Source organism: Candidatus Hadarchaeales archaeon (genome assembly GCA_038736355.1).
Taxonomy (GTDB): Archaea; Hadarchaeota; Hadarchaeia; order Hadarchaeales; family WYZ-LMO6; genus WYZ-LMO6.
Window position 1 is genome coordinate 56410 of record JAVYML010000003.1, and the last position, 55007, is coordinate 111416.

At 54.1% G+C, this 55007-nt stretch carries 61 protein-coding genes and 2 tRNA genes (2 of these 63 only partly in view); 38 read left to right on the forward strand and 25 right to left on the reverse strand.

All coding sequences use genetic code 11. The annotated features are described in order from the left end of the window. Both QXG22_05040 and QXG22_05045 read left to right on the forward strand, forming a co-directional pair. Window positions 1-462: the 3' portion of a LysE family transporter gene (locus tag QXG22_05040; protein MEM0359351.1), read on the forward strand. It extends 171 nt beyond the left edge of the window; the window shows 462 of its 633 coding nt (coding positions 172-633); its start codon lies beyond the left edge, outside the window; its stop codon occupies window positions 460-462. Between the two features lie 75 nt (window positions 463-537). Next, window positions 538-625 (forward strand) — tRNA-Leu (locus tag QXG22_05045). Window positions 626-734: 109 nt separating this feature from the next. Here the strand turns inward: QXG22_05045 and QXG22_05050 are convergent. Genes QXG22_05050 through cca form a run of 3 tightly spaced genes read right to left on the reverse strand, consistent with a single transcriptional unit; the run spans window position 735 to window position 5071 of the window. Then, the gene (locus tag QXG22_05050) at window positions 735-2621 is read right to left on the reverse strand and encodes a phosphoenolpyruvate carboxykinase (GTP) (protein ID MEM0359352.1); all 1887 of its coding nucleotides are present in this window, start codon (window positions 2619-2621) and stop codon (window positions 735-737) included. 44 nt (window positions 2622-2665) lie between these two features. Then, window positions 2666-3697 (reverse strand): adenosine deaminase, encoded by a 1032-nt coding sequence (locus QXG22_05055; GenBank protein ID MEM0359353.1) that lies wholly within the window; start codon window positions 3695-3697, stop codon window positions 2666-2668. Further along, window positions 3698-5071 carry a CCA tRNA nucleotidyltransferase gene (gene cca, locus QXG22_05060; protein MEM0359354.1) on the reverse strand — a complete coding sequence of 458 codons (1374 nt, stop codon included), beginning with the start codon at window positions 5069-5071 and terminating at the stop codon, window positions 3698-3700. 56 nt (window positions 5072-5127) lie between these two features. Between cca and QXG22_05065 the strand changes: the two genes are divergently transcribed. Together QXG22_05065 and QXG22_05070 are read left to right on the forward strand one after the other, a co-directional pair. Next, on the forward strand, window positions 5128-5526 hold the full coding sequence (locus QXG22_05065; protein ID MEM0359355.1) for a universal stress protein: 399 nt from the start codon (window positions 5128-5130) through the stop codon (window positions 5524-5526). Between the two features lie 4 nt (window positions 5527-5530). Next, complete coding sequence (locus QXG22_05070; GenBank protein ID MEM0359356.1) at window positions 5531-6868, forward strand: ArsB/NhaD family transporter; 1338 nt, start codon at window positions 5531-5533, stop codon at window positions 6866-6868. A gap of 1 nt (window position 6869) precedes the next feature. Here the strand turns inward: QXG22_05070 and QXG22_05075 are convergent, their stop codons facing one another. Both QXG22_05075 and QXG22_05080 read right to left on the reverse strand, forming a co-directional pair. Beyond that, entirely contained in the window at window positions 6870-7892 is a 1023-nt protein-coding gene (locus QXG22_05075) for a histone deacetylase (GenBank protein MEM0359357.1), read from the reverse strand. After that, window positions 7889-8554 (reverse strand): diphthine--ammonia ligase, encoded by a 666-nt coding sequence (locus QXG22_05080; protein MEM0359358.1) that lies wholly within the window; start codon window positions 8552-8554, stop codon window positions 7889-7891. Before QXG22_05080 ends, QXG22_05075 begins: the two co-directional genes overlap by 4 nt. 33 nt (window positions 8555-8587) lie before the next feature. Here QXG22_05080 and QXG22_05085 point away from each other — a divergent pair, with 33 nt between their 5' ends. After that, window positions 8588-8911, forward strand: a complete 324-nt coding sequence (locus tag QXG22_05085) for a hypothetical protein (protein MEM0359359.1) — start codon at window positions 8588-8590, stop codon at window positions 8909-8911. On the opposite strand, the gene QXG22_05090 is transcribed toward QXG22_05085, so the two are convergent. Together QXG22_05090 and QXG22_05095 are read right to left on the reverse strand one after the other, a co-directional pair. Continuing rightward, window positions 8884-10074: a tripartite tricarboxylate transporter permease gene (locus QXG22_05090; GenBank protein ID MEM0359360.1), complete on the reverse strand. Its 1191-nt coding sequence runs from the start codon at window positions 10072-10074 to the stop codon at window positions 8884-8886. The two genes, QXG22_05085 and QXG22_05090, sit on opposite strands and share 28 nt — an antisense overlap. A 2-nt stretch (window positions 10075-10076) precedes the next feature. After that, window positions 10077-10706, reverse strand: coding sequence for a hypothetical protein (locus QXG22_05095; protein MEM0359361.1), 630 nt, complete (start codon window positions 10704-10706; stop codon window positions 10077-10079). A 52-nt stretch (window positions 10707-10758) separates the two neighbouring features. Here QXG22_05095 and QXG22_05100 point away from each other — a divergent pair, with 52 nt between their 5' ends. The 6 genes from QXG22_05100 to QXG22_05125 all read left to right on the forward strand — a co-directional run bounded on the left by QXG22_05100 (window position 10759) and on the right by QXG22_05125 (window position 16651). After that, entirely contained in the window at window positions 10759-12078 is a 1320-nt protein-coding gene (locus tag QXG22_05100) for a transglutaminase-like domain-containing protein (protein MEM0359362.1), read from the forward strand. A 39-nt stretch (window positions 12079-12117) separates the two neighbouring features. After that, a complete protein-coding gene (locus QXG22_05105; GenBank protein MEM0359363.1) occupies window positions 12118-12273 on the forward strand; it encodes a hypothetical protein in 156 nt (51 codons plus the stop codon). Then, on the forward strand, window positions 12266-12808 hold the full coding sequence (locus tag QXG22_05110; protein MEM0359364.1) for a hypothetical protein: 543 nt from the start codon (window positions 12266-12268) through the stop codon (window positions 12806-12808). The genes QXG22_05105 and QXG22_05110 overlap by 8 nt, the downstream gene beginning before the upstream one ends. Next, window positions 12789-12923, forward strand: a complete 135-nt coding sequence (locus QXG22_05115; protein MEM0359365.1) for a hypothetical protein — start codon at window positions 12789-12791, stop codon at window positions 12921-12923. The genes QXG22_05110 and QXG22_05115 overlap by 20 nt, the downstream gene beginning before the upstream one ends. Beyond that, the gene (locus QXG22_05120) at window positions 12924-15056 is read left to right on the forward strand and encodes a type II/IV secretion system ATPase subunit (GenBank protein ID MEM0359366.1); all 2133 of its coding nucleotides are present in this window, start codon (window positions 12924-12926) and stop codon (window positions 15054-15056) included. A gap of 80 nt (window positions 15057-15136) precedes the next feature. After that, window positions 15137-16651, forward strand: coding sequence for a hypothetical protein (locus QXG22_05125; GenBank protein ID MEM0359367.1), 1515 nt, complete (start codon window positions 15137-15139; stop codon window positions 16649-16651). Here QXG22_05125 and QXG22_05130 read toward each other — a convergent pair. Together QXG22_05130 and QXG22_05135 are read right to left on the reverse strand one after the other, a co-directional pair. Continuing rightward, entirely contained in the window at window positions 16644-17357 is a 714-nt protein-coding gene (locus QXG22_05130; protein ID MEM0359368.1) for a metallophosphoesterase, read from the reverse strand. The two genes, QXG22_05125 and QXG22_05130, sit on opposite strands and share 8 nt — an antisense overlap. A gap of 36 nt (window positions 17358-17393) precedes the next feature. Then, window positions 17394-17651, reverse strand: coding sequence for an Lrp/AsnC ligand binding domain-containing protein (locus tag QXG22_05135; protein MEM0359369.1), 258 nt, complete (start codon window positions 17649-17651; stop codon window positions 17394-17396). A gap of 84 nt (window positions 17652-17735) precedes the next feature. On the opposite strand from QXG22_05135, the gene QXG22_05140 reads away from it, so the two are divergent. Next, window positions 17736-20393: a valine--tRNA ligase gene (locus QXG22_05140; GenBank protein ID MEM0359370.1), complete on the forward strand. Its 2658-nt coding sequence runs from the start codon at window positions 17736-17738 to the stop codon at window positions 20391-20393. An 11-nt stretch (window positions 20394-20404) separates the two neighbouring features. On the opposite strand, the gene QXG22_05145 is transcribed toward QXG22_05140, so the two are convergent. Beyond that, window positions 20405-20596, reverse strand: a complete 192-nt coding sequence (locus tag QXG22_05145; GenBank protein ID MEM0359371.1) for a DUF2116 family Zn-ribbon domain-containing protein — start codon at window positions 20594-20596, stop codon at window positions 20405-20407. Window positions 20597-20600: 4 nt separating this feature from the next. Next, complete coding sequence (gene pyrH, locus QXG22_05150) at window positions 20601-21299, reverse strand: UMP kinase (protein ID MEM0359372.1); 699 nt, start codon at window positions 21297-21299, stop codon at window positions 20601-20603. A 269-nt stretch (window positions 21300-21568) separates the two neighbouring features. Between pyrH and QXG22_05155 the strand changes: the two genes are divergently transcribed. After that, window positions 21569-21865, forward strand: coding sequence for a zinc ribbon domain-containing protein (locus QXG22_05155; protein ID MEM0359373.1), 297 nt, complete (start codon window positions 21569-21571; stop codon window positions 21863-21865). Window positions 21866-21996: 131 nt separating this feature from the next. Continuing rightward, window positions 21997-23247 carry a peptide chain release factor aRF-1 gene (gene prf1, locus QXG22_05160; GenBank protein ID MEM0359374.1) on the forward strand — a complete coding sequence of 417 codons (1251 nt, stop codon included), beginning with the start codon at window positions 21997-21999 and terminating at the stop codon, window positions 23245-23247. On the opposite strand, the gene QXG22_05165 is transcribed toward prf1, so the two are convergent. From QXG22_05165 to QXG22_05175, 3 genes are all read right to left on the reverse strand, one after another. Next, window positions 23231-23683, reverse strand: coding sequence for an Lrp/AsnC family transcriptional regulator (locus QXG22_05165; GenBank protein MEM0359375.1), 453 nt, complete (start codon window positions 23681-23683; stop codon window positions 23231-23233). The genes prf1 and QXG22_05165 overlap by 17 nt on opposite strands. Window positions 23684-23769: 86 nt before the next feature. Beyond that, the gene (gene tgtA, locus QXG22_05170; GenBank protein MEM0359376.1) at window positions 23770-25263 is read right to left on the reverse strand and encodes a tRNA guanosine(15) transglycosylase TgtA; all 1494 of its coding nucleotides are present in this window, start codon (window positions 25261-25263) and stop codon (window positions 23770-23772) included. 6 nt (window positions 25264-25269) lie between these two features. Beyond that, window positions 25270-26487 (reverse strand): methionine adenosyltransferase, encoded by a 1218-nt coding sequence (locus tag QXG22_05175; GenBank protein ID MEM0359377.1) that lies wholly within the window; start codon window positions 26485-26487, stop codon window positions 25270-25272. 81 nt (window positions 26488-26568) lie between these two features. On the opposite strand from QXG22_05175, the gene QXG22_05180 reads away from it, so the two are divergent. The 4 genes from QXG22_05180 to QXG22_05195 are packed head-to-tail and all read left to right on the forward strand — an operon-like array spanning window position 26569 to window position 29972. Further along, on the forward strand, window positions 26569-27297 hold the full coding sequence (locus QXG22_05180) for a helix-turn-helix domain-containing protein (protein MEM0359378.1): 729 nt from the start codon (window positions 26569-26571) through the stop codon (window positions 27295-27297). 37 nt (window positions 27298-27334) lie between these two features. Further along, window positions 27335-28381: a hydroxymethylglutaryl-CoA synthase gene (locus tag QXG22_05185; protein MEM0359379.1), complete on the forward strand. Its 1047-nt coding sequence runs from the start codon at window positions 27335-27337 to the stop codon at window positions 28379-28381. Beyond that, window positions 28382-29542, forward strand: a complete 1161-nt coding sequence (locus tag QXG22_05190; GenBank protein MEM0359380.1) for a thiolase domain-containing protein — start codon at window positions 28382-28384, stop codon at window positions 29540-29542. A gap of 1 nt (window position 29543) precedes the next feature. Then, window positions 29544-29972, forward strand: coding sequence for a Zn-ribbon domain-containing OB-fold protein (locus QXG22_05195; protein MEM0359381.1), 429 nt, complete (start codon window positions 29544-29546; stop codon window positions 29970-29972). Here the strand turns inward: QXG22_05195 and QXG22_05200 are convergent. Beyond that, the gene (locus QXG22_05200; protein ID MEM0359382.1) at window positions 29949-30707 is read right to left on the reverse strand and encodes a tRNA (adenine-N1)-methyltransferase; all 759 of its coding nucleotides are present in this window, start codon (window positions 30705-30707) and stop codon (window positions 29949-29951) included. The two genes, QXG22_05195 and QXG22_05200, sit on opposite strands and share 24 nt — an antisense overlap. 77 nt (window positions 30708-30784) lie before the next feature. Between QXG22_05200 and QXG22_05205 the strand changes: the two genes are divergently transcribed. The 6 genes from QXG22_05205 (at window position 30785) to QXG22_05230 (ending at window position 36800) form a co-directional block, all read left to right on the forward strand. Then, window positions 30785-31669 carry an MMPL family transporter gene (locus tag QXG22_05205; GenBank protein MEM0359383.1) on the forward strand — a complete coding sequence of 295 codons (885 nt, stop codon included), beginning with the start codon at window positions 30785-30787 and terminating at the stop codon, window positions 31667-31669. Between the two features lie 25 nt (window positions 31670-31694). Next, on the forward strand, window positions 31695-33515 hold the full coding sequence (locus QXG22_05210; GenBank protein ID MEM0359384.1) for an MMPL family transporter: 1821 nt from the start codon (window positions 31695-31697) through the stop codon (window positions 33513-33515). Further along, window positions 33512-34324, forward strand: a complete 813-nt coding sequence (dapB, locus tag QXG22_05215; GenBank protein MEM0359385.1) for a 4-hydroxy-tetrahydrodipicolinate reductase — start codon at window positions 33512-33514, stop codon at window positions 34322-34324. The genes QXG22_05210 and dapB overlap by 4 nt, the downstream gene beginning before the upstream one ends. A gap of 28 nt (window positions 34325-34352) precedes the next feature. Beyond that, window positions 34353-34598 (forward strand): hypothetical protein, encoded by a 246-nt coding sequence (locus QXG22_05220; protein ID MEM0359386.1) that lies wholly within the window; start codon window positions 34353-34355, stop codon window positions 34596-34598. Window positions 34599-34695: 97 nt separating this feature from the next. Next, a complete protein-coding gene (locus tag QXG22_05225) occupies window positions 34696-35634 on the forward strand; it encodes an ATP-binding protein (protein ID MEM0359387.1) in 939 nt (312 codons plus the stop codon). A 38-nt stretch (window positions 35635-35672) separates the two neighbouring features. Then, window positions 35673-36800, forward strand: coding sequence for an aspartate-semialdehyde dehydrogenase family protein (locus QXG22_05230; GenBank protein ID MEM0359388.1), 1128 nt, complete (start codon window positions 35673-35675; stop codon window positions 36798-36800). A 4-nt stretch (window positions 36801-36804) separates the two neighbouring features. Here the strand turns inward: QXG22_05230 and QXG22_05235 are convergent. Beyond that, window positions 36805-36895, reverse strand: a tRNA-Met gene (locus tag QXG22_05235). A gap of 73 nt (window positions 36896-36968) precedes the next feature. Here QXG22_05235 and QXG22_05240 point away from each other — a divergent pair. Next, window positions 36969-37271 (forward strand): hypothetical protein, encoded by a 303-nt coding sequence (locus QXG22_05240; GenBank protein ID MEM0359389.1) that lies wholly within the window; start codon window positions 36969-36971, stop codon window positions 37269-37271. Here QXG22_05240 and QXG22_05245 read toward each other — a convergent pair. The 7 genes from QXG22_05245 to QXG22_05275 all read right to left on the reverse strand — a co-directional run bounded on the left by QXG22_05245 (window position 37248) and on the right by QXG22_05275 (window position 41074). Beyond that, window positions 37248-38774 (reverse strand): hypothetical protein, encoded by a 1527-nt coding sequence (locus QXG22_05245; GenBank protein ID MEM0359390.1) that lies wholly within the window; start codon window positions 38772-38774, stop codon window positions 37248-37250. The genes QXG22_05240 and QXG22_05245 overlap by 24 nt on opposite strands. Continuing rightward, a complete protein-coding gene (locus tag QXG22_05250) occupies window positions 38762-39226 on the reverse strand; it encodes a hypothetical protein (protein ID MEM0359391.1) in 465 nt (154 codons plus the stop codon). Before QXG22_05250 ends, QXG22_05245 begins: the two co-directional genes overlap by 13 nt. Continuing rightward, complete coding sequence (locus QXG22_05255; GenBank protein MEM0359392.1) at window positions 39223-39534, reverse strand: hypothetical protein; 312 nt, start codon at window positions 39532-39534, stop codon at window positions 39223-39225. Before QXG22_05255 ends, QXG22_05250 begins: the two co-directional genes overlap by 4 nt. A gap of 3 nt (window positions 39535-39537) precedes the next feature. After that, a complete protein-coding gene (locus tag QXG22_05260; protein MEM0359393.1) occupies window positions 39538-39939 on the reverse strand; it encodes a hypothetical protein in 402 nt (133 codons plus the stop codon). A 24-nt stretch (window positions 39940-39963) separates the two neighbouring features. Continuing rightward, complete coding sequence (locus QXG22_05265; protein ID MEM0359394.1) at window positions 39964-40386, reverse strand: hypothetical protein; 423 nt, start codon at window positions 40384-40386, stop codon at window positions 39964-39966. After that, window positions 40346-40720 (reverse strand): hypothetical protein, encoded by a 375-nt coding sequence (locus tag QXG22_05270; protein ID MEM0359395.1) that lies wholly within the window; start codon window positions 40718-40720, stop codon window positions 40346-40348. Before QXG22_05270 ends, QXG22_05265 begins: the two co-directional genes overlap by 41 nt. A 171-nt stretch (window positions 40721-40891) precedes the next feature. After that, window positions 40892-41074 carry a hypothetical protein gene (locus QXG22_05275; protein ID MEM0359396.1) on the reverse strand — a complete coding sequence of 61 codons (183 nt, stop codon included), beginning with the start codon at window positions 41072-41074 and terminating at the stop codon, window positions 40892-40894. A gap of 99 nt (window positions 41075-41173) precedes the next feature. On the opposite strand from QXG22_05275, the gene QXG22_05280 reads away from it, so the two are divergent. From QXG22_05280 to glmM, 8 genes are read left to right on the forward strand one after another with little or no spacing between them, the layout of a single operon-like run. After that, window positions 41174-42562 carry an anthranilate synthase component I family protein gene (locus tag QXG22_05280; protein MEM0359397.1) on the forward strand — a complete coding sequence of 463 codons (1389 nt, stop codon included), beginning with the start codon at window positions 41174-41176 and terminating at the stop codon, window positions 42560-42562. Then, window positions 42559-43134, forward strand: coding sequence for an aminodeoxychorismate/anthranilate synthase component II (locus tag QXG22_05285; GenBank protein MEM0359398.1), 576 nt, complete (start codon window positions 42559-42561; stop codon window positions 43132-43134). Before QXG22_05280 ends, QXG22_05285 begins: the two co-directional genes overlap by 4 nt. Continuing rightward, window positions 43131-44177 (forward strand): anthranilate phosphoribosyltransferase, encoded by a 1047-nt coding sequence (gene trpD, locus QXG22_05290; protein ID MEM0359399.1) that lies wholly within the window; start codon window positions 43131-43133, stop codon window positions 44175-44177. Before QXG22_05285 ends, trpD begins: the two co-directional genes overlap by 4 nt. Continuing rightward, window positions 44174-44941, forward strand: coding sequence for an indole-3-glycerol-phosphate synthase (locus QXG22_05295; protein ID MEM0359400.1), 768 nt, complete (start codon window positions 44174-44176; stop codon window positions 44939-44941). Before trpD ends, QXG22_05295 begins: the two co-directional genes overlap by 4 nt. Next, window positions 44938-46107: a tryptophan synthase subunit beta gene (gene trpB, locus QXG22_05300; GenBank protein ID MEM0359401.1), complete on the forward strand. Its 1170-nt coding sequence runs from the start codon at window positions 44938-44940 to the stop codon at window positions 46105-46107. The genes QXG22_05295 and trpB overlap by 4 nt, the downstream gene beginning before the upstream one ends. After that, window positions 46097-46900 (forward strand): tryptophan synthase subunit alpha, encoded by an 804-nt coding sequence (gene trpA / locus QXG22_05305; protein MEM0359402.1) that lies wholly within the window; start codon window positions 46097-46099, stop codon window positions 46898-46900. Before trpB ends, trpA begins: the two co-directional genes overlap by 11 nt. A gap of 24 nt (window positions 46901-46924) precedes the next feature. After that, on the forward strand, window positions 46925-47557 hold the full coding sequence (locus QXG22_05310; protein ID MEM0359403.1) for a phosphoribosylanthranilate isomerase: 633 nt from the start codon (window positions 46925-46927) through the stop codon (window positions 47555-47557). Window positions 47558-47589: 32 nt separating this feature from the next. Continuing rightward, window positions 47590-48939: a phosphoglucosamine mutase gene (glmM, locus tag QXG22_05315; GenBank protein MEM0359404.1), complete on the forward strand. Its 1350-nt coding sequence runs from the start codon at window positions 47590-47592 to the stop codon at window positions 48937-48939. On the opposite strand, the gene QXG22_05320 is transcribed toward glmM, so the two are convergent. Together QXG22_05320 and amrS are read right to left on the reverse strand one after the other, a co-directional pair. Further along, window positions 48910-49995 (reverse strand): hypothetical protein, encoded by a 1086-nt coding sequence (locus QXG22_05320; protein ID MEM0359405.1) that lies wholly within the window; start codon window positions 49993-49995, stop codon window positions 48910-48912. The genes glmM and QXG22_05320 overlap by 30 nt on opposite strands. Further along, on the reverse strand, window positions 49983-51023 hold the full coding sequence (gene amrS, locus QXG22_05325; protein MEM0359406.1) for an AmmeMemoRadiSam system radical SAM enzyme: 1041 nt from the start codon (window positions 51021-51023) through the stop codon (window positions 49983-49985). The genes QXG22_05320 and amrS overlap by 13 nt, the downstream gene beginning before the upstream one ends. Window positions 51024-51103: 80 nt before the next feature. Between amrS and QXG22_05330 the strand changes: the two genes are divergently transcribed. The 5 genes in view from QXG22_05330 to QXG22_05350 are tightly spaced (at most 11 nt apart) and all read left to right on the forward strand, a layout consistent with a single transcriptional unit that may run on beyond the window. Then, complete coding sequence (locus QXG22_05330; GenBank protein MEM0359407.1) at window positions 51104-51610, forward strand: 4-vinyl reductase; 507 nt, start codon at window positions 51104-51106, stop codon at window positions 51608-51610. A gap of 11 nt (window positions 51611-51621) precedes the next feature. Further along, window positions 51622-51897: a hypothetical protein gene (locus QXG22_05335; protein ID MEM0359408.1), complete on the forward strand. Its 276-nt coding sequence runs from the start codon at window positions 51622-51624 to the stop codon at window positions 51895-51897. Beyond that, window positions 51885-53255: an Asp-tRNA(Asn)/Glu-tRNA(Gln) amidotransferase subunit GatA gene (gene gatA, locus QXG22_05340; GenBank protein MEM0359409.1), complete on the forward strand. Its 1371-nt coding sequence runs from the start codon at window positions 51885-51887 to the stop codon at window positions 53253-53255. Before QXG22_05335 ends, gatA begins: the two co-directional genes overlap by 13 nt. Next, window positions 53240-54622, forward strand: coding sequence for an Asp-tRNA(Asn)/Glu-tRNA(Gln) amidotransferase subunit GatB (gene gatB / locus QXG22_05345; protein MEM0359410.1), 1383 nt, complete (start codon window positions 53240-53242; stop codon window positions 54620-54622). The genes gatA and gatB overlap by 16 nt, the downstream gene beginning before the upstream one ends. Further along, on the forward strand, window positions 54609-55007 hold the 5' end (the start) of the coding sequence (locus QXG22_05350; GenBank protein MEM0359411.1) for a type II CAAX endopeptidase family protein. The gene runs 534 nt beyond the window's last position; 399 of the gene's 933 nt are visible here — the first part of the coding sequence; the start codon lies at window positions 54609-54611; its stop codon lies beyond the right edge, outside the window. Before gatB ends, QXG22_05350 begins: the two co-directional genes overlap by 14 nt.

Genomic DNA, 55007 nt, shown 5'->3' on the forward strand with positions numbered 1-55007 from the left:
TTCCTGGCAGGCCTGAGGGTCTTCCTGAAGCCCCCCGTTCACACCTCTCTCGGTCTTCTCGGAGGGAGCCTCCTCCTTTTGTTGGGAGGGATGAGCGCCAAAAGGGCGGCGGGAAAGCTGGGTGCTGAGGGGGTTCCCCTGGTCTCCCTCCCACCCCTCCCCGGAGGGGTACTCTTCAGTAGCCTCCTGAACCCAAGTGTTCCCCTCTGGTGGGTGACGGTGGGCTTTTCCACCCTCCTCGAGGCCTTTTCCCTCTCCTCCTATCCAGGTGTGGTCCTCTGGCTGGTGGGTCACGGTCTCTCCGACCTCAGCTGGTTTTCCCTGGTTTCCCGCCTGGCCTCCAGGGGAAGGAGGATCGTGGGGACAAGGGCCCACAGGATCCTTCTAGCCTCCTGCGGGGCCTTCCTCCTCCTCTTCGGTTCCTTCCTCCTCCTGAAGTACCTACCAGAGCTGATATACTGAAAAAAACCCTGAAAGGGTGTTCTATTCGGCTACGAACGATAGCGGTTAAGAGGAGGTAGGGAGAAAGGAAAAAGGGCGGGGGTGGCCGAGCCAGGTCAAAGGCGCCAGACTCAAGATCTGGTCCCTTAGGGGTTCGGGGGTTCAAATCCCCTCCCCCGCACCAAGCCGGTGTGGTCCGATTTCATCTTTTCCAGACTTTGGGACCAGTACTCTGGAGGAAACCAGAGGGAAAGAGAAATCGGAGCCGGTGCATTACTGATGCTTTAGAAGACTCATTCCTCCTCCAATTTCCTCGGAGATACTGGGTCCCCAAATCTCTTCTTGAGCTCCTCCAGCCCCTCACGCGTCTCCTCAAGCACCTCGAAGACTTCCTTGGGCGTGCCTTCTTCCTTCCTCCAGAACTCCTCTACCCTTCCAACCTTCTTCAGGAGCCACTTCACCCTGATGGAGAACTGCTGTTCGTATTCCTCCCATGTATATTCCTTCCCCCTGATCTCCCTGAAAAGCTCCACGAGGTCCTCATGCTTAGGGATGAGACCCGTGGGGGAAACCAACGCACCCATCTCTCCGTGGATCCTCCTCTCCATCCACTTCACCCACACGTGCTTGTCCAGCCTGTGGTTCAGGTACTCTCCCGTTTTGGGATGGCGCAGGAAGTAGTTCACCCCGAAGACCAAAGGAACCTTTTTCAGCTTCCTTCCGAACTCCAGATAGTTTCGGATGTAGTCTCCCAGGGGAATGGAGAGGAAATCCTGTATGCTCATCACGTTGATCTCGAACTTGGGTTCCTCCACGATGGCGAAGGTGGTTTCCGTCTCCAGTCCTGCCCCGTACAGGATGATGCCGTGTTCCCAGTTGAAACCCTGTTGTACCGGGACGAAAGCCCTGTAGTCCCTTCCCCCGAACATGATTCCTCCCAACTCCACCCCCAAAGGATTCTCCAGCTCGGGATCGCAGTTGGGGAGGGAAGTCAGGCTCACGGTATATCTGGCATTGGGATGGGCAGGGGGAACGGGTTTCCCATCGGGTCCCACCACCCCCTCCCTCCATTCTCCGTAGAAGTTGATCCCCTCCTTGGGAAGTTCACACCCCATTCCCAGCCAGTAGGGCTTCCCGTCCTTCACCAACACGTTGGAGAAGATGATTTCCCCAGGACTGGTGAGGACTTGATAGATGAGGGGATCGTCCCGGGGGTTGACGTCCTGCAAGATTCCTAGGATTCCCGCTTCAATGTTTACGGCCCTGCAACTTCCATTCAAGTTCCTGACATAGGCTATATCGTCGGCGAGAATGGTTTCGTCGGGGAGCATGGCGGTGGAAGTCTTCCCGCAGGCACTGGGGAAGGCTCCGGCCAAATAGGTCTTTCTTCCTCCAGGTCCCTTAACCCCTATGATCATGAAATGTTCCGCCAACCAGCCCTCCCTGTGGGCCTTCCTTATGGCTAGCCTGAGGGCGAGCTTCTTGAACCCCACCGAGTTCCCCGCGTACTGCGTGTTCACGCTGTAAACGGTGTTGGTGACGTAGTCGATGTAAATCCTCTTCTTCTCGTGTTCCACGCTTATCATCCGCTCATCCACTTTTCCGGAGGAGTGTAGGGTCTTGAAGAGCTCGGCACTGGGACCGAGCTTCAGGAAGGTATCATAGCCCCTGCGGTAGAGGAGGCTGACGGAATGGGCCACGTACCATGAATCCGTGCACTCCATACAGGGAATGGTGAAGGGGGAGTCCTTTGGTCCCAAGGTGAGAAAGCGCACGATCATGGTCCTTCCCCTCATGGAATTCCTCAGCAGTCCTAGGATCTCGGAGAGGCCCTCTTCCCTCTCCACCTGATTCAGGCGTGGACTGAGATAATCTCCTTTGGGAACTAGGAATTTCGTAACCTGCCTATCCCTTCCCTGATCGAAGTAGCCGTCGAAGTGGTAGGTGTGACCAGGAGTGGAAAGGGGCCTCTCCTCCCCGCTCTCTAGGGCCATGCGCCTGATATAGGCAAGATCCTCAGGGGAATCGTCGCAGATGAAAATCCTTTCTGGGTCGCAGAGCTCCACCGCCTTAGCGATGAACTCATGTACTTCAGGATGGGGAATGGCTTCGAGCTTTTCCACTCCCCTTTCTCCTGCCCTTTCTCTCACCTTTACGAGCAGTCTTTCCTTTTTTGACATTTTGTTAATTTTTTGGCTTTTTTCGAGACATTTATTCCATTACTTTAAAAACTTTGTCCTCCGTCTGTAAAGGTCCATTCCTTCGCGTATTCCCCCAATTCCTTCAGCCTTCTCTCCTTCTCCCTCCTTTCCAGGAAGGAGGCCTCGAAGGAGTTCCGGGCGAGCCCAACGAGTTCCTTCCTCCCCAATCCTAGCGCTTCCTGTACGGCTAGGTAGTTTTCGTTCACGTATCCTCCGAAGTAAGCTGGATCGTCGGAGTTCAACGTTACCTTCAGCCCCTTTTCCATCATCTCCTTGAGGGGATACTCCCTCAAGTCCTTCACCACCCCCAGCCTGAGGTTGGAGAGGGGACAGAGGGTGAGGGGGATCCCTTTCTTGGCCAGTTCCCTCACCAATTCCGGATCCTCCATCGCCCTGTTTCCGTGGTCGATTCTGGCCACACCGAGTTCGAGGGCTTCCCATACGTATTCGGGGGGCCCCTCCTCCCCCGCATGGGCCACGAGCAGGAATCCCTCTTCCCTGGCCCTTTCAAAAACCCTCTTGAATTTGGAGGGTGGATGACCCACTTCGGCCGAATCCAGCCCCACTCCTATGATCCACTCCTTGTAAGGAAGGGCCTCCTCCAACGTCTTGACCGCCTCCTCTTCGGGTAAGTCCCTCAAGAAGCACATGATGAGTCTGGTTGTCATTCCCATTTTCTCCGCCTCCCTCAGGGCCGAATGGATTCCTTCCACCACCTTCTCGAACCTTATCCCCCTACGTGTGTGGGCCTGGGGATCGAAGAAGACTTCGGCATGCAGGACGGTCTGGGAGCGCGCCTTCTTGAGGTAGGAAAGCGTGAGTTCCCGAAAATCTTCCTCCTCCCTCAGCACCTCCACCCCCTTGTAGTAAAGGTTGAGGAAATCCTGGAGGTTCCTGAATCTGTAGGCCCTCCTCACCTCTTCCACCGAGCGATATCCCAGTTCCACCCTTCTCTTCCCTGCCAGTTCGAACATGAGCTCCGGTTCCAGCGTACCCTCGAGGTGCAGGTGGAGCTCCGCTTTGGGTAAACCTTCCACGAAGGCCCTCTCGGACATCTACCTATACCACGGAAGGCATTTGGTCAGGTATTCGGAGAGGAAGGAAAGGAAGTCTTCCCCAAGTCCCAAGGTCTCCCTTCCGCGGTAGATCCTGAAACTCTTAGAAAGGGCTTCCCCCACATGTTTTCCCAACCCTTCACCCCTTTTCACGGTTTCTTCCAGCACCTTTTTTGCTTCCCTCTTTTTCCTCTCTACCTCGAACACCAGTCTCCCTTCCATGTCCACGTAGGGACCGGCCCAGGTCCCCTTCCTCCCCAAATACTTCCTTAGGAAGTCCTCTTCCGGGGCAGAGGGGGGAGGTCCCCTCCTCACTTCCAGCGCGGGGAGGGAAGGAGGAAAGACCTCGAGGAGGATGGCGGAAAAGCGCTTCCCCGACCATACTTCGCTGCCCAGCACTTGGAAGCCCCTTTCACCCAACGTGAAGGTCAGGGCCCTTTCCGCTTTCCTGAGCTGGGGGAAGAGCACATCCTCCACCACGCGGGGGGTCCTGAAGGTCACGCAGAAAATCTCCGTTCCCCTCCTCTCCATGAGCTTCCGGAGCTCACCCTTACCGAGCACTCTCGGAGGTCTGGGGAAGAAGAAGCGTTCGGAAGGTTTCCTCAGGAAGTCACGGCAAGCCAGAACGAAGGTGGAGAACTTCTGAAAGGAAACGGCAGCCGCCACGTTCCTGCTCTTGTCCACCGGGTCCACCACTATCAGAGGCTGTTCGGGAAAGAACAGCCTGAGTTTCGAGGGATCCGGATAGAAACCCTCCAGATCCACCACTTGTCCAGGTTTCCACCCCCTGGCTTCCCTTATCAGTCCCTCGAAGGACTGGGCATGGAGGATCAGAAGTTCGCACAGGTAACCGGAGAAACCCCCAACCCTCAACTCTGCTCCATAGCATCCTATCCCCATCATGAACCTCTTGAGGAGCCTGATTTCCCTCTTGAGATCCTCGCTCAGCCTCCTCTTTACATATTCCGTATGGAAGGGTGTTCGATCCACCGAAGAGCGTAGCTGGGAGGGATCCTCTACCTTGAAACAGGGCACCACTTCAACCCTGTATCCCTTCATCTGGATTTCCAAGTAGGGATGCTCGGCATATCTCTCCCTTTTCTTTCCCTTCAGCGTTTTGGCCACTTCCACCACTTCCCTCAACTTCTCGTCGGGGAAAGAGGGTGGAAGAAGGACAAAAAGGTCCAAATCGTTCTCCCCTCTAAGCCAAGTATCCTTGGCAAAGGATCCTTCTACCCTCACTTCGGCTTCTATCCCCCTCCGGAGGAGTTCCTCGGAGAGGGAGGAGAGGAGGCTATTGGAGAGGTTCATCGCTTTCTTCCTCTCCTCCTGCGTGGGTTCGATCTTCTCCAGAATCTTTTTGTAAAGTTCCATCATCCTGCTGGGAAGAGGGGGGTAAAAGGTTATTATGGGGGGTTCAGAGGAAAATGATGTTCAAGCGTCTCCTCCTTTGTTTGACCGAGGCTACCCCCAAGGAAGTGGTAGAGGTAGCCCTGAAACTCAGTTCCCCGGATACGGAAGTCCACCTCCTCCATGTGGTACGTCTCCTCACCGAGTTGGGAAAGAAGCAGGCGGAAGAGGGCTTCGCATGGGTAAAGGAGCTCTTCGAGAAAGAAGGGAAGAAGACCGAATTCCATGTGGTGGAGGCCACGGAGGTGGGAAAGGCCATCATCTCCTTTGCTAAAGAGAAAAATTGTGACGTGATCGTGCTAGGGACCATTCCGAGAAAGGGAGTGTTGGGCTACTTCACGGAGAGTGTTTCCGATTACGTGGTCAAAAATTCACCCTGTGTAGCCGTGCTCGTCAGGAAGCCCGGTCAACCCGTGTAGTTGGGTGGTAGGGCTGAGCGTTCCTTCCCCCGTTCCCCTGTTCATCTTTGTTTTCACCGTTTTCCTCATCTTTAGGCATCCCCTCTTCAGGATTCCCTTCACCTCGAAGTACTTTCACATAGACTACGGATGGGCGCCCCTTCTAGGAGTTCTCTTTCTCCTTTTCACTGGGTATGCGGATGTGGATACGATCGTGGGAGGAGTCGTGGGAAGGAATGGTTTTCATCCCTATTCCATCCTCCTCTTGATCCTTTCCCTCTCCTATCTCTGCGTTTCCCTGGACTATCGTGGATTTTTCGAGTATCTCTCCCTCCACATCACCCGCTTCTCGAAGGGATCCGGTAGGAGACTTTTTTTTCTCTTCTTTCTCCTCACTTCCTTCCTCACCCTTTTTACGGACAACGATATCGTGATCCTCACCATGACCCTCATCATTTTTTACATGACGAAAAAGAGTGGAGCGGATCCCCTTCCCTTCCTCTTCTGTCAGTTCTTCACCGTGAACACGCTTGGAATGGCCCTCTACATAGGCAATCCCACCAACATCATCGCCGCCGATTCCATGGGACTTTCTTTTTTGGAATTCGCTAAGTGGATGTTTCTTCCCTCCTTGGTGGGAGCCTTCGTCGGGTTTGGATTCCTCTACGTCCTTTTCCGCCGCAGGATACCGGAGAAAGTGGAACTCCTCGATATAGAACCGAGTTCGGTGTTGAGGAAGGGAAAGGGTGTTTGGGTGGGGGTGGCAGGCTTGGCGGGTGCCATCCTTTTCATGTCCCTTCCTGCAGACCTCAGGAAGGTTCCCATGTGGGTGGGTGTGGCCTCGATGGCCCTCCTCCTCCTGATCTTCGATTTCTTTACCTACGGAAAAAAAGTCCCACCCCTCCTTAGGCTCCCTTGGAAACTGGTCCCCTTCTTGGTGGGCCTTTTCATCCAGATGGAAGCCCTTTCCGCCTGTGGTTGGACGGATCTCCTGGCACCAGTCTTTTCTTCGTTGGGCGGTCTCCTTCCCACCCTCTTCCTCCTCACTCTCTTTTCCTCGCTATTGGCAGGAGTGATGAACAATCATCCCATGACCCTTTTCATCGTTAGAACCTTTCAAAGCCCAGAATTTTCCCCGCAGGGTGATCTCAAGCTGGCATCCACGCTCGGACTGATTGCCGGGAGCAACTTGGGAGCTAACCTCTTCCTCACAGGGGCCTTGGCGGGACTCATGTGGGCCAAGCTCCTTTCCGACAAGGGCTATTCCGTGACCTTCTCCCAGTTCAGCAAGTATGGGTTTGCCCTGACCCTTCCCGTGATGGGTGTGATTTCCCTACTGCTCTGGATAGAACTCCTCTTGTGATTCAGAGCTTCCAATAGTTGCGCAGTAAACTCTTGAGCTCCTCCACAGCCTTTACTTCCTTGGGTGGAGGGGGAGGAGGACCCCTTTCCTCCAGCAGGACCTTCACCACTTCCACCACGGCCTTCCCCATGCTCGAGGGGGCATAGCCACCTTCCAGCACCATCACCACCTTCGCCCCACACCTCTTTGCACCTTCCACGATCATCCCCGTCAGCCAAGCATAGGAGGAGGGGAGAAGCTCCAGTTGGGTGAGGGGATCCTCTTTCAAGGGATCCAACCCAAGGGAAACCGCTACCATTTCTGGTTTGAATTCTTCCAATAGCGGGAGGAAAATTCCCTCCATCGCGTAGGCATATTCCCCTTCTCCACTTCCAGGAGGGAGAGGGACGTTTACATTGAATCCCTCTCCTTCACCTTCTCCCAGTTCGTCTACGAAACCACACCAGGGATAGAGGGTACGGGGATCCTGGTGTAGGGAAAGGAAGAGGACTTCAGGATCGCTGTAGAAAATTTCCTGAGTCCCGTTTCCATGGTGGGCATCCAAATCTAAGATGAGGGTTTTCCTCAACCCCAAATCTTCCCTCATCCTTTCCACCATTATGGCGATGTTGTTGAAATAGCAGAAACCTCCTCCAGTACCCCTACCCGCGTGATGTCCTGGAGGTCTCAGAAGGGCAAAGGCATTCTTCCACTTACCAGACTTCACACCCTTTCCTGCCTCAAGAGCTGCCCCTACCGCTAACTTGGCAATTTCCAGTGTCCCCTTCTTCAGGGGGGTGTCCGAATCCAGTTCCATTTCCCTTTCCTCCATCCTCTCGAGGAGCTGTAGGTAGGAAGGTTCGTGGACCAGCAGTAAGTCCTCCTCCGTGCAGGGGGAGGGATGGATTACCTTTATTTTGGATGAATACCACCATCCCTCCTTTTTCAGCGTATCCACGATGGCCCTAAGCCTGCGCGGGGATTCGGGATGGTTTCTGCCAGGATGATGTTTCAGGAATTCCTGCGAGTAAAGGAGGGTGGTCAAATTATCCTAGCCTCCTCTATGAGGAGATAGCCACTGCTCCCCTTCCATATCTTCCTGGCCCTAACGATTTCGATCCTGCGTTTGGAAAAAGGGGAGGAAAGAACGAAGGTTTCGTATTCTCCCCCCTCCCCCACAGGATCAAAACCGTATCTCGAGCTCTTCTCCAGCAGCTCCTCCACACTCCTTTCATCCAACTTCCTCCCAAGCCACTCCTCCCCCAATCCCTCGGCCGAAACGGAGGTTATCATCACCTCGAAACCCTCTTCGAGGAGTTCTCTCAGGAGGGAAGGGCGACTCTCCCCCCAAAGGGGATGGAGGGCCTTGATTCCCAGTCTCCTACAGATTTCGTCCACCCTCTTGCGCTGGTAGTTGGAGGCCACCGCCCCACTCACTATTCCCTCCACTTCGAGACCCCTTAATACCTCTTCCAGTTCCTCCATCTCCTTTTCCTTTTCCCCGGAGCTTTCCACCCCTAGGAAGGGAAAACCGGCACATTCGGCGAAGAGTCCGGCCAACCTAGCGTTGGGATAGTGGAAGAGCCAAGAATCCTCCCTGCGGGGAAAGAGGGTGACCACCTTCTCTATCCTGTGACCTTCCTTTACCACCCTCCACATCGCAAGGGCCGAATCCTTTCCTCCGGAGCAGAGGGCAGCAAGCCTCATCATTCCTTTTTTATCGGATGGAGTAAATTCTCTGTGTCCCTCAGGCTCCCTCTAGCCCTTTGTCTGGTCTTCGTGGGTTCCTTCCTACTCTTGGAAGCCTCCACCCCCCTTCCCTCCTCCTTTTTGGATTTCTCCCTTCTTTGCCTGGCCCTGGCTTCCATCCTCTCAGGCTTTCTCCTGGTGGAGCCTTCCTCTCAACTTTTTCCCTGCCTCCTAGTAGGTTTGGGATTTTCCCTCCTCCTCCAAAGGGAAAAGGAAAACTTTTCGGAGGCAAACGAATGGATCTTTTTGATCCTCTCCTTTCTCCTCTTTTTCTTGGCTATCTTCTCTTACAAACTCCTAAGGCCGAGGAAATAGAGCGTACAGGGAAGGAGGATTACCCCCATTCCGTGGGATCTCCTTACTCCCACCCTTCCAGGGAGAAGGCCTATGGCAGTGGCCGTGAAGAGGAGGGGTAAACCGATTGGACCACAGAGGAAAAGGGTGAGGAAAAGGATGAAGAAGAAAATGGAAAGGCAGAGGATCCTGTAGGGAACTTTTGAGATTTTGGAGAAAACCAGCCTTCCCAGGGGAAGGACCAAGAGGGTGGAGAGAGCACCAGCCAGCAATGCCACGCCTAGAAGGGAGAGGAGTTCTCCCCTTCCCATCTCTAGGAGCTCCCCCACTGCTATCGCTGCTCCACTCCTAGGTTTGCCTATGGCGTAGAGGGCCACGAAGGAAAAGAGTACCTTCACCATGTTGACCACGCTCACCGAGAAGAGGAAGTCCTCCACCCTCTTCGAGCGGGTGAGTAGCTGGGAGAGCACCGTTCCCTCGGCGGGCCCTATTCCTGGAAGGAAGCCCGTGAAGATTCCGGCCCCCACTCCCGAGAGGAGGGGTGGAAGGGAAGGTCTGAATTCCCCTTCTACTTTCTGTTCTGGTAGCTTCTTTCTCGAGGCAAGACTCTCCAGCATCACGCTAGTTCCGAAGAGTCCGGTTAGGAGGGGCATGAGTACCTTGCCACCCAGGTCGAGCGTGAGCAAACCGAGGGCTCCGGAGAGAAGAAAAATGAGGAGGGACCAGAGCATGCGGTATAGGCTCCCTTCCGAGAGGATCATCAGGAGGATCACGGCAAGCAAGATCCATCCAATGAGCGGATTCAAGAGCGCATAGATTCTTCCAAAGATTTCCGCTAGGAGCAGGGCGAAGAGCACGCCCATGAAGAGACCCCAGAGACAACCGGTAGTTGTGATTTTCAGGGAGAGATAACCCTTTCCTTCCAGCACCATTCTGTGGGAGGGGAGCACGGAAAGGGCAGTACCCTCTTCAGGAACTCCAAGGAAGGTTGAGGGAAGGTAACTGATGAAGGTTTGTACTACCGCCATGGTAACGACAACCATGGCCCCAGCGAGGGGTGGAAAGTGAAGGGAAAGGATAAGGAGGGGTATTAAGGGGGTAAGGTTGTTCACGTGTATACCCGGAAGGAGCCCGGCGAAAATCCCGAGCCCCATCCCCAGCAAGAAGCACAAAAGAAATTCCATTGTTAGTAGAAGTACAGATGGGTGTTCCTTTTCACCACTACTTCCAGTTTTCCTCGGTAAAGCTGTACCCTTCCAGCCGCCACGATCCTCTCTCCCACCTTCACCCCGATGCTGAAGGGAAGGAAGATACTGAGTTCTTCCCCATCCTCTTCTAGGGTTAGGAGGAGGAAGTTCTCTCCCACCTTCGTTACTTCCTTCACCCTACCCTCTACCTTTACTAGCTTCCCCACTTCTTCCTTCCCTATTTCACCAACCCTGCGTGGAGCTTCCCTTTTGATCCTGATATCTCCAGGCTTGCTTGGGACCACTTCGAGCTCCCCCTTCCATTCCTTAACCTTTCCCCTCACTTCCACCCAATCCAGCAACTCTATTCTCTTCTCCATTCCTTTCCTCACCCCTGCGAAAAGGGGAACGGAAACGGTAAGGTTCTCCTCCCCCACTTTCAGGAAGAGATGTCCATCGGGATGCTCACTCAAGTCCATCACCCTTCCGGAGAGGAGGACCGTACTCCCCAACCTTTCCTTGGTGAGGGAGGAAACCTCAAGCCTTTCCGGTTCGGAGAGCCTGAACCCCAGGTAAATCAGGAGAAGTCCCATGACCGCACAGATCAAGATCAACTTTTCCGTTTTCATCGGTCGGGATGGGGAGTAAGTTTTTTATAAGGAGAAAAAACGAACGGAAACTATGAACAGGTGGATTTGTCCCCTTCTCTCCTCCCTCCTTCTTCTTTTCCTCCTTCCTCCCTCCTTCGCCGGTTCTTCTGTCTATTCCTTCCAAGCCACCTACAGGCTCACCAACACCAGTTCCTCCGAAGTAGAGGGTTGGCTAGAGGTCTTTGCCTTTGACAACGAGAACTTCGGGTGGGATTTCCAAGTGGTACTGGAAGAGAACTTCTCTCCCATGCCGCAAGAGTTTCGCGGGGAGGATAATAGGATCTTGAAGTTCCTTTTGGGAAAGCTTCCTCCAGGAAGTTGGAAGGAGGTCCGCCTAATCCAGCTCCTGAGGGTGAAAGGAAGGAAGTGGGAAAGGCTGGAGGGGGAGGGGGAAATCCCACAAGAGCTCCTGAAGTTCACGGTCCCCGTCCCGAACCTCTGGGAGGATGCTCCGGAGTTGAAGGAGAAGGCGGAGGAGTTGAGGGGGGAAACCCCCTATTTGACCGCCAAGAACCTCTTCGAGTTCGTGAAAAACCATCTGAGTTATGTCAAATGGGCTCAGGATCAGAGTGCCCTTCAGGCCTATCGAAGCCGTGTGGGAAAGTGTACGGAGTTCACCAACCTCTTCATTGCGCTGGCTAGGCTCTCCGGTCTTCCCGCCAAGTTCCTAGCTGGATATGGCTACAACTCCAAGCTGGGTGAAAACGCCGAGGAAATGGGGCATGCCTTTGCAATCCTGTACCTCCCGGGTGTGGGATGGGTGCCGGTGGACGAGACTTGGATGGGAGGACAGTTTGGGGAACTGGGGGAGGATCATCTCATCCTCTTCTCCAGCGATGGTTCCAATTTGGTAAAGAACGGAAGGGTGAGCATTCCGGGTGAGAAATGGAGTGGGGGAACGAAGCTGGAAAAATTCCTCTACCTTTACAGGGAGGCAGCGGTGGAAGCGGACCTGAAGAGAGGGGGACTGGAGAATGGAAAAATAGCAGTGATGGTAACTCTGAGAAATACTGGCAGGAGCATTCTCGAAGATCTAACCGTGCGCTTGGAAGTGGAGGAGGACTCTTTCCGTCCCGTGGCCCCACAGATGGTGAAGAGGCTGTCTCCCAGGGAGGAGGTGGAGGTGGATTTCTACTTGGAGCCCTTGAGGGGAGCGGAGAATTCTCCCTTGAGGGCAGAGGTATGGGCCCGCAGCCCCTATGGGGAGGTTTCCTCGGAGAGCACCATGTTCCTTACGGTGGTTATCGAACCCGCACCTTCCCCACTCCCTCTGCCCTCCGAGCTCCTTCTATCCGCGGTAGCAGGGTTAGTGGTGGTAGTAGTCCTGATCCTTCTCCTCAAACGCCGCTGATTTCTCCGTTTTAAAATTCCTCCATCTCAAACAACTCCGATGGGTTCGCTCCCCTTTCTTCTCCTCCTAGCGGTCCTTTGGTATCTTTTCGTCTGGCAGAAGGGAAAGCTGGTAGAAAGAAGGAACGACCTCTTACAGGCCCTACGAAGGGTGGAGGAGGATCTGCGCAGGGCCTTGGAGGGAGAGCATGCATGAGGAACTTTTGAGAAGGGTGGAAAAGTTGGCGGGGGAGGAAAGGCTTTCTCCATCTTTCTTTGATGGGATTCTGGAACTGCTTTTGGAAATAAGGTCCAGACCTTCCCTTAGCTCCGATCCGGAGATAGCATCGGTTCTCCAGTGGATGGAGGAACTGAGCTTCAGGCTGAAGGATTCCGATAGGGGTTGCAGGTCTGGCTTTCTCAGGGAGGAGTGGAGGAGGATTAGGATTTACGAGTTCAGGAGGTTGAAGGAGGGTCTCTCAGTGTTGGAAAAAAGGTTGAGGGAACGTCTACGAGGAGACCCTCCCTTGGAGCTGAGAAGGTTGGTGGAAGAAATGAGGGAGGAGGGCGCGATAAGGGAAACCACTTGGGCCCTCCTGCTTTCCTCCCCTTGGGGTAAGAGGGAAATGGAAAGGAGGGAAGTGAAGGAAGCCCTCCTCAGGGTCCTGCGCCTCTTCTCGGAGTTTAGGGAGTTGAGGAGGGAAAACCGTGGGATGGAGAAAAAAGACTTCGGTGCTGGTGGAGCACGGTAGATGGATTTCTCAACTCCTCAACGACTTCAGGGTGTTGGAGCAGCGCTTGGAGCACTTGGAAAAAAGGGTTGGAATGCTGGAGGAGTGTCTCCGCCGTCTTTTGGAGGGAAAATGATTGGTTTGTGGTTTCAGGATCCTGAGATTTGGCAGGAAGAGGGTTCTGCGCTTCGAATGCGAAACCTGTGGGGAGAGTGCAGATCCGGGGCTCTCCAGCAAGTGCATGGAGGGCTTGCTTCGGGGACTGGCTGATTGCCCCGAGGTAGAAGAGGTACAGTTTCCCGGAGCCTACGAGAAGGAATATGCGGGGGAAGAACTGAAGGGTCTGAAAAAGCTAGCTTTTCTCCTTTTCGACTGGGAACTCAGAGCAATGATGAAAACTTGTGTGGGATGTGGAAGATGCGAGGGGGAGAGGAAGAACCTCCTCTCTTCTCTTTCCTCCCGTCTTTCCCTTTCTCCCCTTCAGGCCAAGGAGAAATTGAGGGGTTTTCTCGGGGAGATGGAGGCCCTATCCAAAGGGGGAAGTGGGAAATGCAGGGAATGCCGTTCCTTCTTCCTAAAGGAGTTCTTGCGCCCCATGTGGGAAGAACTGAGAAAAACTTGTGAGGAGGTCTTCAGGGAGGGAAGGCTTGCCGGGCCCAAACTCCGCCCTTCTTTCATGTTCTCCAAGCTGAGGATGGATCCTCCACTTGGCTCGGAGCCTGTAGAGGAATACAGCTTGCCAGGAGGAAAGGTGAAAATTTACAGATATCCTCCCACTTCTCAGTTCCTCTACTTCCTCTTTCCCAACGAGTGTTTTCTTCCTCCGGACTTCGTGAGGCTTCTCCACGAGCTCAGGGAAAACCTCTTCCGGGATCCTCCTTCTTTAGAGGGTGACAGGGAAGTTCTGGAGGAAAAGATCAGGAGACTGTCGGCGAAGAGGATAGCGGAGGAGATGGGGAGGAGGGGTTGGAGGACTGGAAAGGAAGAGATATACCGTCTTTCGGAGTCCCTGACCAGGTTTACCGTGGGTTTTGGAGTGCTGGAACTCCTTTTCTCGGACGAGAAGGTCCAAGATATCTATCTGGATGCCCCACCCGGAGAGACCCCCATTCACCTTTACCATCAGGATTTCGAGGAGTGTCTCACGAACGTTTATCCTTCGGAGGAGGAAGCGGAGCTTTTGGTTTCAAGGTTGAGGGCCCTAAGCGGCAGACCCTTTTCCGAGGCTGATCCCGTACTGGAGGCAGAGCTTGGGGAAGTGAGGATTACGGCTATAGGACCTCCCCTCAGCCCGGAAGGAAAGGCCTTTTCCTTCAGGAAACACCGCTCCTCTCCCTGGACCCTCCCCCAGTTTGTGAAAATGGGTTTTCTCGATTCTTCCACGGCTTCTCTCCTTAGCCTCTTAGTGGATGCACAGGCTTCCCTTCTCCTGACGGGTACGAGGGGCTCGGGCAAGACTTCCCTCCTCACGAGTCTCCTCTTCGAACTTCCTCCCAAGTTGAGGATTCTCCTGCTCGAGGACACGGCCGAGCTTCCCTCTGCCTTTCTTCGCGCGTTGGGATTCAAGGTACAGACTCTTCGCATACGTTCACCGATAGGTAGAACAGAAGTTGAACCCTCTGCGGAGGAGGCCCTGCGGACCGCCCTTAGGCTCGGAGAATCCGTGTTGGTGGTGGGAGAAGTAAGGGGCCCCGAGGCCAGAACCCTCTTCGAAGCGATGAGGGTGGGGGCGGCGGGGAACTGCGTGATGGGAACCATCCACGGGGCCAATGCGCGGGAAGTCTTCGAGAGGGTGGTTCATGACTTGGGAGTGCAGCCCTCTTCTTTCATGGCCGTGGATGCCGTGGTGTCAACTGCTCCCATCAGGCCCCTCGGAGGGATGAAGAAGAGGAGGAAGGTAGTGCAGGTGGCGGAGGTGGTGAAGGGGAAGGAGGGAGAGTTCAGGGAACTGGTGAGGTATGAGGTGGGGAGGGATAGATTCGTAATGAAGGGATGGAAGGCCTCAGAGCTCCTTCGTTCCGTGGCGAGGAAGTGGGGAATGGATCTCCGTACTCTCCTGTCCTATTGGAGGTTGAAGGAGAAGCTTCTCAGAACGCTCGTGGAGGCGAGTTCGAGGAAGGGGAGACCGGAGCTTCTGGAGGCTAGGTTCCTCTTCCGCTCCAATCAGAGGTTTAGGCTGCTTTGGGAGGAAGAAGTGGAGGGGGGAAGGCCCCTTCCCGAGAGAGTGGAAAAGAGGTGGAAGGAATGGTTGAGAAAAGCAGTCGAGTGAATTTTTTCATCCGCTCTTGCAGATGGGCAGGCAAGTGGTTGGGTAAGCGGTGGAAGGAAGATACTGAATTGGAAGAGAGTTTGAGGTTCCTAAGGTGGGAAATAGGGATGGGGGAAGTGAAGGCTTTTGCCCTCCTTTCCTCCCTCCTTTCCCTGCTTCCCCTTTTCCTTCTCTTACTCCTTTCCCCGAAGTTCCTCCCCCTCCTCCTTCTTCCTCCCTTGGTTTATTGGTGGGTTAGGACCCACCCCATTAGGCAGATGGAGAAGGAAAGGGAGAGGGGAAGGGGGGAAGTACCCAGGCTCCTGTGTGCCCTTTCTTCTTCCCTCCTCTTGAATCCCAACTTGGAAGTAGCCGTGTCCTTTGCAGCGGAAAATGCGGAGGGGAAGATGGGACCAGAACTGAAGAGGGAACTCTCCAATTTTTTTCTGGGGATTCATAAGGGGGCGGAGGAAGTCCTTAGAAGGTTCTCGGAGAGGTGGGGAAATCCCCCAGAGCTCTCCAAGCCTCTTCCCCTCCTCCTAGCTTCGGTGAAGATGGGGGAGGAAGACAGGAGAAAGGCCTTGGAGCAGGCGCTGGAAACTTCTCTCGAAGAAGTGAGGGAGAGGTTGAGGAGTTTTCTGGGGTGGGTGAAGCTTCCCCTTTTCCTCCTCTATTCCTTCGGGGTAGTGCTCCCCCTTTGTCTCCTCACCTTGGTTCCGGTTTTGGGTTCCACGGGTCTCCTTTCCAGTCCCCTCCCTCTAGTCATGCTCTACGGCTTTCTTCTTCCTTCAACACTCTATCTCCTGAGCTCTTGGATTCTTTCCAAGCGTCCCCTCTTCTCATCTCCACACGATTCGCCGTCGGCTGGAATATTCTTCTTCCTTTTACCCCTCCCCCTTCTCTTTCCCCTCTTCCGTTCGCTTCCCCCCTCCGAGCCAGGGGTGTTGGGTTTTCTTTGGTTGGTAGTCCTCCTCCTTTCCCTCTACTTCCTCTCCAAGCGGGATGGGGGAGAACACCTCCGCTCGCTGGAAATGGAGGAGGATTTTCCAGGATTCCTACAAGAGCTGGGAAGTAGGTTGAGGGAAGGCAGACCGATGGAGGAAGCATTGAGAAGGGCAAGCGAGAACAGGGGGAAGCTTTGGGAGAGATGGGAGGATTCACCTTCTAGGCTAGTAAAGGGTACTCTTTTCCTCCTTCTCGGGTTGGCAGAACGCAGCGAGAGGGCGACTGGAGAGGCAGCCCTGCAGCTTTCTTCCCATTTGAGAAAGTTGAGGGAGGTAGAGCGTTGGGGGAGGCAGGAACTGGCGGAGATTTCTTCTTCCATGCGTTCTATGGCCCTCTTCTTTTCACCCCTGATCATCTCCTTGACCTGTCAGATGTACTCCGTTCTCTGGAAGAGGGGAATGGGTTTCTTACCCAGCTTCCTTCCCCCTCCCCTTCTCCTCTTCTTACTTGGTAGCTACCAGCTGATCCTTACCCTTTTCCTCCTCCACCTCCTTTCAGAAATGGAAGGAACGGAAAGGGGAACCCTTTTCGCTTCCGGTCTTCCCCTCTCCCTTTCGATGTTTACCCTGGGTACAATAGGTGGTGGGGCCTTCTTGAGTTTTCTCACCTAACTGCCAGAAAGGTATCAAGTCCGCTCTTCCGTGGGAGATCCGTCACGTAAATTTCTTTCCTAGCGGGAAGGGAAACGTTGACCACAAGCGTCCTGCCCAAAGAAACTTCTAGCACCGAGGACTTGTGTGCATGTGCATGGATCCAGAGGTCGGGCTGTCTTTTCTCTATTACCTCCTCCAGTTTTTTGTTCCCCATCTCAGGCCAGGAGTCTTGGTTCTCTCCTTTCAGAGTGACAAAAGTGGGGGCATAGTGGGTGAGGACCACCTTGATGTCCGTATCGAGCTCCCCCAACAACCTGTCGAGCAACTTCACTCTCTCGGCGTAAATCTTGGAGATTCCGGAAAGATGAGTGCGTTGCCAGTAAGTGGGACGGGAGAGGGATCCCTGCGAGCCTACTACACCTATTCTGGTCCCCCCCATTTCCAGCACCACGGCTTCACTCTCTATCCAGCGAAGATCCAGCGCCAAGTATTTTTGTCTGTCTTGAAGGTATTCCTCGTTCCCAAAACAGGCCAAGACTTCCCCCCGATGGAACTTCCTTAGGATTTCTAAGAGGGGAGGGAGCTGAGTGTGGTCGTTTTTGTATACGAGGTCTCCTGCCAGCAAAAAGAGATCTACCTTTCCCATCCTCTTTAGAGCCTCACTGAAGAGGTCGAGGTATTTGGGGGAATGAATGTCTCCGGCAGCAGCAATTCTAATCCCCAAGCTCTCCCACCCTTGCTCTCGCGCTTTTTGATCGACTCACTTTAGCCTGGCTCTAAAAGCCGTGAGGGTCACGGTCCTACGAATATAGGGAATCCTTCTTATTTCGATGACGGTTCTGTCCACATCCCTCACGGGACCCTCCAGCACGCAGACCACATCGTAATCACCATGTACGAAGTCCACCATGGTTACGTTGGGCATTTTGCGTAGTTGCGGTATCACATATTCCTCCTTTCCGGGTTCCACTTCCACCAGCACGTAGGATCTTCCTGCTGGAGAGGAATCGGCGCTCATCTACCTTTCTTTTTTGTAATTTGAGGCTTTTATAGGGACTCCCTTTCCCAACCTTTTTTTATTTCGATGTTTATGCAGGTAAAGATGCAGCAATCAAAAGAGTACGATCCTAGAAGGGTGGAGGAAAAGTGGCAGAAATGGTGGGAGGAGAAGGGGATCTACAGGTTCGATCCCCAGAGCAAAGCACCCACCTACGTGATAGATACCCCTCCCCCCTATCCAAGTGGAGAATTCCATTTGGGTACGGCTTTAAACTGGACCTACATGGATATCGTGGCCAGGTACAAACGCATGAGGGGCTTCAACGTGCTCTTTCCCCAAGGCTGGGATTGCCATGGTCTTCCCACGGAAGTTCAGGTGGAAAAGAAATATGGGATAAGAAAGGGTGATCTTCCACCAGAGAAGTTCAGGGAACTCTGTGTGAAGCTCACCGAGGAAAACATAGAGAAGATGAGAAAGGAGATGCGTTCTTTGGGCTTTTCCATAGACTGGACGAGGGAGTACAGGACGATGGATCCCTCCTATTTTTGGAGGACTCAGCTCTCCTTCGTGAAACTCTACAAACAGGGGAGGATCTATCGGGGTGAACATCCCGTCAACTGGTGCCCTAGATGCGAGACAGCCATAGCCGATGCAGAGGTGGAATATGAGGAAAAGGAGGGGAAGTTGAATTACCTGAAGTTTTCGCTGGAGGAGGGTGGAGAGCTGATCATAGCCACCACCCGCCCAGAATACTTGCCCGCTTGTGTGGCCGTTGCAGTCCATCCGGATGATGGGAGGTATAGACAATACGTGGGGAAGAGGGTGGAAGTTCCTGCTTGTGGGAGGAAGGTGGAGGTTATTCAGGACCCAGAGGTGGATCCAAACTTCGGTACCGGTATTGTGATGATCTGTACCTATGGGGATAAGACCGACGTGAAATGGGTGGCAAGACACGGCCTTCCAGTGATAAGGTTGTTGGATGAGAGGGGAAGGATGACGGAGGAGGCGGGAAAATATGCAGGGTTGAGCGTGGAGGAGGCGAGGAAGGCCATCTTGGAGGACCTCAGGAAGGAGGGAAAGCTGCTCAGGGAGGAAAACCTCCGGCAGAGCGTAGGGGTTTGTTGGAGGTGTAAGACACCCGTGGAGATCCTGACGAAAAGACAGTGGTTCATGAGGGTTCTGGATTTGAAGGAGAAGGTAGTGGAGGAGGCGAAGAAGGTTAGGTGGGTACCAGAGTACATGGGACAGCGTTTGGTGGATTGGGCCAATTCGATGGATTGGGATTGGGTGATTTCTAGGCAGAGGATCTTCGCCACCCCCATCCCCGTCTGGTACTGCAAGGGATGTGGTGAACCCTTGGTGGCGGAGGAGGATCAATTACCCGTGAACCCGCTCAAGGACAAACCTAGGGGGAGATGTCCGAAGTGTGGAGGTGAGGAATTCGAAGGGGAAAGGGATGTCTTGGATACTTGGATGGACAGCTCCATCACCATCGCCGTTCATGCGGGATGGCCAGAACTCGACCGCAGGCTCTTTCCCGCGGATCTTCAACCGAACGGAACGGACATCATAAGGACTTGGGATTATTACCTTTTGGTCAGACATCTCGCTCTACTCGGTGAAACCCCTTACCGAACGGTTCTCATCAACGGGATGGTCTTTGGGGAGGATGGCAGAAAGATGTCCAAGTCTTTGGGCAATTTCATCGAGACCTCCTCAGTCTACGGAAAATACGGAGCCGATGCCCTCAGACAGTGGAGCGTGCTGGCGGCCTCCACCGGGTCCGATGTTCCCTTTTCTTGGAAGGAAGTGATACACGGTTACAGGTTCTTACAAAAGCTTTGGAACGCCGTCAGGTTTGCGGGTCCTCACCTAAGGGATGTCAGGGGGCCGGAGGGGCTCAACCTGAGGACGGTGGACAGGTGGATCCTGAGTAGGCTTCAGAAACTGGTGGAGAGGGTTACCTCCTTGCTGGAGGACTTCCAGTTCAATCAGGCCCTCATCTCCCTCCAGTCCTTCGTCTGGCACGAATTCTGCGATCTCTACATAGAGGAAATCAAGCACCGACTTTACAGCGATCGTTCCGAAGAGGTGAGATATGTGTTGAGAGAAGTGATCTCCAAAGTATGCAGACTCCTCGCCCCCTTCATTCCCCATCTCACGGAAGAAATCTACCAGACCTACCTGAGGGACGAGGGTTACGAAAGCGTCCATCTCGCCCCATGGCCTTCCCCAGAAAAGGAGAGGGTGGACGAGGAGGCGGAGAAGACGGCAGAGCTCCTTCATTCCGTGCTGGGCCTTCTACGCCGGTTCAAATCCTCCCGCGGTATCCCCCTCAACAGGGAACTGGAAGAGGTGAGGATTTACGCCTCTCCCCCGGTGCTCGAGAGGCTCAAGGAGGTGGAAGAGGATTTGGTGGCCACGGCCCACTTGAAGAGACTCTACCTCTCCTCCGAGAAACCAGAGCTGGAGGAAAGAGTGGTGTCCGTGGAACCGGACCCCTCTAGGCTGGGACCCAAGCTCCGCTCCAAGATAGGAAGGCTCGTGGAATACCTCAGGGAACATGGTAGGGAGGTGGCTAAAAGGCTGGAAAGTGGCCCAGTCACGGTGGAACTCGATGGGGAAAGGATAGAACTCGGTCCCGGGGATGTGAGGATCAGGAAAGAGGTTTTTTACCGTGGAGAAGGTGTGGAGGTAATCGGGTTACAGGAGCCTGAGCTGTTGATGGTCATCAAGGGCAGGCGTGATTCGTCCCCCTAGTCCCTTTTAAGTCATCCGGGGAGGAGGGAAAGAGCCACAAGGAGGAAGAGGAGGAGGAAGAGTAGCAAGAGGGAGAAAGTTCTAGCCTTCCTCATTCTCTCCTGCTGTTTCTTGAAGAGCTCTTCACAGGAAGATGAACAGAAAAGTTTATCCCTTTCCACCGCCTTTCCACAGGAAAGGCAGTGTCTGTGGTCTTCCACCATCTTTTCACCCCGTTAAGATTTCCGTTCCAGAGTGTTCTCCTCCCTCCACTATGAGGGGTATCCTAGGGATTTCTTTCTTTCCTATTACCAAAGTCCTTATCCTTAGCTGCTGGAGGAGCTTCACGGCCACGGGATCCAAAATAGTTCTCATGCCAGGTGATACTTTTGTCCCCACCAGTTCGAGGAGTTCTTTTGTACCAATCCTATCGAGCTTTTTGGCAGTGGGGTCCAGCTTGGGATCGGAGGTATAAACTCCATCCACATCCGTCACGAAGAGGAGCAAGGAAGAATTGGTGGCTTTCGCGGCCATGGCGGCAACGGCATCGGTGGTATGTCCTGGTACTGTCCCCCCCATTACGGGAACCTTTCCCCTCAGCATCAGTTGGGAGGCTTCCCTGAAGGTGGTGGGAGGAGAAGGTTCGGAGAGGTCCCCCAGGGCCATGGCAAGCAGGCGTGCATTGAGGCGCGTGATTTCTATTCCGAGTTCATGGAGGAGCACTTCCGTTCCACCCAGTTCCTTCCCAGCCTGTATGTATTTTCTGGCGGGTTCCCCTCCTCCAACCACCACCAGTACTTCATGTTTTCTTTCCACCAGTTCCCTCACCACCTTCGCTGCAAGCTTCAAATTCTCCACATCTGGCCAGTGGGGAGAGAGCACGGAACCGCCGAAGTTCAGGGTGATTCTCACATGCCTTTGCAGCATTTTTAAAATAAATAGACATAAGCTGCAACATCTCTGATAGAGATAGTTGAAGTGCCAAACAGCCCATATCGGGTTACGTATAACATCGAGCATGGCTACAGAGTTTTAGAGTTTCTGGAAGCGTATGGGCTGATGCTCCGGAGGGCGATAGACGAGATATGGGATAGGATTGGGTGGGTTGAGAAATTCGGTGGATCTGGGGAACGCAGATCCTTCCGATCATACCCAAAGATGGAGCGTTCAAGAACCATTATCTGAGGGATCCGTTGATGAAGGATTGGACCTACCCAAAGCACTACGTCGACTCGGCTATTAAGCAGGCATACAGGGCAGAGACTTCATCCATAAGCCAACGACTTTTCTCTCCGGGGAATACGAGCAGAAGGTGCTCCAGATGTGGGATGATCAATGCTCCGAAGGGAGCGAAATACGAATGCAGGGGATGCGGGTTAAGGATCGATAGGCAGCTCAACGCTGCCATAAACCTGTACCTTCAGATGGAGGGAGCTTTCTCCGGGCAGGAAGCTCTTCAACGGGCTGATGAAGGCCTGGAGCGTTCACCCTGAGGGGAGGCCGATGAGGGTTCCTATGAACTCGTGAGGGGTCCCAGGCTGGTGAACCCCAAGAGCTGCGCAAGTCTATCCAGGACTACGTAGCTCAGAACCCTTCTTAAGCGTGCAAAAAAGAGTTAAGGGAGATGTCCGAGAAATCCCTCTACCAGTTCAAGCGTTTGCTGGAGGAGTTGGAGGGGAAGTCCGGGAGAGGGACGGAACTCATTTCCGTTTACATCCCTCCGGGCTATGACTTGAGCAAGGTAATGGCCCAGCTGAGGGAGGAACAGGGAACGGCAGAGAACATCAAGTCCAAAACCACGAGAAAAAACGTGCTCGGGGCATTGGAAAGGGTAATACAGTTTCTCCGCACCTACATGGAAACCAACAGGGCTACCCCACCGAACGGTATGGTGATTTTCGCCGGAAACGTGGCGGGAAGGGAGGACAATCCCGACATCCAGCTCTACTGGATAGAGCCTCCGGAACCCGTCCCGATCCGCCTTTACCGCTGTGATCAGCGTTTTGTGCTCGAGCCCCTCAAACAGATGCTGGAGCCGAAGGAGCTGGTGGGACTCATCACGCTTGACGGAAAAGAGGCTACCATAGCCCTGCTCAAGGGAAAACATTTGGAAGTGTTGGACCACCTCTACTCTGGGGTTTGGGGGAAGCACTCGAGGGGTGGACAGTCGGCTAGGAGGTTTGAAAGGATAAGGGAGTATGCCATGCACGAGTACATGAAAAGGGTGGCCGAAGCTGCCACTCAGGCCTTTGGGAAATTCCCTGAGTTAAAGTGCATCATCATAGGGGGACCTGGACCCACCAAGGAAGAATTCCTGAAGGCCGAGCTTCTTCCCCCGGATTTGGCCAAAAAGGTGGTGGCTGTTTTGGACACCGGTTACACGGATGAATATGGTGCGAAGGAGCTGTTGGATAGGGCGGAGGAGGTGCTGAAGGAGCTTGAGATCGCTAAAGAAAAATCCTTGATGAAGAAGTTCATGATGGGATTGGTCTCTCCAGATGTGCCCATCACTTATGGGGAGGAAGAGGTGAGGAAGCAGCTGGAAGCGGGAGCGGTGGAGGTCCTGCTCCTCTCGGAGAAACTCAGGAAGGTGAGGGTTAAAGTGAGATGTGGGGCCTGCGGAAAAACTTTTCAAGAAACCACGAACAATCTGGATTTCTATCAGAAGCAGCTGCAGGGAAGGAACTGTCCTTTCTGTGGGGAGCTCAGGCTTTCCGTTCAAGAAGCCCAAGACGTGGTGCGGGAACTCATGGAAATCGCGGAGAAATTCGGTTCGCGGGTGGAGTTCATCTCCACCGAAACGGATGAGGGAAAGCAGCTCCACGAGAGCTTCGGTGGGATAGGAGCCCTCCTGAGATTCAGAGTACAGGGTTAGGAGTCTCTTTGAAGCTTTCGATGGCTACCAAGGTCTCCATTTCCTTCACCATTTCCGAAGAATTCATTAGATTTTCCAAGAATTTGTTCAGGGAAGGAATGTCCTTGGCCCTTATCTTCACCAAGAGGTTGTGGTTTCCAGTGATCCTGTGTACCTCACACACTTCCTTGTAATGGGAAAGACGCTGGGTGAGGCTCCTCAGGTCCTTGGGATTCACCTCCAATCTCAGAAAGGCGGTCAGGCCGAGACCCAGTTTCTTACAATCCACCAACACGGTGTATTTCTTTATCACCTGCAACCTCTCGAGTTTTTCCAGTCTCTTCTTCACGGCAGAAATGCTCAGGCCCATCTCTCTGCTCAATTCTTTCAGGGTCTTTTTCGCGTTCTCGTTGAGGAGTTTGATGAGCTTGAGGTCCGTGGCATCTATTCTGTTCATGCGAATTTTCTTTTCTGGAGATTTTATTTATCCGTTGTTTTTCTCTCCACGTTTATCCCAAACCATGGAATATTTCAAAAGATGGATTAGGTCTCCACTATTTCCACTTTCAGTCCGGAGTTGAGACATATTTCCTTCAAGCGATCCCCCCACCTTTTCCTGTCGTTGAGGAGGACGATCCTCCGATATTTTCTCCCGTGTTTTTCGAGATAGCGCGAGAGGGAAAGACACATCCTTTCTATCTCTTCTTTTTCCAGTTTCCTCGGTGCCACCACCTGTCCCAGCGGATAGAGTTCTTCCAGTTCCTCGGGTACCACTCCGAAGGGTGGAAGGATCCTCACCAGGTGCACTCCTTCCCCCCTCTTCACTTCCTTCCTCTCGAAGCAAGGAAGAAGGAGGAGTTCTGGGAGGGAAGGCGGCTCGTATTCTTCCATCCTTCTTTCATGCCTTAGAACCTCCGGTCTTTTGAAGCTCTCCATACCCAAATAGAAAAAGGCGGAGGGTTTGGTGAGGGGATCGAATCTTTCCACAAATTCCACGTAGTCGAGGAATCTCCTGAATCCCTCGAGCAGTCTTGGATGCGACCTGCACCTGAGCTCCGTGTATTCCCACAACCTTCCATCGACCAGGGCTTGCCTGATCCTTCGAACTTCCCCAAAGAGGACGTAGAGGTTGTGTCTTGCCAGTTCTTTCACCCTTTCTTCTTCAGGTTTTTCCCTGAGATCTTCCGGGGTTTGGGAAGAACAGATAGGACACTCGCAGGGCAAAAAGGAGAGTTCCTCCAAGTTGAGGGTCCTTTCCCTCGTCAGGTATCTTCCATCCTTGGCATAGAGAATATAGGAGGCGGAATCAAAGGTATCGCACCCCATGAGAACCAGTAAGGGGAGTACGGAGGGATGCCCAGCCCCGAAAAGGTGCAAGGGCCTGTCGAGGGGAAGGTTCTGTTTTGCGGTCATTACCAGATCCACTAACTCCGCGTATTCGTAGCCTTCCAAGAATTCCACGGGGCTCCCCACGGCGTGCATTTGGTAGTCCAAGGAACCCACTGCTTTGGCACACTCCGCCACGAGTTCTAGGTGTTTCCCCCCTTGTACGGGAGCGCACCAGAGGATCTCAGGATCCGATCTCATCTTTAGGGTCCTCCTGGCTCTTTCCACCGTTATCTTCACGGTTTCCCTCGCCTGTTCCTTGGAAGCCCTGGCACCGGTGGGAACATCTAAGATGACGGCTATGTCCGAGCCTATCTCCTCCTGATATTTCACGATTTCGTCCGGATCGGCATCTATCTCCCCATACCTCAGGATTTGGTAGCCCCCCGAATCCGTGGCTATGGGTCCCTCATATCCCAGCATCTCTTGGATCTTTTTACCCCTCCCAAACTTCTTCTTGAGGAAGTAGGCATTGGTCATCATCAGGGGTTCCCCGAATTCCTTCCTTATCTCGTTGGGTGTGAGTACCAAGTCGAAGGGATCCAGCACGGGAAGGAGGGTAGGGGTTAAAACCGTCCCGTGTCTCGTCCAGAGCCTACCCAGTCTTCCGAGTCCCTCCTTGTGGATGATGGAGAAGGTTTCTTCGGGCATCGGGGATTAGCAGATCCCCATTTTACCTTCGGCCAGGGTTTGGCAGAAATCGGAGATATGGTCCAGTGCCCATTCCATTCTCTCCAGAACTTCCTTCCTCACCTCTTCCATCTTCGTCCCTTTTTCCAAGAGTACCCTGGCCAGCGCTACCGAGGGTTGGTCTATGGGTCTCCCTATTTGACTCACCAACCAAACGTATACTTCGGCTATTCCAGGCACCTCTTCATGGATTTTTTTGGCTATGACGTGGGTGAGCAGGTTGTAAATCTTTCCCACGTGACTGACCGGATTTTTCCCGGCAGCGGCCTCGGAACCCATCGGTCTGGTGAGGGGTATTACCCCATTGGACCTGTTTCCCCTACCCACCTGTCCCGAGTCCGCTCCATCCGCGCTAGTTCCCAAAACCGTGAGGTAGACTCCACTCTCCCCTCTTCCCCTGACATCGAGGGTGTTTAGATCGACCTTCACCCCCTTGAAGTCAAACCTCTCCTTAACGAAGCGTTCTAGTTCTTCCAGGATTTCGGCCTTTTTCCTGAAGTAGTCTTCTTCGTCCCTTACGAACCTGTCTACGAAGGCCATTCCTATCGTGAGATGAACATCTTCCCCCCTCCTCACCCCCATCACCTTTATGTCCTCTCCGGATTCGGGATAAGTTTTCTTGAAGGAAGGGGAATTTGCGTATTTCTCCAGTTCCAGCACCAACCTTTCGAGCCTAGAGAGGGGAGCATACCCTACAGCCGCAGAGGTATCGTTGGCGCCCATCACTTTCGTCTTTCTCTTGAAAAGATCCGTGAGGGAAGCGGAACCTGACCTGATCTCTACCTGGTATTTTACATGCCTTTCCGGAGAAACGAAGCGGAGGTTTTGGGAGAACCATTCTTTGGCCGTTCTTACCGCTATTTCGGCGACTGGGATCTCCACCTCGTCCACCTTGGAGGTGGCCCTGTCCCCGAAGACCAACAGCATGGGCTTTTTGATCTCCCCCCCTCCAAACCTCGTCTGAACTTCTCCTGCTACTAAGAGGGATTTGTCCACATTGAAGTGTAGGGTTTCCCCTACCCTTTTCCTATACTCCCTGTCCAGCTCTACCGCTACCCTATCGAAGATGAGGTCGCAAATGGTGTCGGGATGCCCCAAGCCCTTCCTCTCAACGATTTCCAGCCCCTGTTTCTCCACGGGAGTTTGGTTGAGTTCCTCCACGATGAGTTCCCGCGCCAAGTACACCGCTGAAGAGGTATCTTTTACATCCTTAAAGCTTTCCCTTCCCCCGATTAGAATTAATTTTAAGCTTACCTTGATGTTAAGATGATAGCGGATCAGGAAAGGGAAAGAATAGCCAAACAAATAGCGGGGGACATCACCCTTTCGGATAGGCCAGACGAGGCCCTTAAGAGATGGAGGGAGGTTTTTAACCTTAGCCAGAAGGCATTGGCGGAGGCATTGGGGGTTTCTTCCTCTCAGATAAGTGATTACGAGAGCGGTAGAAGGAAATCTCCAGGGATTTCAACGGTTAAAAAGATCGTGGAGGCCCTTTTGAGGTTGGATGAGGAAAGGGGAGGGAAGACGCTTTCAGCCCTGCGCAGGGTCCTCAGCGTCCATTTCCCCTCGGACGTCATCCTTGGCCTTAAGGAATTCAGGAAACCCGTTGATGGAAGGACCCTGAGCAGAACGGTGAGGGGAAGGACGGTGGCAAATCCGCAACTCCTCTCCAGAAGTCTTTTCGGCTTCACTGTTATCGATAGCTACAAAGCAGCCCTGAAGCTCTCGGCAGAAGAGTTCAAACAACTGTATGGGCTGACTTCGGAAAGAGCTCTGATCTTCACGGGTGTGACGACGGGCAGGACTCCCATGGTGGCCATAAAGGTGATAGGCATCACGCCTGGCATGGTGGTCCTGCATGGAAGCCTAAGGAGAGTGGATCCTCTAGGGGTGAAGCTCGCGCAGGAGCTGAGGGTTCCCCTCGTTCTCTCCGGACTCCCTTCGGTGGAGGAACTCCTCCTCAGGTTGAACAAGTTGGGGGAAGACCTCAGATAAGTTTAATTGGAAACAAGGATTGGGGGAGTTGAGGTCGATGGGAGTAGGGATAGTGGGATACGGGGTCTACATTCCGAGGTATAGGATCAAAGTAGAGGAGATAGCCAGGATGTGGGGAGCAGACCCCAAGCAAATGAAGAGGGGTTTGGGAGTGGAGGAGAAGGCGGTGGCTGGACCGGATGAGGATACGGTGACCATTTCCGTGGAGGCGGCTAAGAACGCCCTGAAGAGGGGAGGGATAAGTCCTTCCTCCGTGGGGGCAATCTATGTGGGTTCGGAGTCCCACCCATATGCCGTGAAACCTACGGCCACCATCGTCGCCGAGGCGATAGGTGCCACTCCGGAAATGACGGCCGCAGACTTCGAGTTTGCTTGCAAGGCCGGAACGGCAGGAATACAGACCTGCATGGGCATGGTGGAGGCCGGGATGATAAAATATGGGATGGCCATAGGGGCCGACACCGCCCAGAGCAGCCCAGGTGACCCATTGGAATATGCAGCCGCAGCCGGAGGGGCGGCCTTCCTCGTGGGAAAGCTAGATGGGGAGGCTATAGCATCCATCGAGGCCACCTATTCCTATACCACGGATACCCCCGACTTCTGGAGGAGGGAGATGAGACCTTATCCCAAGCATGGGGGGAGATTCACTGGAAGACCGGGCTATTTCAAGCATACCCTCTCTGCCGCCCAAGGTTTGCTGAGAAAGCTTGGTCTTACTCCTAGGGATTTCGATCACGCAGTTTTCCATCAGCCCAATGGTAGGTTCCCGGTAGAGGTGGCAAGGGAGCTTGGGTTTTCCATGAACCAGATAAAAACGGGTCTTCTCTCCCCCAAAATAGGAAACACCTACTCTGGATCCACCATGCTGGGACTGGCGGCCATCTTGGATGAAGCGAAGGAGGGTGAGAGAATCCTTGCGGTTTCCTATGGTTCGGGGGCGGGTAGCGATGCCTTCAGCCTAATAGTGGAGGAGGGAATAGAGGAGAAGAGGAACCTGGCCCCTAAGGTCTCAGATTATCTCCAGGAGAAAGTCTACATAGACTATGCCACTTACTGCAAGTTCACGAGGAAATTGGTGAGATGAATGAGAAGGGTTGCCATTGTGGGTGTGGGGCAAACGAGATTCGGAGAGCTATGGGATACTTCCTTCAGACAGATGATCATAGAGGCAGGTACCAGGGCACTGGAGGATGCGGGAATCTCAGGTGAGGAGATCGATGCCATATATGTGGGGAACATGTCGGCTGGACAGTTCATACAGCAGGAACATATCGCTTCCCTAATAGCAGATTATTCCGGATTGGCACCCGTTCCATGTACGAGGGTGGAAGCGGCTTGCGCTTCGGGGGGCTTGGCTCTCAGGGAGGCCATGATAGCGGTGGCCTCGGGAATCCACGATGTAGTGGTAGCCGCCGGAATAGAGAAGATGACGGATGTGATAACGGAAGCAGGACAGGAGGCCCTGGCGACGGTTTCCGATCAGGAGTGGGAAGCCTTCATGGGTGCCACTTTTCCCTCCCTTTTTGCCCTGATGGCGAGAAGACACATGTACGAATTCGGGACCACGGAAGAGCAGATGGCCTTGGTTGCGGTCAAGAACCATCACAACGCCTGTCTCAATGCCTATGCCCAACATCACGTAGAGCTTACGGTTGAAAGGGTTTTACAATCCCCCGTCGTCTCCTCTCCCCTCAAAATGTTGGAGTGTGCTTCCATTACCGACGGGGCCGCCTGCTTGGTACTCGTTCCCCTGGAAGAAGCCAGGAAATACACGGATACCCCCGTGGAGATAGCGGGAAGTGGACAGGCAAGTGATACCATTGCCTTGGCAGACAGGGAATCCCTCGTGAGCCTGAAGGCGACTAGGGAAGCTGCCAAGAGAGCTTACAGGATGGCGAGGATTGAACCCAAACAGGTGGATTTGGCCGAAGTCCATGACAGCACCACCATCTCCGAAATCATTGCGGTGGAGGATTTGGGCTTCTGTGAGAAGGGTGAGGGTGGAAAGATCACCGAGGAGGGAATAACGGCCATAGATGGTTCCTTGCCCATTAATCCCGGAGGTGGTTTGGAAGGAAGGGGTCATCCAATAGGGGCCACGGGAATTGCCCAGGCGGTGGAGATAGTCCTCCAGCTGAGGGGCGAGGCAGGAAAGAGACAAGTCAAAAAGGCAGAGGTAGGTTTAACGCATAACGTGGGTGGGAGCGGGGGAACAGCGGTGGTACATATCTTCAGGAGGAGATGAGATGCACGTTCCAAGATTCTGGAGGGAGATACCCAACAGGTACACGTTGATAGGGACCAAGTGCGGCCATTGTGAAAAGATCTTCTTCCCACCTAGGGCCATCTGTCCGAACTGTAGGAGGGTGGGACATCTGGAGCCTTTCAAGCTCAGCGGGAGGGGAAGGGTCTATTCCTTCACCACGGTTTATGCTGGACCTAGGGATTTCAAGGACCAAATTCCCTACGTGTTGGCCATCATCGAACTGGAGGAGGGGCCCAGGGTAATGGCGCAAATAACGGACTGTAATGGAGAAGAAGTGAAGATAGGGGATGAAGTGGAAATGGTTTTCAGGAAGATAAAAGAGGAAGGGGAGGAGGGAATCATCTACTATGGATTCAAAGCCAGGTTGGTGAGGAAAAAGGAAGCCTCAGATCCTTCTGGCAAGGGTTAGGTAGGAGGTGTGGGCCAGCATCCTCGTACTGGGTCTGGTGCATCCTTCTCTCACTTCCCATTCCCTGACGAGACATTCCAGTGTCTTCAGTTCCGCGAATTTTCCCCTTCTGAGCCTAGGGTAGAGACGCTGGACCTGTTCGATGGTGGGGGTGAAGACGGCCAAATAACCTCCGGGTTTGAGGGCTTCCTCTGCGTGAGGAAGAACCTCCTCTGGATAGGGGAGGTCCAGGGTTATCAGGTCCACCTCCCTTTCCTCTATTCCCTCCCTCATGTCTTTTAGTTTCACCTCCACTATTCCCTCGAGACCGGCCAGTTTGACATTTTCTTTAGCCACTTCGGCGAAGTCTTCCCTTATTTCATAGCTCACTACCTTTCCATGGGGTCTAACCAAGTTCCCCAAAAAGAGGGCCAAGGCCCCCGAGCCCGTTCCTCCATCCACTACCAAGTCCCCCGGACCCACTCCTGTATGGGCCACTACTTGCGCGGCATCTTTCGGGAGTACCACCTGGGGAAGGCGACGCATCTTTTGGAGGAAGTCACTCATCCTGGGTTTCAATACCACGAACTCCCTTCCCGTGTGACTTCTTATCCTCCCCCCGAAAGGTACCTCCAACAGTTCGGCTAGGTTGAGGAGACCCAGATCCGTGTGGAGAAGTTTTCTCTCCGCTCTCACCAGGTACTTCTTTCCCCTCTCGTCGAGGAGGATTACCCTCTCTCCCTCTTTCACTCCCACTGAGTTAGATGTGAATGGAATATTTTATCCTCGATGGAGTCTTTTTAAGGAAGCCGGAAGAAGGGAGCGGAGAGACCTTGAGGTTGGATCCCACCTATCATCTGCATCACTGGAGTACGCGGAAGATGCTCCTTCCTCCCCTACTTTTGGCCCTTTTTTTCCTCTGCTGCCTTTTGGTGCGTGGAATACCCCTGAGCAGAGATTTCAGGGGAGGTACCCTCATTCAGGTGAGGGGAATGGAGGGCTATCCAGCATTGGCGGAAGTGAAGGGGACGGTGGAGGGATTGCTGGGGGGAAAGGTGGAGGTGAAGCTCACTTCCTACGGTGGTCTCTACGGGCTGGACATAGAAGCGGACAACATGGACTTACCGCAAGAGGTAAGGGAGAACCTCAGGAGGGCCCTGGCCGATGAGCTGGGGATAAGCGAGAACCAAGTCGTAGTTTACAATATGGGTTCCATCCTGACCAGTCTTTCCAAGAAACAGGCCAGGAATGCCCTCCTCGTGGCTCCCCTCTTCATGATCTTGATAGTTTTCCTGAACTTCAGGAGTCTCAGGGCGGGAGGAGGAATCGTGGGAACGGTTTGGCTGAATGTCTTCGATGCCCTGGGATGCATGTCCCTTTTGGGGGTGGAACTGAGCATAGGATCGATGGCAGGTCTCCTCATGCTCTTGGGATACTCCGATGATACCAACGTTTTGCTGGTGACGGCGGTGGAGAAGGGAGTGGGGGGAAGTCCGAGGGAGAGGGCGGCCACCGCCATGAGGACGGGACTACTGGTGAACGGGACCACCTTTTTGGTCCTCCTTTTTGTGAATCTCTTCACCACTTCCAAACTCGTGGATGAACTGACCTTCCCCCTCCTGACGGGCATGGTTTTTGATGCGGTGAACACCTGGTTCCTCAACGCCGCCTTAGTGTTGAGAAAAAGGGAGAGGAGGGAGGTGCCTGTCGCTTTTTAGGGAAAGATACTTCCTGCTCGTATTGGTGGTGGCCCTTCTCTCCGTGGCTTCCGTGTGGAGACCATGGGCGGAGGTGAACGAGAGGGCCAGGGAAACGCTCGGGTGGGTGAGCGAGTTTTCTAGGGGACTGAAGTTTGGTGTGGACATCGTGGGGGGCTCCAGGATCCTCCTCTCCCTACAGGGTTCCCAGCTGATGCTCCAGTTCGATCCCTCAGAGCTTCCGGGTGCCTACGAGGAGGTGGTGGGGAGGCTGGAGAACGGGCTCCAAACGAGGGTCCTTCCCTTGGATGAGAAATGGGAGGCCCTGAGAGAAGGTTTACCCTACGATTTACGTACGGGAATAGCTAGGATAGAGATAGGCCTGAGGGCCACGGAACCCCTCCTCAACCTGGTGGAGAACCTGATAGGGGGAAAGGCCGTCCTCCTCAGGGAAAACGTTAGGAATGAGGTATGCAGTCAAACGAGGAACGAGGTAATAGAAATTCTGAAGAACAGGGTGGATCCCCTCGGAACGAGGGGGGCGGTGCTGAAACCCCTGGGAGGGAACCTCCTCCTCTACGAGGTCCCAGGCCTCCAGCCCCAAGAAGCGGAGGTTTTGCTGGGGAAGCAGGGGAGGCTGGAAATATGGTTGGAGAATGAGGTCCTCCTCTACGGGGAACACATCCTCAGGGTGGATCCGCCGAGGGCGAGTTTGGAAGAGAAAAATGCTGCCGAACTACCCTTCAGGCTCACGGATGAGGGGGCTAAGAGGTTCAGGGAAGGTGCAGCTGGAAAGGCCAACTATCCCACGGTGGTTTACATGGATCGTCCCGTGGACGCCGTGCTCTTGGTTCAGGAGGAGCTCCTGGCAGGTCTTCCCATGCTGGAGTACGATGGTTACTCCCACATGTTCAGGGCTAAGGGTTTTCCGGAGGAGGGAGGGGGCTACTACCTACAGGTACCGGCGGTCGTGACCCCTAAGGATACCCTTTCGTTGGAGGCCCTTTCCTTTCTCGAGGAAATGAGTTCCTTGAAGTTCAGGCTTTTGCTCGTGGGTGAGTTCTCAGAGGAGGTGCTGAGGGAACTTCCCCCCTCCTATTCCTTAGAGAATGTACCAAGGCCTGCAGAGGGGGGGGAGGCATGGATAAGGGAGGCCTGCGGATGCAAGAGCGTGATCACCATCAGCCCCACGCTGGCCCAAGAACTCCTGTTGGGGAGAACGGTGAAGGATCTGGTTATCACCGTGAGCAGGAGCACGGGGAAGGAGGCGATGAGGGAGGCGAGGACCCTCAGGACCATCCTCAGCCAGCGTCTTCCGGTGGGGGTTTCGGTTGAAGGTGAGACAATAGTGGAGGCGAGGTTAGGTAGGACCTTCCTGAGGCAACTTCTCTGGGCCGGTCTCTTCTCTTTCCTTGGGGTGGGTGTTCTGATCTTCCTGAGGTACCGGAGGTTAAAGCTTACCTTTACCGTGATGGGGACGATGGTCCTCGAGCTGGTGATCACGCTTGGAGTGGTTTCCCTCCTCCCCTACAGCTTGAACTTGGCAGAACTGGCCGGAATAGTGTTGGTGATAGGTACGGGAGTGGATGCTCAGATCATCATCACGGACGAAGTCCTGAGGGGGGAGGTAAAGGAGGTGAGGGCCCCAGGGGGGTTGAGGGATAGGATCAAGAGGGCTTTTAGGGTGATATGGGGGTCCTCCCTCACCACCCTCGTGGCCATGCTTTCCCTGGCTACCTTGGGCTTTGGGGAGATGAAGGGCTTTGCCCTTATCACCATTTTGGGTATTCTCCTCTCCGTACTCCTCACTCGACCCCTTTATGCTAGGATGGTGAATGCTATACTGACAGGAGGAAAGGAAGGATGATCGGGGTCTGCCTCTGTGGAGCATGTGGAAGGATGGGAAAGGTGCTGGTGAGGAAAATCGCGGAGCAGGAGGACCTGAAGCTCGTAGCGGCGGTGGAGGCCCCGAACACCCCCTTGGCCGGAAAGGATGTGGGGGAGATCGCGGGAGTAGGTAGGCTGGGAGTGGAGGTGGTTGGGGCGGAAAGGCTGGAGGAGGTACTGAAGAGGAGCGGGGCGAAAGTGATGGTGGATTTTACGGTGGCGGAGGCCGCAGTAGCGAACGTGGAAGTGGCGGCCAAGCTGGGGGTGCCGGTGGTGGTTGGGACTACGGGCTTTTCACCAGAACAAATGGAACGTCTGAGCTCGGCGGTGAGGAGGGGAAACATACCCGCCGTGGTCTCCCCGAACATGGCGGTGGGAGTGAACATCTTCTTCAGGATCGTTTCAGAACTGGCGAAGAGGTTGGGGAGGGAATACGATGTGGAAGTGGTGGAGGTCCACCACAGGGGAAAGCTCGATGCCCCCAGTGGAACTGCCCTCAAGGCAGCAAGGATAGTGGCGGAGAGTAGGGGAGTGGAGACGAAGGTTGGGAGGGAGGAGGGGAAAGGGAAGAGGGGAGGGGAAGTGGTGATCCATTCCCTCCGAATGGGTGATGTGGTGGGGGAACACACGGTGATCTTCGCAGGTCCCGGGGAGAGGATTGAGCTCACCCACAGGGCCCATGGCAGGGAAGCTTTCGCGGAGGGAGTATTGAAGGCCGTGAGGTTCGTGGTGGAGAAGGGCAGGCCTGGAGAAATAGTGGGGATGGAGGAAGTCCTTGGCCTCAGGTAAACGTAGTTGCTGGCTGTGTAGATGGTTGGTGAGGGGGAAGTATGAGTGCCAGCTGAAGGGGAGGTTTTCCGAACCCCTCCTGGAGAGACTTTCCCCTTGTTGTGGCTGGGGGAGGGTTTCTTCCCTAGACTATCTCCCCTTCTTGAAAATGGAAGAAAGGGCTAAGGAGTGCGAAAGTTTTGAGCCCTTCATGTTTGTCCATGGTAGGGACACTTCACCCCCATCCTGCAAAACCTGCACTTCTCAGGAGGAGGGGGAGAAGGAAGGGGTTTGATCATCCTCCCGTATTTCCTGCGGGGCATCTTGAGAATGGGAAGAGGGGGAATAAAAGTTCACAAACAAGGCTATAAAAGGAGTGATAAAGGATGGTGATGTTCGATCCAGCCGCCTTCGTGAACCGGACGCTCCCATGGCTCAGACGGGAAATAGGAGAAGAGAAGGTTTTGGCGGCAGTTTCTGGGGGTGTCGATAGCATGGTCACGGCCGTTTTGGGCCATAGGGCGGTGGGGGAGAGGCTGAAGGTGGTCTTCCTCAACACGGGCTTCATGAGGGAAGGGGAGGGGGAGAGAGTGGAGAGGGTCCTCGCCGGAATGGGCATAAGGATGGAGAGGAGGGAAGTGGAGGAGGAATTCTTTCTGGCCCTCAAGGGTAAGACGGATCCCGAGGAAAAGAGGAAAGCCTTTAGAGAAGCCTTCTATTCCTGCTTTTCCAAAATCGCTAAGGAGCTGGGGATAAGGGTGATCCTTCAGGGAACCATTGCCGCGGATGTGGTGGAGACCAAAGGAGGAGTGAAGACCCAACACAACGTTTTGGAACAAATTGGGATCAACCCCCTCGAGAGGTACGGATATCGGGTGCTTGAACCCCTCAAGGATCTCTACAAACCCCAGGTCAGGGAAGTAGCCCGCTTTTTGGGTCTCCCCCCCGAGGTGAGCGAGCGTCGTCCCTTCCCCGGTCCAGGTCTTTCCGTGAGGGTTCTGGGGGAGGTCACCCGTGAAAGAATAGAGCTCGTCAGGAAAGCCACGAGGATCGTGGAGGAAGAAACGGAAGGTTATCCCTGCTTCCAAGCCTTCGCCGTCCTTCTCTCGGATAGGGCTACGGGAGTTTCCGAAAGCGGAGAGAGGAAGTATGGAAACATCGTAGTGGTGAGGGTGGTGATCTCGGAAGATGCCATGAGGGCCGAACCCCTCGAGCTTCCTTGGGGAGTCCTGCACAGGCTCTCCAGCAGGATCACGAGGGAAGTTCCTGGAGTTTGTAGGGTCCTTTACGATTTAACCCCCAAACCTCCGGCTACCATCGAGTTCGAGTAATCGGAACGGTTTAATCTTTTCTCAAAGAAAGGAGAGGGATGAGGTCCGTAGCCATTCTGGGTGCGACAGGTGAGGTGGGACAGAAGTTCATCTTAAGCCTGAAGGACCATCCCTGGTTCAGGATAGAGGAGCTCTACGCTTCAGCAAGATCTGCGGGCAAGAGCTACGCCGAGGCCCTGAACTACGGAAAGGAGACCTCAAGATGGTTCTACAAGGAGCAGCCTGGGAGGGAGATTTTGGAAATGGAGGTAAGGAGTCTGGAGGAGATAGGAAATAGGGTCTCCTTTTTCTTTTCCGCCCTTCCCTCAGAAGTCGCGCTTGAGGTGGAGGGAAGGGTGGCAAGGGAAAAGCCCGTGATCAGCACGGCTTCGGCCTATCGTTATTTCGAGGACAGCTTCACCTACCTCCCCTCCGTGAACGAGTCCCATGCCCCCATGATAGAGGAACAAAGGCGCAGGAGGGGATGGAAGGGTTTTGTGGTGCCGCAGCCCAACTGCACCACCATAGGGCTGGCCCTCTCCCTCAAGCCCCTATACGATGCCTTTGGGCTGGAAGGTGTGATCATGGCTTCCATGCAGGCGGTTTCCGGTGCAGGTTATGAGGCAGTTTCCCGCTGGGCGGAACAGAGAAAGAAACAGGGGGGAAGTCTACCGGAGCCCCTGGATGAATATTCCCCCCTCACCTTTGAGGGAAACGTGATTCCGTACATCAAGGGGGAAGAGGAAAAGGTCAGGAAAGAAACGGTTAGACTTTTGGGAAGACTGGAAGGGGGAAGGATTCAGCCCGCCAGCTTCAAGATAGCCTGTAAGTGCAACAGGGTGCCCGTGCTGGAGGGACACACGGAATCGGTTTTCGTTACCCTTTCCAAGGAGGCCAAGGTAGAAGAGCTGAAGGAGTGCTGGAGGAACTTCGAAGGGGAACCGCAGAGGTTGAGGCTTCCCAGTGCCCCTCCCCGCCCTATCGTGGTAGTGGAGGAAGTGGATCGTCCCCAGCCAAGGTTCGATTGTCTGAGGGAAAGGGGAATGGTGGCCGTGGTGGGAGGGGTGGAGGCCACCGCCTTCGAGAGGTGCTTCCAGTATACCGTTCTTTCCCACAATACGGAGCTGGGTGCGGCCAGGGGGGCGGTGTTGGCAGCGGAGTACCTCTACAAAGTAGGGTACCTGTGAGCAGTAGCGGGGGGAGGACTTGAACCTCCGACCTCCGGGTTTCCCCGCAGAAAACTTATGAGCCCGGCGGGCACTCCACGCTGCCCTACCCCGCTACCTTTCTTTTTTGGTCGTTGAGGGATAAAGGTTTTTGCTCCTTTTTGTTTCCTCCCCCCTTCATTCCTTCCGATGGGAGGAGTGGCAGTATCCGACCTCATAAGATCGATGATGAGGATGGGGTTTTCGAGGGAGGAAATTTATGAAGTACTGGCTGGTGCGGGTGTCTTTGGGGAGGAGATCCACCTCCTCATAGAGCACGTGGGTGCAGAATTCGGAGAGGCTGGATTGGAGACCCGTCCATCCCATTTGGCCCTTGAGCTCATCCGCTGGCTGAAACCTGAGCTCGAAGCTTTAAGCAGGGAGATGAATTTTCGTTTCGATCTTCTCCTTCGCGAACTGAGAAAAGGTTCAAGAAAAAACAGAAAAGGGTAGGGGACTGAAGACGATTACTCTTGCTTCGAACTTCCGCTTGGGTATCTCGAAGCGATAGGAAAGGGGTACCCTGGCATGGACTCCCGGAAGGAGGAGAGTGGGATAGGGATGATCCACGATTTCCTCCACGGGTTCCCTTTCCAGGATTACCTCCGTTCTCCACTGGGCCCACCATATCCTCACTCCCAAGAAGGGTAAGGGGATGGGGGTAGCAGAGGAAAGTCCACAAAGACCCAGAGGATCCTCACGCTGGAATCTCACCCCTTTTATTTCCAACTCTCTGAAGACGGAGAGCTTTGGATCTTCCTTCGAAGGGAAGTTCAGGAGATCGCCCACAGGGAGGGGAGCGGCTATCCTTTCGAACTCCTCCACGGCCCCTCTTAGCAGCAAGAGAAGCGACCGATCTTCTCGGTTTTCTTCAAAACTTTCCCCAGCGAGGAGGGAAAGACATTCTTCGAGGGAAAGCGTGGAACAGTTCTCCCCCTCCTTTTCTTCCAGACGGAGGAGGGATTTCAATTCCGTGAGTTTCCAGTGAAGTTCCGGCAAGAAGGAATCTGAAAGCATCCTCACGAGGGGATCCTCCGATCCTTCTACCATTGATTGGAGTTCTTTCCACTTCCCTTCCAAATCCTCCAGTTTTTCCATCACTTTTTTCCCTTCCACAGGTATCGAATTCCCAAGATTTTTCTTCAGTTCTAGGTAGAGGTGTTCCACACCGTCCCTCATCGTACGGAGGTGGAGTAGAACTTCCCTCCTCGAGGCCAGAGAGGGAAAAGAATGAAGGGGGAAATAACAAGAGCCAAAGGACTTCAGCTCATGGGCGGACCAGGCAGCCAAGAAGCTTTTTTCGACGAAGGAGGGGGAAAGCTCTATCCTTCCCGAAAGGACCTGCGGCCAGGCATACAGATATTGAGTAACCCCCCACAGCCCTTCCATTTCTCCCAGATGCTCCAAGAAAAAACAGGCCCTTTCCTGCAAGAGGAAGAACCTTGAGTCCACGAAAACTTCCAATTCCTCGAGGGGGAGGAGGAGGGAGGAAGAACGGTCGGGGGAAGTGACGGAAAGGATGCTCGCTGGCATCCTCACCTTCAGAAGACAGAATCCGTTTTCTAGGGGTGAGAGGGTAAAGTCAACCTCCTTTCCTCCCAAAAAGAGAAGGCGTTCGTCGGTATGCGAGTAAAGGGGAGGAAGGGAGGGAAGGAAGGAAAGGAAGAGGGTTTCGGCGAGATTTTCCACGGCTTCCTTTCTCCTCTCTCCCGTCCCATAGGAAGTTTCCCTTCCCACCTCCCACAGGGCCTGATAGGTGGCATACCTGCACAGGTCCTCTAGGTCCTTTCTCACATTGGTACCCGCCACCAAGAGTTCGAGGAGGGAAACCTCCTGTAGGGAGAAGGAGGACCTGAGGTGTTCCAGTCTCAAAACTTGGAGGGAAAGGGTGAGGGAGAGAAAGAGGAGCAGGAGGGCGGAAGCGGTGAGGGGAAAGAAGCCCTTCAGGGGGACCACAGCTCCAGTCTCATTTCCACCCTACCCACTTCTGGAGGGGGAAGGGTGCGGTGGAGGAGGGTTGAATAGACCCTTTTTCCCCTTCTCTTCGAGGTGGAAAGTTCCAACAAAACAGTCCGTTGGTGGGGTCTCAGGACTTCTACCCTCAAAACACAGGCCCATTTCCCTTCACACAGTTTCCTCAGGGAATTCTCGAGTCTTTTCCCCACTTCTTCCTCTCCCACCACGGCTTCTTCCGTCAACATCCCCAACAGGGGTTTGTATCTCCATCCTCCCTTCACTTCCAGTGAGTCGAGGGTGATGGACTGAAGGGCGAGTGCTAGGTGGGAGCCAAAGGAGGAAGCCACCCTCTCCTCCCGGATGGGTGGAGAGGAGTGGAGGTAAAGACAGGCAGCGGAGACGAGGAGGGAGAAGAGCATAAGGTCCAAGATGGAGGTCATTCCCTTCATCACCAAGCCCCCACTTCCACCAGGAAGGAAGAGAAACCCCTTTTCAGGGCCGTAGGGAGCATCACGGTTTTGAACCTTGGCGGTTTTTCTTTCCCTCCTACTCTCCCTTCGTTCCCCCAGATTTCTATTCCTTCCAAGTTTTCTGGTAGTTCCAAGAGACCGGGTTCTTTCCAGAGGAGGTGGAGGACCCTCTCGGTTTTCCTCACCTCTTCCTCCAAATCGTCCCCCTTGTTTTGCAGGAAGGAAAAAAGGGAATGGAGAAAGGAGGAGAGCAAAAGGAGCACCACCAACCAAGCACAGAGCTCTTCCATTTCCTACCTCCTTTCGAGGATGAGGGAGTTCTCCCGTTTGATCACCGCGAAGAGACAGGGATTCGAGAAGGCTTCTTCGAAGGATCCGTTCTCTATCGGTAGGGGGAGGAGGGAAGAAAGGAGAAGCTTTCCTCCAGACCAAATTTCCAACAACTGTTTTCCATTGCTCATCCTGCCCTTGAGCTTCAGCTCCTCTTTTATGGGAAGGAGTATTTCCACCCTTCCCTCTCCCGGTAGAAGGGATACCATCTCCAGGACCCCCATCATACCCTGGGCTATCCCAACCGCTTCCTCGGTTTTTTCCCTCTCTAGGACGGAGGAGAGGTTTAAGCAGAAGGTGAAGAGGAGCATGGAAGCCAGAGCGGCTGCAGTTCTGGAGGAGAGGAAGAGGAATAATCCTCCCATCCCTTTGCTTGGTTCCTTTCTCCTTTAAGAGCGGGAAAGGGGGAACACGAAGATCTTGGGCCCTTCCCGCAATTTCAGCAAGTATCTTCCTTCCCTCAAAGAGCAGTGGGGGAAAAGGGGAAGGGCGGGTATTCCTTCCCCGATCTTCTCTCCCCTCAGCCACAGCTCTATCTTTTCTCCCAAGAGGAGCTCACCCCTTCCAAGCTCGAGCTCTACTTCCCTCTCGCTACCGATGGAAGAGAGGGCTAGAGCCTTCACCTCTTGGAGAAAAAGTTCTAGGGCTAACCTTGCCCTTTCCCTTTCTTCCCTTTCTCCCATCCTTTCCATCCAGGCCAGTCCCAGGGAGAGGGTGGAGAGGGCGAGAAAGAGACTGAGGAGGATTACGACGGGAAAGGATTCCATTTTCCTACTCCACCGCCACCTGTCCTTCCCAAGGAAGGTAACCATGATGAGTTACCTTTACCCTAGCCAAGTAAGGAGTTCCGCTGGTGGGTAGGCGGAAGGTGTAGGTGTTAGAGGAAGAACCGAGGGTATGGATCTTAGTACCTCCCGGATACTTCACTTCCACAGTGGCACCGTTTAGCGGTTGTCCTGTTTCTGCATCGAAAATGCTCACTTGTAAGGATCCCCCACCCTTGTAGGAAAGTAATACCCTCATGTCTCTCCACATCATCCTTTCGGAGACGTTCACGAACTGGGTCAGGACCCCCATGGAGATAGCCCCTACTGCCAAGGCTATCACGAGCTTGATGGGTATGTCCATTGCCCCTCTCTCGTCCATCGGAGGGGTTGGGAAGGAGCCCCTTTTTAGGGAAGAATTCTACGGTCCTTTCACGGGTTGCGGCGGCTTCACCTCTCACACCATGGTCTACTCGTGGAAAGACTGTGGGATGGACCTCAACCCAGCATCAGGATTTACGATGAACGTGGATACTGGGTAGCCCACCATCCTCTATTCCCATTCCTCATAGTCCTCCTCCGCTTCGTAGGTTTCCTCGCAATCAGGGCAAACACCGAGTTCTCTTATCGTAGGGTCCCTGTTGGCGCATCCGGGACAGTAGGTCTTGCCACACTCCCAGCACCTTATGGCTTCCTCCTCCTCCACCTCCTTCCCACAGACCGAGCACCTTGGCATACCCCACCACCTTTAGGGGGGATGATGGGAGAAGAGGCTTATTGAACAAAATTGTACTATAAAGTATTAAAAAGCACAATAACCAAAAGGGTGAAGGCGATGGAAACCTTCATCCTCCGGAGGAAGGGGTGCCTAGACCCTGCTAGGTTCTATCTGGGGATAAGGGGGAAGTCGGAGGCCTCCTTCCTGCTGGAGTCGGCGGAGGGGCCGGGTGAGCTTGCCAGGTACTCGGTGGTGGGATATGTCCCCCTCCTGCACTTGAGGGTGAAGGGGGAGGAATTTCGGCTGTGGAAGAGGGGAGAGTTGATAGAGGAAGGAAAGGTGGAAAGGGATCCCTTGGAGCTGGTGAGGGAGAAGATGTTCATAGGCGCCTCCGCGGACATCAGGTACCTGTGTCCGGTGGTGGGCTACGTGGGCTACGATTACGTGCGCTCGCAGGTGGAGCTGGACGCCCGCACCGTGGACGACTTGGGCCATCCCGAGCTGGAATTCGTTCTTCCGGAGAGGGTGGTGGTGTTTGACGGCGTGAAGGATGAGAGGATCTACGCCGTGAACCTTCTGCCCGACGAAGGAAAGGAGGTGGCTGAAAGGGCTCTGAAGGAGTTGACGATGGTAAGAGAAAGGGAGCCCGAGGGAGAGATGGGTGCGATAAGGGTAAGGAGCAACGTGAGCAGGAGGGAATTCGAGAGGATGGTAGAAGTGGCTCGCGATTACATCCACGGGGGAGACGTCATACAGGTGGTCCTTTCAAGGAGGATGGAGCTGGTGCCCTCTCCCCCTCCCGAAGTTTTCTACTTTCGCCTAAGGGAGCTGAATCCTTCCCCCTACCTGTTCATGCTCGATTTTCCCGGTCGTACGGTCATAGGCTCGAGTCCGGAGCTCCAGGTGAAGGTGGAGGGAAGGGAAGTGAGCGTGAGACCGATTGCAGGCACTAGGAGGAGGGGAAAGGGGAAGGAGGATGAAAGGCTGGAGGAAGAGCTCAGGTCGGATGAAAAGGAGAGGGCCGAACATGTGATGCTCGTGGACCTGGCTAGGAACGATGTGGGAAAGGTTTCGGAGTTTGGATCGGTGAAGGTAAGGGAATTCATGAAGGTGGAAAAGTACAGCCATGTACAGCATTTGGTCTCGCATGTGACCGGTTGTCTTCGTGAAGGAGTGGATGCCTTGGAAGCCTTTCGCGCCACCTTCCCGGCGGGTACGGTAACGGGGGCCCCCAAGGTGAGGGCCATGGAAATCATCGAAGAACTGGAACCCACCAGGAGAGGCATCTACGCTGGAGCGGTGGGGGTCTTCGGTCCACCCTCCCAGCCGGGTGATCCTGGAACGGCCGATTTCGCCATAGCCATACGTACGATGGTAGTGGAGAGGGGGAGGGGATACCTGCAAGTGGGTGCGGGGGTGGTGGCGGATTCGAAGGGTTGGAAGGAATACTTGGAGACGAAGAACAAGGGGAGGGCGCTCTTGCTTGCGGCAGGGGTGGAAGCGTGAGGGTCCTCGTGATAGACAACATAGATTCCTTCGTTTACAACTTGGTGCAATATCTGGGGGAGCTTGGGGCAGAGCCGGTGGTGCTCACCAATCGTTCCTCCCTGAAGGAAGTGGAGGAAACGAAACCCGATGCCATAGTGATCTCTCCTGGACCAAAAACTCCCTCGGAGGCCGGAATTTCCGTAGAGGTTGTGAGGAGATTCAGCGGGAAGATTCCCATCCTGGGTGTTTGTCTAGGCCACCAAGTGATCGCTTACGCTTTCGGGGGGAGGATAGGAAAGGCCAAGAGAATAGTACATGGGAAGACTTCAAGGATAAGACACGATGGAAGCAGGTTGTTCAAGGGGGTGCCCAATCCCTTCGAAGCCACCCGCTATCATTCGTTGGTGGTTGAGAGGGAGGATTTGCCTGAGGAATTGCTGGTGTGTTGCGAAACCGAAGATGCGTACAGGGAAATCATGGGCATCAGACACAGGGAGCTTCCCATCTTCGGGTTACAGTTCCATCCCGAATCCATCCTCACTCCAGAAGGGAAAAAAATCCTCCAGAATTTTTTGGAGGAAGCGGGATGAACATCCTGCAGAGGTGTCTGGAGAAGATCCTCCGTTTTTCCCCACTTACGGGTGAAGAGGCATCGGAGGTCATGCGATACATGATGTCCGGCGAGGCACCTCCCCTTCAAGTGGCAGCCTTTCTAACGGCCTTGCGCATGAAGGGGGAAACGGTGGAGGAACTTACCGCCTTCGCTAAAACGATGAGGGAATTTTCGCTGAAGGTGGAGGTGGGGGGGAAGTTGGTGGACACATGCGGGACGGGAGGGGATTCGATAAAGACCTTCAACATAAGTACCACTGCCATGTTCGTGGCGGCAGGAGCGGGGATAACTGTGGCCAAGCATGGCAATCGCTCTGTGACCAGCAAGGCTGGAAGTGCGGACGTGCTCGAGGCCCTGGGTGCTGTCATAGACCTTCCACCCAAAGAGGTGAAGAGGTGTTTGGAGCAGGTGGGGATAGGTTTCATGTTTGCACCCGTTTTCCATCCAGCCATGAGATATGTGGCCCCCATAAGGAAAGAGTTGGGTATAAGAACGGTGTTCAACCTTTTGGGACCCCTCACCAATCCCGCCGGTGCAAAGGCCCATCTCCTGGGAGTGTTCGAACCGGACCTAACGGAGAAAATGGCCTTGGTTTTGAGGGCACTGGGTTGCGAGAGGGCCATGGTGGTACATGGCATGGATGGGTTGGATGAGTTCTCCACTTTGGGGGAAACCAAGGTTTCGGAGTTGGTGGAGGGGGAAGTGAGGACCTTCAGGATGAGACCGGAGGACTTGGGTCTGGAGAGGGCGAGGGCAAAGGACTTGGAGGGAGGTGGACCCAAGGAGAATGCTAGGATCCTCCTCAGGGTTTTGGAGGGAGAGAGGGGTCCCAAGAGGGATATCGTCCTTCTAAACGCCTCGGCCATTCTGGTCGTGGGGGGGAAGGTGGAGAACTTGAAGGAGGGGCTTCAATTGGCTTCGGAGACTTTGGATTCCGGTAGGGCGTTGAAGAAACTGGAGGAATTCGTGAAGGCAACGGGTGGGGAGTTGAAGAGGGAAGAGCTGGAGGGGAAGGGATGAGTTTCCTGCGAAAGGTGGTGGAGGAGGTAAGGGTGGAAGTGAAGAAGAGGAAGGAGGAAGGGGGAGTGGATGGTCTCTCTCCTCCCAGGAAGAAGCTCAGCTTGAAGAAAGCCATAAGGCGGACTAGACTGGTCCCCCTCATAGCGGAGTTGAAGAGGTCCTCCCCTTCCTCCGGGAAAATCCGTTCTTTTTCCGATCCCCTCTGGATAGGGAGGGAAATGGTGGAGGGTGGGGCCATTGCCCTCTCGGTACTGACGGAAAGCAAATACTTCGAAGGGGATCCCCTTTTCCTGAGGGAACTGAGTGTTCTGCCCGTTCCCCTCCTCTGTAAGGATTTCGTGGTCGATCCCTATCAGGTGGAGGAGGCCTCCAGACTGGGAGCGGATGCCATTCTCCTCATCGTTAGGGTATTGGGGAAGGAACTACCTTCCTTCCTCTCCCTGGCGAGGGAAGAAGGGATGGAGGCCTTGGTGGAAGTCACGAACGAGAAGGAACTGGAGGAGGCCCTCTCGGCAGGTGCTGACCTCATAGGAATCAACAACAGGGACTTGGACACGCTGGAAGTGGATCTCTCGAGAACGGAAAGGTTGGCTCCCCTGATCCCCTCCAACATCACGGTGGTGAGTGAAAGTGGAATAGGAACTCCGGAGGAGGTGAGGAGGATGCTACGGGCAGGGGCCCATGCGGTGCTGGTGGGAACCTCCCTCATGAAGGCGGAGAACATCAGGGAGAAGGTGAGGGAACTGGTGGAGGCGATGGGTTGAAGGGAAGGTTCGGTAGATTCGGGGGGAGGTACGTGAGCGAGGTCCTCGTGCAGGCATTGGAGGAGTTGGAGGAGGCCTTCGAAAGGATTTATCCTACCCAAGAGTTTCAGAGGGAACTCAACCTTCTCCTCAGAGACTATGCCGGTCGTCCGACCCCCCTTTATCATGCAAGGGGGTTGAGCGAGCTCACGGGATGCAAGATCTACCTGAAGAGGGAGGATCTGGTCACGGGAGGTTCGCACAAACTCAACAACTGTTTGGGGCAGGCCCTCTTGGCCAAAAGGATGGGAAAAACCAGGCTCATCACGGAAACGGCGGCTGGGCAGCACGGTCTGGCAACGGCCATGGCGGGAAACGTGGTAGGGATGGAAGTCGAAGTCTTCATGGGAGTAAAGGACATGGAAAGACAGGCGAGTAATGTAAAGCGTATGCGTTTGTTGGGCGCTAAGGTAACTCCCGTGAGCACGGGTTCTGGAGTACTCAAGGATGCTGTTTCCGATACCCTGAGGGAGTGGGCAAGGTGTACCAGAACCACCCATTACCTCATGGGTTCCACGGTTGGACCCCATCCCTTTCCGGAAATTGTGGCAACCTTCCAAAGCGTGATAGGGAAGGAGCTGAGGGAACAGATCCTGGAAAGGGAGGGAAGACTACCCGATGCCATCGTAGCTTGTGGGAGTGGAGGTAGCAATGCCCTGGGAGCCTTTAGGGCTTTCCTCCAAGACGAGGGGGTGAGGCTCTACTTCGTGGAGGGTGGAGGAGAGAGTCTTGAAGCCGAAAACAGTGCTGCCGCCTTCCAATTGGGCAGGCCTGGAGTGCTTCATGGGGCCCTCATGCAACTCCTCCAAGACGAGTATGGACAGGTCAAACCTTCCAAGACGAGGGCCGCCGGCCTTAACTATCCTGGGAGGGGACCGGAGATTTCCCATCTCTGTGAAATAGGCCGAGTGAAAGCATGTTATGCCTTCGACAGGGAGGTCTTTGAGGCCGTGAGGATTACCTGTAAAGCCGAGGGGCTTCTCCCCGCCCTCGAGACCGCCCACGCCTTGGCGTACGTTTTGAACCATCCGGAAGAATTCTCGAGGGGGGAAGTGGTGGTGATAAACTTCTCTGGGAGAGGGGATAAGGACCTAGAAGTAATCATGAGGTATTTCTATGGAGATTGAGGAGAAGTTCGAGGAACTCAGGAAGAGGGGAGAGGGGGCCCTCATGCCCCATGTTTACTTCGGGGATCCCTCTCCCGAATTCTCCTTCAAGCTCATTCATACTTTGGTGGAAAGCGGAGCGGACTTGCTAGAGTTGGGTATACCTTTTTCCGATCCCATTGCCGACGGTCCAACCTTCATAGCTGCTTGCGAGAGGGCTCTTTCCTCCGGAGTCACCCCTCCGAAGTGTCTCGAAGCCATTAGGGAATTGAGGGAAGAGGGTTTGCATCTTCCTATCTTACTCACCACCTATTACAACCTCATCTTTTCGAAGGGGCTGGAAGAGTTTTGCGAAGAGGCAAAAAAGGCAGGGGTTCAGGGGCTCATCGTTCCAGACCTTCCCGTGGAGGAAGCTGGGGAGTTGCTGCGCGTGACGAGGAAAAAGGGTCTCCACCTCATCCTTCAGGTGGCGCCCACTACCAGTCAGAAGAGGTTGGAAAGGATAGTGGTGGAGGCCTCGGGTTTCCTCTACCTCATAGGGGTGGAAGGAGTAACGGGTGCTAGGGAGGAGCTGGCATCTTCCACGCTAGAGCTGGTGGGAAGGGTGAGAGGACTCACCTCCCTTCCCCTCCTAGTGGGTTTTGGGATTTCCCACCCGGATCATGTGAGGGTCCTCAGGAGGAGCGGAGCCGATGGATGTGTGGTGGGAAGTGCCATAGCCAGGCTCTATTCGGAAAGGCTGGAGGAACCGGAAAAGACCCTTCCCGCCATTTCCCGGTTCGTGAGATCCCTGAAAGAGGCCACGAAGGAATAAACCTTCAGCCGTGGAAGAAAGGAGATGGCCGTGCTGATAAAGATGTGTGGGTTTACCAGGGAGGAGGATGTGGAAAAGGCATGCGAGTTGGGGGTGGAGCTGGTAGGGGTAATCCTAGTCCCTGGTTCTCCTAGGAGGGTTTCCCTGGAAAGGGCGAAGGAGCTCTTCGAGAGGGTAAGGGGGAGGGCTAAGACGGTGGCGGTGCTGAGACCCAAGAGACCCGAAGAGATTTGGGAGGTCCATCGAAAATTGGGTCCGGAAATTATGCAGGTGAACCCCCTCTTTCCCCTGCACGAGTTGGAGAGGAAGGGAGGGGGGGAACTCATGATCACCGTTTCCGTTCCCCCCCATCCTGGGGAGGAACTCTGGAAGAAGGCGAGGGAAGCGGAGGAAAGGGGGGACTATGTCCTCCTCGATACCGAGGGACCCCTTGGAGGAGGAACGGGAGAAACCCACGATTGGTCGGTGAGTAGGAGGATAAGGGAAGTTCTCAGAAAGCCCGTATTTTTGGCGGGAGGTCTCCATGCCCGTAACGTGAGAAGGGCTATAGAAGAGGTGAGACCGGACGGTGTGGACGTTTCCAGCGGAATAGAGGTCTCTCCAGGAATAAAGGACGCAAGGCTCATGAGGGAGTTCGTGGAAGCCGTGAGGGCTTAGTCCTTTTTTATAGCCTTCTGAGGAGTTTATTGATGCCAAAGCTCTTCGGAACCTTCGGGGTGAGGGGAATAGCCAACTTGGAGCTCACTCCGGAGCTCGCTTATAAGTTGGCTTTGGCCCTGGCCACCCACTTGGGAAATCAGGGTGAAGTGGTGGTGGGGAGGGATAACCGTACCTCCTCGGAGATGTTGGAGCAAGCGGTGATTGCAGGGCTAACGGCTGGAGGATGCAAGGTTTTGGACCTCGGTCTGGTCCCGACTCCCGTGCTTTCCTTTGGAGTGAAATACTTCGGAGGCTCTGCAGGGGTGATGATCACGGCCTCCCACAATCCACCCGAGTACAATGGGGTGAAGTTCTGGGAAGCGGATGGAAGCGGTTTCTCGAGGGAAAGGGAGGAAGAAATAGAAAAGTTGCTGGAGGGGGGAGAACTCAAGAAGGTGGGGTGGAAGGAGATAGGGAGGGTGGAAAGAGTCGATGCCCTGGAGCCCTATAGGGAGGAGGTACTGAAGAGGGTGAAGGTTCGGGAAAGACTGAAAGTGGTGGTGGACTGTGGGAATGCGGTGGGATCTTTGGTGGTTCCGCAACTCCTTTCCGACTTGGGTATGCAGGTGGTCTCGTTGAACGATTATCTGGATGGTACCTATCCCTCCAGAAAACTCGAGCCCCTCCCCGAAAATCTCACCCTTCTTTCCCGCACGGTCTCTTCCTGCGGGGCGGATCTGGGCATAGCTTTGGATGGGGATGCCGATCGCTCGGTGGTGGCCGATGAAACGGGAAGAGTATTGATGGGTGACAGGGTCTTCGCCCTTGTGGCCAGACACTATCTCAGGGGAAGGAAGAGGCCGAGGATCATCACCCCGGTGGCTACGAGCTCCGTGATAGACGATGTGGCGAGGGAGCTGGGGGGAGAGGTGATACGTACAAGGGTGGGGGAACCGGAAATCGTGGGAGAGTTCAAGAGAAGGGGGGGAGATCTGGGTGGCGAGGAGAATGGAGGGGTAATGTTTTTCGACTGGTCCATGTGCAGGGAAGGCATCTTCACTTCCCTCAAGTTCTTGGAAGCCTTGGCGGAAAGTGGAAAGAAGACCTCGGAATTCGATGCCACCCTCCCCCTCTATTTCCAAGTGAAGGAGAGGGTTCCATGCCCGAACGAATTGAAAGCTAAGGTAATGGAAGAATTGGAAAGGGAATTTTCCTCCTATCCCCTTGACCGAACGGATGGGGTGAAGGTCTTAATGGAAGATGGATGGTTGCTCCTCAGGCCTTCGGGCACGGAACCCATCTTCAGGTGTTTCGCGGAGGCTAGGACGGAAAGAAGGGCCAAACAATTGGCGGAGCTGGGTCTCAGGAAGTTAAAAGAAGTGATGGGAAGGATGGGATGATACTTCCCTTACCGCCTTTCCCGTTCTTCTCAGACATTCCAGTGCGCTTTCGTAGGTGGGAAAGCCCCTGAGCCCGCACTCCGGTCCAGCGTAGGCTATTCTTTCCTTCCCGAACCTCTCCAATACTTTCTCGAGCCTGAGTTTCATCTCCTCCACTCCTTCCAAGTATTCTTCGGCCCTTTCCTTCCCCTCTTTGATCCTTTTCCAGATTTCTCCCACCCTTTCCCCAGTTCCCACCTTCTGGATCAGAAGCCCATCGAAGTCCGTTTTGGCGATGCTCACCTTCAGCACCTTATCCCTTTCCTCCAAGAGGCGCAAGGTCTCTGGGGAGGAATAGAGGGGATCCCCCACATGGGATTCCACGGCGTTGAGGTTCTCCAGTTCCCAGAAGAGTCCATCGGAAGTGTTGTGGAGGTGGAGGAGGGTCTTCACGCCCTTTCTTCTAGCTGCTCCCAAAACCTCTTCCCAAGCTTTAAGCAGGACCTCCCTCCCTTCCGCTCCCTTGTCCAGTCTCGGGTCATCCACCCCAAAGATGGGTTCATCCAGCGAAAGGAGTTCCACCCTTAACCCTTTTGTCTTCGGGAGGTTGTTGGAAACGAGTTTGGATAGGGGTTTGGAGAGAAGGGTGAAGAGACTTTCGTCCCATCCTGGGAAGAGGGAGGCCAGGGTATAGGGACCCGTCACGCAAACCTTCATCTTCACCCCTCCCCTTTCCTCCATCCTATCCGAATGCTCTAGGAGCACCCTGATCTCAGGAAGAACCTCTTCACCCTGTTTCACCGAAGGTTCTTCTTCCAGAAGGTATCCCTCCCCCTTTCTCCTCACCCCTTTCATGCTTTCGAGGAAGCTCGTGATCATGTCGGAGAACTGGGGATAGTTGGGGAGGGTGAGCCCACACTCGAGTTTGTCCAAAAAGGAGGAGAGTACTATTTTTTCAAAATATTCTGCCTCGGGCCCCTTTTTCCCCTTTAGGTATTCCCTCCTTCCCCTTTCCAGTCTTTCCTCATCCCCGGGAGGAGGTAGACTCCCCACATCGCAGATTTCTATAGGATCCACCAGCTTCTCCCCCCCTCGAACTTTCCAACCATCCTTATCCTTCTCCCGCACTTCGGACATTTCCCGTTCTTTAGTTTGTAATCCAAAACGGAGAAACCCTCCCTTTTCACCAGAAGTTCCCCGCATGAAGGACAGAGGGTATCTTCTGCCCCTTCCAAAGCCACATTCCCAAGGTATACGAACTCTATTCCCTCTTCCTTGGCTATTCTCTTGGCCCTCTCGAGGGTGGAGAGCGGGGTGGAGGGTTTTCCCTTCAACTTGTAGTGAGGAAAGAACCTGCTGAAGTGCACGGGGATGTCGGGGGAAAGTTTTTCCCTCACCCACCTGCAGAACTCCCTTATTTCCTCCGGATCATCGTTCTCTCCCGGGATGAGAAGGTAGGTCACCTCCAAATGTTTCCCCTTCCTCACCAGCCACTCACAGCTTTCTAAGACAGGCTTTAAGCTGGGAACACCCGGAAACTTGCGGTAAAACCTGTCCGTAAAGGCTTTCACGTCTACATTGGCGGCATCCAAGTAGGGGGAGAGTTTTTCCCAAGCTGGGAGGTTCAAATAACCATTGGTCACCATCACCGTGTAAAGGCCCTCCTTCTTCGCCAATTTGGAGACATCGTAGCAGTATTCCCACCAAATCGAGGGTTCGTTATAGGTGAAAGCTATGCCGGAACACTCGGTTTCTTTGGCTCCTTCCACCGCTTCCTCGGGTGCAAGTTCTCTGGTGTAGACCTCTCCCAGTCTAGATTGGGAAAGCTCCCAGTTCTGGCAGAAGTCACATTTAAAGTTACATCCCACACTGGAAAGGGAAAAAACGAGGGATCCCGGCCAGAAGTGGTGTAAGGGTTTCTTTTCGATGGGATCTGGATTGGCTGCGGTCACGGTACCATAGATGAGGGTATAAAGTTTTCCTCCCTCGTTCTTCCTCGCCCCGCAGAAACCCGTTTTCCCTTCCGGGATGGAGCAGAGTCGGGGGCAGAGGAGGCACCTTATCCCCTCTTCCGTAGATTCCCAGAATTCAGCCTGTTTTTTCATCTTTCTATTATGGAGGGCAAACTTTTAGACCTGACCAAGAGTCGCAAACTATTATTAGAAGAAAAGGAGGAAGAAAAAGGATGGAAGAAGCCAAGAAAGAAATGGAAAAATATCTGGAAAAGAATTGGAGAAAAGCCTTTGAAATGTGGTTTTGTTGTATGCTCCAAATGGGTAAGAAGGTGGAAGAGGTAATACCGAGGGACATAAGAACGGGTCTCCCCTATTCCCTCCTCTACGAAATAGGTGTGGGTTGTGGAAAGAAAGCGGGAAGATGGATGATGGAGGAATTCAAGCTTGAGGGAAAGGACATAAGGGAGAAGGTGAAGTATTCGAACGCTTTTTTCGAGTGCAGCGGGGTTGGGGAGATCGAGTTCTTCAAGGAAGGGGAGAAAAGAATTTTCAGGTTCAAGGGGGGCTCCTTCATTGCCAAAAGGCTGAAGACGGGAATGAAGACTTGCCACTATTTGGCAGGTTTCATAGCAGGAGTGACGGAGGTTTTTGTGGGAAGAAAGTTCAAGGTAGAGGAAATAAGGTGTGTTTCCCAGGGAGACAAGCACTGCGACTTCTGGGTCTTTCCTAAACCTTAAGTCATTACTAGGTGTTAGTTTTGCACGTGGTGAAGGGAGAAGACTGGAGAAAAGAAGTGGAGAAAAGTGCCGAAGAGATTTTGGAGGCCCTCTCGAAGAGCCTTGAGGCTCTCCCCGCGGAAGAGGAGACATACTACTTGAAGGAACTTTCCAGACCACTCAGGGAGGATGGTGTTCCTTCCCCGGAGGGGGAAAGAAAGGCCTTCAGGAAGAGATTCCTTTCCCTAGCACCTTCCGTGGACGAGGAGGGAAACCTGAGGACAGAGGCCGCAGGATGGACACGCTGAAGAAACTGGAAGCTCTGAAAAGGGGGGAACTCTCTGCGGTGGAAAACTTGGAGTACTTTTTGGAGCGTATAGAGAGGCTGAATCCAAAGCTTAACGCCTTTCTCCAACTGAACCCCAAGGCCAGGGAAGAGGCGGAGGAAGTGGATAGGAGGATCAGAAAGGGGGAGGGGGGGAGGCTTTCGGGGCTGGTGGTGGCCGTCAAATCCAACATCAACGTGTTGGGCTTGAAAGCCACCTGTGCTTCGAGAACGCTGGAGGATTATGTTTCTACCTACGATGCCGAGGTCATCACGAGGATAAGGAGGGAGGGGGGCATAGTGGTGGGAATGACCAACATGGACGAGTTTGCATGCGGTTCCAGCGGGGAAAACAGTGCCTTCGGTCCTACAGAAAATCCGGCTGCTCCGGGATATATTCCGGGAGGATCCAGTAGCGGGAGTGCAGCGGCGGTGGCAGCAGGGCTCTGCGATTTGGCCCTAGGGACGGATACGGGCGGGTCCATCAGGAATCCCGCCAGCCATTGTGGGGTGGCAGGATTGAAGCCCACCTATGGGTTGGTTCCGAGGCATGGTCTCATAGATTTGGGGATGAGCCTAGACCAGATAGGTCCCCTCGCTCCCGATGTTCACGGTCTTTCCCTCCTCATGGAATGCATAGCCGGTTTGAACCCCAAAGAAGGAGTGATGTTGGAGGTGGAGAGGGTCTCCTATGGGGATCTTGAAAGGGGTGTGGAGGGGATGCGCGTGGGCATATGCCCTCAGTTTTTCGCCCTCACCGATCCACGCATCAACGAAGTGATCGAGAGGAGGATAGAAGAACTCCGAGACTTGGGGGCGAAGGTGGAGGAGGTCTCCATACCACATCTGGAGCACGCTCTTTCCGCCTACTACCTCATCGTCTCCGTGGAGTTTTTCTCGGCCACCCGTAGGTTCGATGGAAGGAAGTACGGCAAGCGTATCGAAGAGGTTTGCGGGGAGGAAGTGCTCAGGAGGATAGCTATAGGAAGTTACATAAGTAGGAAAGAATATCGGGGGAAATATTATCAAAGGGCCCTGCAGCTCAGGACCCTCATAAGGAAGGAGTTCTCCTCGGCCTTTGAAAAAGTAGAAGTGCTGGTGGGACCTACCGTGCCCAAACTTCCCCACAGGTTGGGACAGAAGCTTTCTCCTCTAGAGATGTATGCCTATGACTACCTCACCGTTCCAGCCAACTTGGCAGGCATTTGCGCAGGAGTGGTGAGGGGAGGAGAAGTGGATGGGATTCCGGTGGGAATCCAAGTTCAGGGTCCACCCTTAGGCGAGGAGAAGGTCCTGAGGGTGATGAGGGCCCTGGAAGTGATGGGATGCAGACAAAGATAGGTTTTGAGGTCCACCTACAACTGAAAACGGAGAGGAAGCTCTATTGCGATTGTCCCACCAACTATGCCGAAGTACCTCCGAACACGAATGTGTGCCCTATCTGTACGGGCATGCCAGGAGCCAAGCCCATGATGCCCAACCGTGCCGCCGTGGAGGCGGCCGTGGAAATCTCCCTCATGCTTGGTTGTTGCATTCAGACGGGTAAACCCCTCTATATCCAAAGGAAGCACTACGATTATCCCGATCTGCCGAGTGGCTATCAGCGTACCAGCGTACCGCTGGCCGTGGAGGGTAGCTTGGAAGGAGTTAGGATAAGGGAGGTTCATTTGGAGGAAGATCCAGGGCAGTACGATCCCGTTTCGGGTTCCGTGGATTTCAACAGGTCCGGCATACCCTTGGTGGAAATCGTGACTGAACCCGACCTTCGTTCTCCTGAGGAAGCCAGACGTTTCCTCCGTCTCCTCACAAGGGTACTCGAATACACGGGCAAGGTGAGGCCAGAAGCGGGTGGTGCGATGAGGGTGGATGTAAACGTTTCGCTAGAAGGAGGGGGAAGGGTGGAAGTTAAAAACATCAATTCGGTAAAAGGGGTTTATAAAGCCTTGAAGTTCGAACTTCAGCGTCAAGCTGAGAGGCTCAGGAGAGGGGAAAAGGTAAAGAGGGAAACAAGAGCCTACCTGGAGAGCCAGATGATCACCGTGCCCATGCGCATGAAGGAGTTCGAGGAAGACTATCGATACATTCCGGATCCCGATCTCCCACCCCTTTTCTTGGAAGAGGAATGGGTGGAGGAGATCAGGAAGAGGATGGTTGAACCTCCCCATCTGAGAGAGAAGAGGCTGGTGGAGGAATATGGGATTTCTCCTTCCGCTGCCAAGGTAATCACCAGCGAGAGGGAATTGGCAGACCTCTTTGAAAGGGTGGCGAAGGAGGTGAATCCTTCCTTCGCGGCTGATTGGTTTAGGACCAAGTTGAAGAAGGTCCTAAATTACCTTGGACTCAGGGCGGGAGAAGTCAAGTTTTCGGTGGAGCAGTTTCTTTCCCTCTTGAAGATGGTTGAAGGGGGGAAGATTTCGAGGGAACAGGGAGAACTCGTACTAAGGGAACTGGTTAGGAAACCCAGGGAACCCGAGGAAATCCTGATCGAGCTTGGATTACTACCGTTGGAGGAGGAGGAGCTGGAGGAACTGATGGAAAGAGTTCTGGAAGAGAATAAAGGAGCAGTGGAAGATTATCTTCGTGGGAGAGAGGAGGCCCTCAACTTCCTCACGGGTAAGGTTCTCAAAGCCAGTAAGGGCAGGGCAGATCCTAGGGAAGTGGTCAGGAGATTAAAGGAAAAGCTGGAGGAGAGGCGTGGGAAGGACTAGGAATGGGTTGATCCTGACGGTGTGGGCTTCATGTTTCATGGGAATGGCCCTTTCGAGGGCAGTGGGGAGAATAAGCCTTTCCCTTACCCCCCTGGGTGATGGACTGGGATATTCCCTCCCCCTCTTCCTGGTCTTTCGTTTCACCAAGAGGGGAGGGTTCTGGAAGTCGGTTGGGATCAGGAAGGAGGGTCTTTCTTCAAGTTTTCTTTGGCTCTTCACCCTTTTCCTCCTCTTCTCTTTTCTCATAGCCTTCTACGGGAAAGCGGTTGCTTTGGTTTTGGGGGAGGATCCGGCCGAGGAGATGTTCAGGAGGATGAAAGAAGAATTGCCCACTTGGTACTTCGTCTATTTCGCCTTCGCTTCCTTCCTACCCGTTGCCCTGGTG

What these genes read in the sequence shown, in the direction of transcription:
- QXG22_05050 (MEM0359352.1), bottom strand. Translation starts at nt 2,621, where the DNA reads ATGTCAAAAAAGGAAAGACTGCTCGTAAAGGTGAGAGAAAGGGCAGGA.
- QXG22_05055 (MEM0359353.1), bottom strand. Translation starts at nt 3,697, where the DNA reads ATGTCCGAGAGGGCCTTCGTGGAAGGTTTACCCAAAGCGGAGCTCCAC.
- cca (MEM0359354.1), bottom strand. Translation starts at nt 5,071, where the DNA reads ATGGAACTTTACAAAAAGATTCTGGAGAAGATCGAACCCACGCAGGAG.
- QXG22_05065 (MEM0359355.1), top strand. Translation starts at nt 5,128, where the DNA reads ATGTTCAAGCGTCTCCTCCTTTGTTTGACCGAGGCTACCCCCAAGGAA.
- QXG22_05080 (MEM0359358.1), bottom strand. Translation starts at nt 8,554, where the DNA reads ATGAGGCTTGCTGCCCTCTGCTCCGGAGGAAAGGATTCGGCCCTTGCG.
- QXG22_05090 (MEM0359360.1), bottom strand. Translation starts at nt 10,074, where the DNA reads ATGGAATTTCTTTTGTGCTTCTTGCTGGGGATGGGGCTCGGGATTTTC.
- QXG22_05095 (MEM0359361.1), bottom strand. Translation starts at nt 10,706, where the DNA reads ATGAAAACGGAAAAGTTGATCTTGATCTGTGCGGTCATGGGACTTCTC.
- QXG22_05100 (MEM0359362.1), top strand. Translation starts at nt 10,759, where the DNA reads ATGAACAGGTGGATTTGTCCCCTTCTCTCCTCCCTCCTTCTTCTTTTC.
- QXG22_05105 (MEM0359363.1), top strand. Translation starts at nt 12,118, where the DNA reads ATGGGTTCGCTCCCCTTTCTTCTCCTCCTAGCGGTCCTTTGGTATCTT.
- QXG22_05110 (MEM0359364.1), top strand. Translation starts at nt 12,266, where the DNA reads ATGCATGAGGAACTTTTGAGAAGGGTGGAAAAGTTGGCGGGGGAGGAA.
- QXG22_05135 (MEM0359369.1), bottom strand. Translation starts at nt 17,651, where the DNA reads ATGAGCGCCGATTCCTCTCCAGCAGGAAGATCCTACGTGCTGGTGGAA.
- QXG22_05140 (MEM0359370.1), top strand. Translation starts at nt 17,736, where the DNA reads ATGCAGCAATCAAAAGAGTACGATCCTAGAAGGGTGGAGGAAAAGTGG.
- QXG22_05145 (MEM0359371.1), bottom strand. Translation starts at nt 20,596, where the DNA reads ATGGTGGAAGACCACAGACACTGCCTTTCCTGTGGAAAGGCGGTGGAA.
- pyrH (MEM0359372.1), bottom strand. Translation starts at nt 21,299, where the DNA reads ATGCTGCAAAGGCATGTGAGAATCACCCTGAACTTCGGCGGTTCCGTG.
- QXG22_05155 (MEM0359373.1), top strand. Translation starts at nt 21,569, where the DNA reads ATGAAGGATTGGACCTACCCAAAGCACTACGTCGACTCGGCTATTAAG.
- prf1 (MEM0359374.1), top strand. Translation starts at nt 21,997, where the DNA reads ATGTCCGAGAAATCCCTCTACCAGTTCAAGCGTTTGCTGGAGGAGTTG.
- QXG22_05165 (MEM0359375.1), bottom strand. Translation starts at nt 23,683, where the DNA reads ATGAACAGAATAGATGCCACGGACCTCAAGCTCATCAAACTCCTCAAC.
- tgtA (MEM0359376.1), bottom strand. Translation starts at nt 25,263, where the DNA reads ATGCCCGAAGAAACCTTCTCCATCATCCACAAGGAGGGACTCGGAAGA.
- QXG22_05180 (MEM0359378.1), top strand. Translation starts at nt 26,569, where the DNA reads ATGATAGCGGATCAGGAAAGGGAAAGAATAGCCAAACAAATAGCGGGG.
- QXG22_05185 (MEM0359379.1), top strand. Translation starts at nt 27,335, where the DNA reads ATGGGAGTAGGGATAGTGGGATACGGGGTCTACATTCCGAGGTATAGG.
- QXG22_05190 (MEM0359380.1), top strand. Translation starts at nt 28,382, where the DNA reads ATGAGAAGGGTTGCCATTGTGGGTGTGGGGCAAACGAGATTCGGAGAG.
- QXG22_05195 (MEM0359381.1), top strand. Translation starts at nt 29,544, where the DNA reads ATGCACGTTCCAAGATTCTGGAGGGAGATACCCAACAGGTACACGTTG.
- dapB (MEM0359385.1), top strand. Translation starts at nt 33,512, where the DNA reads ATGATCGGGGTCTGCCTCTGTGGAGCATGTGGAAGGATGGGAAAGGTG.
- QXG22_05225 (MEM0359387.1), top strand. Translation starts at nt 34,696, where the DNA reads ATGTTCGATCCAGCCGCCTTCGTGAACCGGACGCTCCCATGGCTCAGA.
- QXG22_05230 (MEM0359388.1), top strand. Translation starts at nt 35,673, where the DNA reads ATGAGGTCCGTAGCCATTCTGGGTGCGACAGGTGAGGTGGGACAGAAG.
- QXG22_05240 (MEM0359389.1), top strand. Translation starts at nt 36,969, where the DNA reads ATGGGAGGAGTGGCAGTATCCGACCTCATAAGATCGATGATGAGGATG.
- QXG22_05255 (MEM0359392.1), bottom strand. Translation starts at nt 39,534, where the DNA reads ATGGAAGAGCTCTGTGCTTGGTTGGTGGTGCTCCTTTTGCTCTCCTCC.
- QXG22_05260 (MEM0359393.1), bottom strand. Translation starts at nt 39,939, where the DNA reads ATGGGAGGATTATTCCTCTTCCTCTCCTCCAGAACTGCAGCCGCTCTG.
- QXG22_05265 (MEM0359394.1), bottom strand. Translation starts at nt 40,386, where the DNA reads ATGGTTACCTTCCTTGGGAAGGACAGGTGGCGGTGGAGTAGGAAAATG.
- QXG22_05270 (MEM0359395.1), bottom strand. Translation starts at nt 40,720, where the DNA reads ATGGACGAGAGAGGGGCAATGGACATACCCATCAAGCTCGTGATAGCC.
- QXG22_05275 (MEM0359396.1), bottom strand. Translation starts at nt 41,074, where the DNA reads ATGCCAAGGTGCTCGGTCTGTGGGAAGGAGGTGGAGGAGGAGGAAGCC.
- QXG22_05280 (MEM0359397.1), top strand. Translation starts at nt 41,174, where the DNA reads ATGGAAACCTTCATCCTCCGGAGGAAGGGGTGCCTAGACCCTGCTAGG.
- trpD (MEM0359399.1), top strand. Translation starts at nt 43,131, where the DNA reads ATGAACATCCTGCAGAGGTGTCTGGAGAAGATCCTCCGTTTTTCCCCA.
- QXG22_05295 (MEM0359400.1), top strand. Translation starts at nt 44,174, where the DNA reads ATGAGTTTCCTGCGAAAGGTGGTGGAGGAGGTAAGGGTGGAAGTGAAG.
- trpA (MEM0359402.1), top strand. Translation starts at nt 46,097, where the DNA reads ATGGAGATTGAGGAGAAGTTCGAGGAACTCAGGAAGAGGGGAGAGGGG.
- QXG22_05310 (MEM0359403.1), top strand. Translation starts at nt 46,925, where the DNA reads ATGGCCGTGCTGATAAAGATGTGTGGGTTTACCAGGGAGGAGGATGTG.
- glmM (MEM0359404.1), top strand. Translation starts at nt 47,590, where the DNA reads ATGCCAAAGCTCTTCGGAACCTTCGGGGTGAGGGGAATAGCCAACTTG.
- amrS (MEM0359406.1), bottom strand. Translation starts at nt 51,023, where the DNA reads ATGAAAAAACAGGCTGAATTCTGGGAATCTACGGAAGAGGGGATAAGG.
- QXG22_05330 (MEM0359407.1), top strand. Translation starts at nt 51,104, where the DNA reads ATGGAAGAAGCCAAGAAAGAAATGGAAAAATATCTGGAAAAGAATTGG.
- gatA (MEM0359409.1), top strand. Translation starts at nt 51,885, where the DNA reads ATGGACACGCTGAAGAAACTGGAAGCTCTGAAAAGGGGGGAACTCTCT.
- gatB (MEM0359410.1), top strand. Translation starts at nt 53,240, where the DNA reads ATGCAGACAAAGATAGGTTTTGAGGTCCACCTACAACTGAAAACGGAG.